The organism is Staphylococcus sp. HMSC071G07, assembly GCF_001811435.1.
GTDB classification, from domain to species: Bacteria; Bacillota; Bacilli; order Staphylococcales; family Staphylococcaceae; genus Staphylococcus; species Staphylococcus pettenkoferi.
This window is the reverse complement of sequence record NZ_KV804750.1, coordinates 173,015-225,995: the sequence shown is the minus strand read 5'-3', so window position 1 is coordinate 225,995 and position 52,981 is coordinate 173,015. Positions and strand designations below refer to the sequence as shown.

At 38.0% G+C, this 52,981-nt stretch carries 58 protein-coding genes and 2 riboswitches (2 of these 60 cut by a window edge); of the genes, 9 read left to right on the top strand and 49 right to left on the bottom strand.

Annotated features, from left to right (window positions below):
• A riboswitch (FMN riboswitch) is annotated at positions 1 to 111 on the bottom strand (it extends 137 nt beyond the left edge of the window).
• 217 nt (positions 112 to 328) lie between these two features.
• From HMPREF2802_RS01120 to HMPREF2802_RS01100, 5 genes are all read right to left on the bottom strand, one after another.
• On the bottom strand, positions 329 to 2,101 hold the full coding sequence (locus HMPREF2802_RS01120; RefSeq protein ID WP_070502610.1) for an ATP-binding protein: 1,773 nt from the start codon (positions 2,099 to 2,101) through the stop codon (positions 329 to 331).
• The gene (locus HMPREF2802_RS01115; protein WP_070502487.1) at positions 2,085 to 2,810 is read right to left on the bottom strand and encodes a response regulator; all 726 of its coding nucleotides are present in this window, start codon (positions 2,808 to 2,810) and stop codon (positions 2,085 to 2,087) included. The genes HMPREF2802_RS01120 and HMPREF2802_RS01115 overlap by 17 nt, the downstream gene beginning before the upstream one ends.
• A 160-nt stretch (positions 2,811 to 2,970) precedes the next feature.
• Positions 2,971 to 3,711 carry a pseudouridine synthase gene (locus tag HMPREF2802_RS01110; protein ID WP_002473160.1) on the bottom strand — a complete coding sequence of 247 codons (741 nt, stop codon included), beginning with the start codon at positions 3,709 to 3,711 and terminating at the stop codon, positions 2,971 to 2,973.
• Positions 3,704 to 4,252 (bottom strand): SMC-Scp complex subunit ScpB, encoded by a 549-nt coding sequence (scpB, locus tag HMPREF2802_RS01105; RefSeq protein WP_049405205.1) that lies wholly within the window; start codon positions 4,250 to 4,252, stop codon positions 3,704 to 3,706. The genes HMPREF2802_RS01110 and scpB overlap by 8 nt, the downstream gene beginning before the upstream one ends.
• Entirely contained in the window at positions 4,233 to 4,970 is a 738-nt protein-coding gene (locus HMPREF2802_RS01100; RefSeq protein ID WP_070502486.1) for a segregation and condensation protein A, read from the bottom strand. Before HMPREF2802_RS01100 ends, scpB begins: the two co-directional genes overlap by 20 nt.
• A gap of 93 nt (positions 4,971 to 5,063) precedes the next feature.
• Here HMPREF2802_RS01100 and HMPREF2802_RS01095 point away from each other — a divergent pair, with 93 nt between their 5' ends.
• Entirely contained in the window at positions 5,064 to 5,594 is a 531-nt protein-coding gene (locus tag HMPREF2802_RS01095) for a DUF309 domain-containing protein (RefSeq protein ID WP_070502485.1), read from the top strand.
• Between the two features lie 171 nt (positions 5,595 to 5,765).
• Here the strand turns inward: HMPREF2802_RS01095 and xerD are convergent, their stop codons facing one another.
• The 3 genes from xerD to HMPREF2802_RS01080 form a co-directional block, all read right to left on the bottom strand.
• Positions 5,766 to 6,653 carry a site-specific tyrosine recombinase XerD gene (gene xerD, locus HMPREF2802_RS01090; RefSeq protein WP_049405210.1) on the bottom strand — a complete coding sequence of 296 codons (888 nt, stop codon included), beginning with the start codon at positions 6,651 to 6,653 and terminating at the stop codon, positions 5,766 to 5,768.
• A gap of 21 nt (positions 6,654 to 6,674) precedes the next feature.
• Complete coding sequence (locus HMPREF2802_RS01085; protein ID WP_002473178.1) at positions 6,675 to 7,121, bottom strand: ferric iron uptake transcriptional regulator; 447 nt, start codon at positions 7,119 to 7,121, stop codon at positions 6,675 to 6,677.
• 112 nt (positions 7,122 to 7,233) lie between these two features.
• Positions 7,234 to 7,776, bottom strand: a complete 543-nt coding sequence (locus tag HMPREF2802_RS01080) for an NUDIX hydrolase (RefSeq protein WP_070502484.1) — start codon at positions 7,774 to 7,776, stop codon at positions 7,234 to 7,236.
• 263 nt (positions 7,777 to 8,039) lie between these two features.
• Here HMPREF2802_RS01080 and HMPREF2802_RS01075 point away from each other — a divergent pair, with 263 nt between their 5' ends.
• Positions 8,040 to 8,954, top strand: a complete 915-nt coding sequence (locus HMPREF2802_RS01075; protein ID WP_070502483.1) for an aldo/keto reductase — start codon at positions 8,040 to 8,042, stop codon at positions 8,952 to 8,954.
• Between the two features lie 203 nt (positions 8,955 to 9,157).
• Here the strand turns inward: HMPREF2802_RS01075 and HMPREF2802_RS01070 are convergent, their stop codons facing one another.
• On the bottom strand, positions 9,158 to 9,928 hold the full coding sequence (locus tag HMPREF2802_RS01070; protein ID WP_070502482.1) for an SDR family NAD(P)-dependent oxidoreductase: 771 nt from the start codon (positions 9,926 to 9,928) through the stop codon (positions 9,158 to 9,160).
• A 225-nt stretch (positions 9,929 to 10,153) separates the two neighbouring features.
• On the opposite strand from HMPREF2802_RS01070, the gene proC reads away from it, so the two are divergent.
• Positions 10,154 to 10,984, top strand: coding sequence for a pyrroline-5-carboxylate reductase (gene proC, locus HMPREF2802_RS01065; protein WP_070502481.1), 831 nt, complete (start codon positions 10,154 to 10,156; stop codon positions 10,982 to 10,984).
• A gap of 162 nt (positions 10,985 to 11,146) precedes the next feature.
• Here the strand turns inward: proC and rnz are convergent, their stop codons facing one another.
• Positions 11,147 to 12,067, bottom strand: coding sequence for a ribonuclease Z (gene rnz / locus HMPREF2802_RS01060; RefSeq protein ID WP_070502480.1), 921 nt, complete (start codon positions 12,065 to 12,067; stop codon positions 11,147 to 11,149).
• A gap of 147 nt (positions 12,068 to 12,214) precedes the next feature.
• Here rnz and zwf point away from each other — a divergent pair, with 147 nt between their 5' ends.
• Both zwf and HMPREF2802_RS01050 read left to right on the top strand, forming a co-directional pair.
• Positions 12,215 to 13,699, top strand: a complete 1,485-nt coding sequence (gene zwf / locus HMPREF2802_RS01055; protein WP_040807091.1) for a glucose-6-phosphate dehydrogenase — start codon at positions 12,215 to 12,217, stop codon at positions 13,697 to 13,699.
• A gap of 311 nt (positions 13,700 to 14,010) precedes the next feature.
• Positions 14,011 to 14,880, top strand: coding sequence for an AraC family transcriptional regulator (locus HMPREF2802_RS01050; RefSeq protein WP_002473184.1), 870 nt, complete (start codon positions 14,011 to 14,013; stop codon positions 14,878 to 14,880).
• A 260-nt stretch (positions 14,881 to 15,140) separates the two neighbouring features.
• On the opposite strand, the gene gndA is transcribed toward HMPREF2802_RS01050, so the two are convergent.
• Together gndA and HMPREF2802_RS01040 are read right to left on the bottom strand one after the other, a co-directional pair.
• Positions 15,141 to 16,550 carry an NADP-dependent phosphogluconate dehydrogenase gene (gndA, locus tag HMPREF2802_RS01045; RefSeq protein WP_070502479.1) on the bottom strand — a complete coding sequence of 470 codons (1,410 nt, stop codon included), beginning with the start codon at positions 16,548 to 16,550 and terminating at the stop codon, positions 15,141 to 15,143.
• Positions 16,551 to 16,624: 74 nt separating this feature from the next.
• Positions 16,625 to 17,749 carry a M20/M25/M40 family metallo-hydrolase gene (locus HMPREF2802_RS01040; RefSeq protein ID WP_070502478.1) on the bottom strand — a complete coding sequence of 375 codons (1,125 nt, stop codon included), beginning with the start codon at positions 17,747 to 17,749 and terminating at the stop codon, positions 16,625 to 16,627.
• 266 nt (positions 17,750 to 18,015) lie between these two features.
• Here HMPREF2802_RS01040 and prli42 point away from each other — a divergent pair, with 266 nt between their 5' ends.
• Complete coding sequence (prli42, locus tag HMPREF2802_RS12085; RefSeq protein WP_151457907.1) at positions 18,016 to 18,114, top strand: stressosome-associated protein Prli42; 99 nt, start codon at positions 18,016 to 18,018, stop codon at positions 18,112 to 18,114.
• Positions 18,115 to 18,260: 146 nt separating this feature from the next.
• On the opposite strand, the gene HMPREF2802_RS01035 is transcribed toward prli42, so the two are convergent.
• The 16 genes from HMPREF2802_RS01035 to HMPREF2802_RS00960 form a co-directional block, all read right to left on the bottom strand.
• Complete coding sequence (locus HMPREF2802_RS01035) at positions 18,261 to 19,256, bottom strand: aromatic acid exporter family protein (RefSeq protein ID WP_070502477.1); 996 nt, start codon at positions 19,254 to 19,256, stop codon at positions 18,261 to 18,263.
• A gap of 12 nt (positions 19,257 to 19,268) precedes the next feature.
• On the bottom strand, positions 19,269 to 19,706 hold the full coding sequence (gene brxB / locus HMPREF2802_RS01030) for a bacilliredoxin BrxB (RefSeq protein ID WP_049405228.1): 438 nt from the start codon (positions 19,704 to 19,706) through the stop codon (positions 19,269 to 19,271).
• 76 nt (positions 19,707 to 19,782) lie between these two features.
• The gene (locus tag HMPREF2802_RS01025; protein ID WP_070502476.1) at positions 19,783 to 21,096 is read right to left on the bottom strand and encodes a dihydrolipoamide acetyltransferase family protein; all 1,314 of its coding nucleotides are present in this window, start codon (positions 21,094 to 21,096) and stop codon (positions 19,783 to 19,785) included.
• Positions 21,097 to 21,108: 12 nt separating this feature from the next.
• Positions 21,109 to 22,092 carry an alpha-ketoacid dehydrogenase subunit beta gene (locus HMPREF2802_RS01020; RefSeq protein ID WP_049405232.1) on the bottom strand — a complete coding sequence of 328 codons (984 nt, stop codon included), beginning with the start codon at positions 22,090 to 22,092 and terminating at the stop codon, positions 21,109 to 21,111.
• Positions 22,089 to 23,084: a thiamine pyrophosphate-dependent dehydrogenase E1 component subunit alpha gene (locus HMPREF2802_RS01015; protein ID WP_070502475.1), complete on the bottom strand. Its 996-nt coding sequence runs from the start codon at positions 23,082 to 23,084 to the stop codon at positions 22,089 to 22,091. Before HMPREF2802_RS01015 ends, HMPREF2802_RS01020 begins: the two co-directional genes overlap by 4 nt.
• A 15-nt stretch (positions 23,085 to 23,099) precedes the next feature.
• Positions 23,100 to 24,524 carry a dihydrolipoyl dehydrogenase gene (gene lpdA / locus HMPREF2802_RS01010; protein WP_070502474.1) on the bottom strand — a complete coding sequence of 475 codons (1,425 nt, stop codon included), beginning with the start codon at positions 24,522 to 24,524 and terminating at the stop codon, positions 23,100 to 23,102.
• A 221-nt stretch (positions 24,525 to 24,745) separates the two neighbouring features.
• The gene (gene recN / locus HMPREF2802_RS01005) at positions 24,746 to 26,425 is read right to left on the bottom strand and encodes a DNA repair protein RecN (RefSeq protein ID WP_070502473.1); all 1,680 of its coding nucleotides are present in this window, start codon (positions 26,423 to 26,425) and stop codon (positions 24,746 to 24,748) included.
• 20 nt (positions 26,426 to 26,445) lie between these two features.
• The gene (gene ahrC, locus HMPREF2802_RS01000) at positions 26,446 to 26,898 is read right to left on the bottom strand and encodes a transcriptional regulator AhrC/ArgR (protein WP_002473170.1); all 453 of its coding nucleotides are present in this window, start codon (positions 26,896 to 26,898) and stop codon (positions 26,446 to 26,448) included.
• Positions 26,899 to 27,242: 344 nt separating this feature from the next.
• A complete protein-coding gene (locus tag HMPREF2802_RS00995) occupies positions 27,243 to 28,121 on the bottom strand; it encodes a polyprenyl synthetase family protein (protein ID WP_102696079.1) in 879 nt (292 codons plus the stop codon).
• The gene (locus HMPREF2802_RS00990; protein ID WP_070502608.1) at positions 28,102 to 28,341 is read right to left on the bottom strand and encodes an exodeoxyribonuclease VII small subunit; all 240 of its coding nucleotides are present in this window, start codon (positions 28,339 to 28,341) and stop codon (positions 28,102 to 28,104) included. The genes HMPREF2802_RS00995 and HMPREF2802_RS00990 overlap by 20 nt, the downstream gene beginning before the upstream one ends.
• Positions 28,334 to 29,671: an exodeoxyribonuclease VII large subunit gene (xseA, locus tag HMPREF2802_RS00985; protein WP_070502472.1), complete on the bottom strand. Its 1,338-nt coding sequence runs from the start codon at positions 29,669 to 29,671 to the stop codon at positions 28,334 to 28,336. The genes HMPREF2802_RS00990 and xseA overlap by 8 nt, the downstream gene beginning before the upstream one ends.
• Before the next feature lie 14 nt (positions 29,672 to 29,685).
• Positions 29,686 to 30,078, bottom strand: coding sequence for a transcription antitermination factor NusB (nusB, locus tag HMPREF2802_RS00980; RefSeq protein ID WP_002473162.1), 393 nt, complete (start codon positions 30,076 to 30,078; stop codon positions 29,686 to 29,688).
• A gap of 33 nt (positions 30,079 to 30,111) precedes the next feature.
• Positions 30,112 to 31,476, bottom strand: a complete 1,365-nt coding sequence (gene accC / locus HMPREF2802_RS00975) for an acetyl-CoA carboxylase biotin carboxylase subunit (RefSeq protein WP_049410342.1) — start codon at positions 31,474 to 31,476, stop codon at positions 30,112 to 30,114.
• A 1-nt stretch (position 31,477) separates the two neighbouring features.
• Positions 31,478 to 31,951 (bottom strand): acetyl-CoA carboxylase biotin carboxyl carrier protein, encoded by a 474-nt coding sequence (gene accB, locus HMPREF2802_RS00970; protein ID WP_070502471.1) that lies wholly within the window; start codon positions 31,949 to 31,951, stop codon positions 31,478 to 31,480.
• Positions 31,952 to 32,253: 302 nt separating this feature from the next.
• A complete protein-coding gene (gene efp / locus HMPREF2802_RS00965; RefSeq protein ID WP_002472500.1) occupies positions 32,254 to 32,817 on the bottom strand; it encodes an elongation factor P in 564 nt (187 codons plus the stop codon).
• Positions 32,818 to 32,844: 27 nt separating this feature from the next.
• Positions 32,845 to 33,903 (bottom strand): M24 family metallopeptidase, encoded by a 1,059-nt coding sequence (locus tag HMPREF2802_RS00960; RefSeq protein ID WP_070502470.1) that lies wholly within the window; start codon positions 33,901 to 33,903, stop codon positions 32,845 to 32,847.
• A 108-nt stretch (positions 33,904 to 34,011) separates the two neighbouring features.
• On the opposite strand from HMPREF2802_RS00960, the gene HMPREF2802_RS00955 reads away from it, so the two are divergent.
• Positions 34,012 to 34,590, top strand: coding sequence for a hypothetical protein (locus tag HMPREF2802_RS00955; protein WP_070502469.1), 579 nt, complete (start codon positions 34,012 to 34,014; stop codon positions 34,588 to 34,590).
• Positions 34,591 to 34,634: 44 nt separating this feature from the next.
• Positions 34,635 to 34,850 carry an SA1362 family protein gene (locus HMPREF2802_RS00950; protein ID WP_002472503.1) on the top strand — a complete coding sequence of 72 codons (216 nt, stop codon included), beginning with the start codon at positions 34,635 to 34,637 and terminating at the stop codon, positions 34,848 to 34,850.
• A 54-nt stretch (positions 34,851 to 34,904) separates the two neighbouring features.
• Here HMPREF2802_RS00950 and HMPREF2802_RS00945 read toward each other — a convergent pair whose 3' ends face one another.
• Positions 34,905 to 35,735: a lipoate--protein ligase family protein gene (locus HMPREF2802_RS00945; RefSeq protein WP_002472470.1), complete on the bottom strand. Its 831-nt coding sequence runs from the start codon at positions 35,733 to 35,735 to the stop codon at positions 34,905 to 34,907.
• 144 nt (positions 35,736 to 35,879) lie between these two features.
• On the opposite strand from HMPREF2802_RS00945, the gene HMPREF2802_RS00940 reads away from it, so the two are divergent.
• Positions 35,880 to 36,266 carry a rhodanese-like domain-containing protein gene (locus HMPREF2802_RS00940; RefSeq protein WP_049405247.1) on the top strand — a complete coding sequence of 129 codons (387 nt, stop codon included), beginning with the start codon at positions 35,880 to 35,882 and terminating at the stop codon, positions 36,264 to 36,266.
• 65 nt (positions 36,267 to 36,331) lie between these two features.
• On the opposite strand, the gene gcvPB is transcribed toward HMPREF2802_RS00940, so the two are convergent.
• From gcvPB to HMPREF2802_RS00840, 20 genes are all read right to left on the bottom strand, one after another.
• Positions 36,332 to 37,810 carry an aminomethyl-transferring glycine dehydrogenase subunit GcvPB gene (gene gcvPB, locus HMPREF2802_RS00935; RefSeq protein ID WP_002472495.1) on the bottom strand — a complete coding sequence of 493 codons (1,479 nt, stop codon included), beginning with the start codon at positions 37,808 to 37,810 and terminating at the stop codon, positions 36,332 to 36,334.
• Entirely contained in the window at positions 37,797 to 39,149 is a 1,353-nt protein-coding gene (gcvPA, locus tag HMPREF2802_RS00930; RefSeq protein ID WP_002472479.1) for an aminomethyl-transferring glycine dehydrogenase subunit GcvPA, read from the bottom strand. Before gcvPA ends, gcvPB begins: the two co-directional genes overlap by 14 nt.
• A gap of 16 nt (positions 39,150 to 39,165) precedes the next feature.
• Positions 39,166 to 40,257: a glycine cleavage system aminomethyltransferase GcvT gene (gene gcvT / locus HMPREF2802_RS00925; protein WP_002472490.1), complete on the bottom strand. Its 1,092-nt coding sequence runs from the start codon at positions 40,255 to 40,257 to the stop codon at positions 39,166 to 39,168.
• A 78-nt stretch (positions 40,258 to 40,335) separates the two neighbouring features.
• Positions 40,336 to 40,439: riboswitch (glycine riboswitch) on the bottom strand.
• A complete protein-coding gene (locus HMPREF2802_RS00920) occupies positions 40,436 to 40,909 on the bottom strand; it encodes a shikimate kinase (RefSeq protein ID WP_070502468.1) in 474 nt (157 codons plus the stop codon). Its footprint overlaps the riboswitch before it by 4 nt.
• 206 nt (positions 40,910 to 41,115) lie before the next feature.
• Positions 41,116 to 41,601, bottom strand: coding sequence for a competence type IV pilus minor pilin ComGF (locus HMPREF2802_RS12440; protein WP_083307570.1), 486 nt, complete (start codon positions 41,599 to 41,601; stop codon positions 41,116 to 41,118).
• A complete protein-coding gene (locus HMPREF2802_RS00910) occupies positions 41,531 to 41,818 on the bottom strand; it encodes a hypothetical protein (RefSeq protein WP_088606290.1) in 288 nt (95 codons plus the stop codon). Before HMPREF2802_RS00910 ends, HMPREF2802_RS12440 begins: the two co-directional genes overlap by 71 nt.
• Entirely contained in the window at positions 41,805 to 42,245 is a 441-nt protein-coding gene (gene comGD / locus HMPREF2802_RS00905) for a competence type IV pilus minor pilin ComGD (protein WP_082143008.1), read from the bottom strand. The genes HMPREF2802_RS00910 and comGD overlap by 14 nt, the downstream gene beginning before the upstream one ends.
• Positions 42,235 to 42,552, bottom strand: coding sequence for a competence type IV pilus major pilin ComGC (gene comGC, locus HMPREF2802_RS00900; protein WP_002472491.1), 318 nt, complete (start codon positions 42,550 to 42,552; stop codon positions 42,235 to 42,237). The genes comGD and comGC overlap by 11 nt, the downstream gene beginning before the upstream one ends.
• Before the next feature lie 13 nt (positions 42,553 to 42,565).
• Complete coding sequence (gene comGB / locus HMPREF2802_RS00895; RefSeq protein ID WP_002472482.1) at positions 42,566 to 43,633, bottom strand: competence type IV pilus assembly protein ComGB; 1,068 nt, start codon at positions 43,631 to 43,633, stop codon at positions 42,566 to 42,568.
• A complete protein-coding gene (comGA, locus tag HMPREF2802_RS00890; RefSeq protein ID WP_049405253.1) occupies positions 43,605 to 44,579 on the bottom strand; it encodes a competence type IV pilus ATPase ComGA in 975 nt (324 codons plus the stop codon). Before comGA ends, comGB begins: the two co-directional genes overlap by 29 nt.
• Positions 44,580 to 44,645: 66 nt before the next feature.
• Positions 44,646 to 45,272, bottom strand: coding sequence for an MBL fold metallo-hydrolase (locus HMPREF2802_RS00885; protein ID WP_070502467.1), 627 nt, complete (start codon positions 45,270 to 45,272; stop codon positions 44,646 to 44,648).
• Positions 45,272 to 45,598, bottom strand: coding sequence for an MTH1187 family thiamine-binding protein (locus HMPREF2802_RS00880; protein WP_002472477.1), 327 nt, complete (start codon positions 45,596 to 45,598; stop codon positions 45,272 to 45,274). The genes HMPREF2802_RS00885 and HMPREF2802_RS00880 overlap by 1 nt, the downstream gene beginning before the upstream one ends.
• The gene (locus HMPREF2802_RS00875) at positions 45,598 to 46,584 is read right to left on the bottom strand and encodes an ROK family glucokinase (protein WP_002472496.1); all 987 of its coding nucleotides are present in this window, start codon (positions 46,582 to 46,584) and stop codon (positions 45,598 to 45,600) included. Before HMPREF2802_RS00875 ends, HMPREF2802_RS00880 begins: the two co-directional genes overlap by 1 nt.
• 4 nt (positions 46,585 to 46,588) lie before the next feature.
• Positions 46,589 to 46,783 (bottom strand): YqgQ family protein, encoded by a 195-nt coding sequence (locus tag HMPREF2802_RS00870; protein WP_002472468.1) that lies wholly within the window; start codon positions 46,781 to 46,783, stop codon positions 46,589 to 46,591.
• 1 nt (position 46,784) lies between these two features.
• On the bottom strand, positions 46,785 to 48,224 hold the full coding sequence (locus HMPREF2802_RS00865; RefSeq protein WP_070502466.1) for a rhomboid family intramembrane serine protease: 1,440 nt from the start codon (positions 48,222 to 48,224) through the stop codon (positions 46,785 to 46,787).
• A gap of 12 nt (positions 48,225 to 48,236) precedes the next feature.
• Entirely contained in the window at positions 48,237 to 48,773 is a 537-nt protein-coding gene (locus tag HMPREF2802_RS00860) for a 5-formyltetrahydrofolate cyclo-ligase (RefSeq protein WP_070502465.1), read from the bottom strand.
• A 462-nt stretch (positions 48,774 to 49,235) separates the two neighbouring features.
• The gene (rpmG, locus tag HMPREF2802_RS00855) at positions 49,236 to 49,385 is read right to left on the bottom strand and encodes a 50S ribosomal protein L33 (RefSeq protein WP_002472489.1); all 150 of its coding nucleotides are present in this window, start codon (positions 49,383 to 49,385) and stop codon (positions 49,236 to 49,238) included.
• 121 nt (positions 49,386 to 49,506) lie between these two features.
• The gene (locus HMPREF2802_RS00850) at positions 49,507 to 51,555 is read right to left on the bottom strand and encodes a peptidoglycan D,D-transpeptidase FtsI family protein (RefSeq protein ID WP_070502464.1); all 2,049 of its coding nucleotides are present in this window, start codon (positions 51,553 to 51,555) and stop codon (positions 49,507 to 49,509) included.
• A 206-nt stretch (positions 51,556 to 51,761) separates the two neighbouring features.
• Positions 51,762 to 52,361: a superoxide dismutase gene (locus HMPREF2802_RS00845; RefSeq protein WP_002472474.1), complete on the bottom strand. Its 600-nt coding sequence runs from the start codon at positions 52,359 to 52,361 to the stop codon at positions 51,762 to 51,764.
• Between the two features lie 322 nt (positions 52,362 to 52,683).
• Positions 52,684 to 52,981, bottom strand: the 3' portion of a protein-coding gene (locus HMPREF2802_RS00840; protein ID WP_002472471.1) for a Fur family transcriptional regulator. The gene runs 119 nt beyond the window's last position; only the last 298 of its 417 coding nucleotides appear in the window; the start codon falls outside the window, past its right edge; its stop codon occupies positions 52,684 to 52,686.

The following is a 52,981-nucleotide window of genomic DNA, read 5'->3' as shown; positions in this document are numbered from 1 at the left end:
GTCGGCTCTAGATTCTCACTAGATCAGCCATAGCAAAAAGTGTATTTCGCTATGGGTCGCAGGCTTACATTTACTGCCGGTTGGGAATTGCACCCTACCCCGAAGATGAATTACGTAATATTTTCACTTATATCATAGCTCAATACTCTGATAAAAACAATGACAAAGTATTAGCGATGAAATTGAATACTAACATAGCCGTTTCGACCTAAATGATGTGGCGCTTCAAGAGGTCACTAATATTGTTATATTAGAAAAGCCATTCTATCTTTGTCGATCATTGACACTGATAGAATGGCTTGTTTCATATAAACTTTATTAAAGCAACTTAGGTATCGCTGTGTTTTGGCTTAGGTAATTTAATGATAAATGTTGTACCTTCGCCTAATTCACTTTCAACGTCGATTTGACCACCATGTTCTTCTATAATCATTCGACAGATAAAGAGACCGAGGCCTGTGCCTTGCTTTCCTCTCTTACGCGCTGCATCCACTTTGTAGAAACGTTCAAATACTTGTTCTAAATGTTCAGGTGCAATACCTGATCCTGTATCCGTGATGTACAAGATATCCTCATTTTCACTCTCATCGACCTGAATAGTAATTGAATCATGAGGTTCTGTATAACGTGCTGCATTATCAATGAGATTAGTTAATACTTGCTCGATGCGATCAGAATCATAACTCCATAGACGTCCGTCCGTATCTGGGTTGAGATTCAAATTCAATTGCAAGTCCGTTGCTTGTTGTTTGTACTTCTGTTGAATCTTACTTAACAGAGTATCAATGGGATGTAATTCTTTCTCAACTGACAAGCCCTCCGCATCCATGCGTGCGACGTTAAGTAATTCGTTGACGAGTCGATTTAAGCGTTTAGTCTCATCAAGCACGATAGACAGGGAGTCTTTAATTTCATCAGGTTCTGTCACAATGCCATCTACAATCGATTCTGTATAACCTTGTAGTAAAGAAATCGGTGTACGTAATTCGTGGGAGACATTGGCTATGAAATCTTTCTTCATTTGATCTACATTATGCTCATTAGTCATGTCACGAATAATGGCAACCGCCCCACTTCGTCCATCAGGTTGAATTTGATCGATATAACTCATTATGATGACATAATAACGCGTGTTGATTTCGTACTCCTCGAATTGAGTTTGTTGTTCTTCTAACGTCCGTTGATACTGGTCGACCAGTTGACTAATCGTAACGTCATCTAACGTCTTAAGGATGTGCTCGGCCATTGAGTTAGAGATAATAATTTCCTTGTTGTCATTAAAACCAAGCACACCCTCAACCATCGAGTTAAGCAAGCTATCTCGAATGTTCTTTGAAGACGAAATAGCTTCAATATGTTGTTGAATCTCTGAACTCATCGTATTGAAGGCGCGTGAGAGTTCGCCAATCTCATCTTTCGTATGAATCGGTAAGGTTTGCGTATATTCACCTCGAGAAACTTTCAGAGCTTGTGTTTTAAGTTGACGTAAAGGTTTCGTAATTCGAGATGATAGGAAGAATGCAAAGACGGTTGTTATAGCTAGGAAGATGACTGCAATGGCTAAGATGATCACAGCAATAACATTTGTCGTTTGTTCAATACTCTTCAAATCTTGATAGATGAACACGCCACTATATTGATCTTGATTATCTTGTTTAGACGAAAGATGTTTCGTCGGATAACCGATGAGCACATAAGTACGCGGCTTACCATCAACTTTAATCGTGACATGTTCTGAAATATGCTTACCTTGGCTAAAGACTTTCTTATAATCTTTATTCCGTTTGATAGCGTTGAGCATCTTCACTTTCGATTGATCTTCACGTTCTTTCGCCACAGCTTGTTCATCTTTCATGATGATGAGGCCAACGGGACCTTCTATAAGAGAACGACTGTGTTCAATCGCTGTCTTCTTATCATCGGTATGTTCTACGAGGTGACTAATGCGTTCAGCATTATCTTTCAAGTGTTCTTCCGTATCTTGGGTAAAATACGATTGGATAAACGTAATTAATGCGACACTGAGTAAAATTAAAACTGTCGTTACTATAAGAATTATAGTTAACCACAGTTTTATTACGACATTATTGAGTCGGTTCATCATGTTCTGATACCTCAAATTTGTAACCGACACCCCATACCGTTTGAATCATACTTGCTGCATCTTCTGAGACGCGATTTAATTTCTCACGCAAACGTTTCACATGCGTATCTACTGTGCGTAAGTCGCCGTAGAATTCATAGTGCCATACTTCTTTCAATAACTGCTCGCGATCGAACACTTTGTTAGGCGTCTTCGCTAAGAAGATGAGTAGTTCATATTCTTTCGGAGTCAAGTTGACTTCTTTATCATCGGCTAAGACACGATGCGCATCATTATCGACGGTTAAATGAGTGAATTCTATGATATCACGGGCATGCGGTTCGCTTTGCTCCGTGTGATTGACTTGTGTACGACGCAAGAGTGCTTTGACACGTAACACAACTTCTCGTGGGGAGAATGGTTTCACAATATAATCATCAGCACCAGATTCAAAGCCTTCAACACGATTTGTTTCTTCGCCTTTCGCTGTGAGCATGATGATTGGTGTATCTTTGTGTTCACGTAATTTGGAAGCTACAGTAATACCATCCATTTCTGGCAACATGAGATCTAATAAGATGCAATCATAATCGTGTCCCATGGCCATTTGGTATGCTTCATTACCATCTTTAGCTTCTTGTATTTCAAAAGATTCTCTTTCTAAGTACAATCTAAGTAGTCGTCTAATTCTATCTTCATCGTCAACTACAAGAATTTCGTTTGGCATTTGTCTACCTCCCACACTTCTGCATTTCTCTACACTTCTATTATAGCATAGGATTTGAGTTAAAAGTATTCAATAACTATTTCATTTCAATTTACAAATGAATTATATATAAAGAGTATATAAGTAGAGCCGATATTCATCCTCTCTAACTTAACCCATTTTAATATTTACCATGTTCAGCGAGATGGCGTAACGTCTTAACTTCATGTGGCGTCATCACGCGTCCTTCACCAGCATTGAGCCCTTTAAGCGTTAATGGACCTACTTGAATGCGTTGCAATTTATTTACCTTATAGCCTAAATGTTCAAACATTCGACGGACTTGACGATTGCGTCCTTCGTGTATAGTGATTTCTACTAATGTCGTTTCTTTCTGTTTGTCTTGTCGTTTAATCTTCACTTGAGCAGGTTGCGTCCATCCATCATCAAGTTGAATTCCTTTTTCAAGCGCTTTAACCTCTTCACGCATAAGATAGCCGTTGAGTTTCGCTACATATTTTTTAGGAATCTTGTAGCTTGGGTGTGTAATTAAATTAGTAAAATCACCATCGTTCGTGAGAATAAGTAATCCAGACGTATCATAGTCTAAGCGACCTACAGGATAAATACGTGTCTCAATATCTTTAAAGTAATCTGTTACAACTGTACGTCCACGGTCATCAGAGACGCTCGTAATAACTTGCGTAGGCTTATAGAATAGAATGTAGAGTTTATCTTCTTGTTCAATCTTTACTCCCTCTACTTCGACCATATCAGAGGCTTTCACTTTCGTTCCTAATTCTGTGACAGTTTCACCATTCACTTTAACTTTACCATCTGCGATAAGAGTTTCTGCTTTGCGACGTGAAGTATAACCACTATTAGCAATGCGTTTCTGTAAACGTTCTGTAGCTTTATTCATCTTTATCTCCTTTTTGGTTTACAAGATTACTGAAGAAGGCTTCGATTTCTTCGTCTTCCTCTTCAGTTGTAGGTAATTCATCTAAATGTTTGATTCCAAAGACGTTTAAGAATAGATCTGTTGTATAAAGTTGCTGACTACGAGAGTTAGGTTCTGATTTCGCTTCGACGAGTCCCCGTGCAATCAACGTCTTTACTGCGCCATCGCTATTAATACCACGAATCATTTCGATATCGCTACGTGTCAAAGGTTGATTGTAAGCGATAATGGAGAGTGCTTCCATAGCTGCCTGTGAAAGCTTCATTTGCGATTCTTGCTCAACTAATTGTTCAATATATTGCGCAGCCTCTTTCGGTGTCGTTAAGACATAGGTATCCCCGTATTGTTGTATGGTCAGTCCACGTGCTTCATAGCTATCGACGAGTTGCGATAGCGACTCAGGAGTGAGCTCCAAGATTTGCGTCAGTTGTTTCTGACTCAATCCCTCATCTCCAGCTGCGTAGAGTAATGCTTCGAGTATGTTAATTGGCTTCAAGACGATAGTTCACTCCTCTACAAATATTGATATCTTCAAAGCTGCGCGTTTGTTCGATATTCACCCATCCCGTCTTAGACATTTCCAGTATTGCTAAGAAATGCGTAACCACCATTTCGATAGGTTCATTAAAGGTAAAAAGACTAAAGAAATTAAATGAGTCTTCCTTGACAAGACGATCATTCACCTTTGCTGTTGCTTGTTGAATCGTAAAGGTTTCTTTATGTATATTCACGGACTTTGGTTTTTGATAATCGACACGGTTTTTAACTTTCTGATAAGCCATAATCAATTCAGTTAAATCAATCGTTTGGCTCTCGTCCCATTGTTCATTCGATTCTAGGTGGCTAAGATCAGTAGGATGCTTAGAGTATAGTAACGCGCGTTCTGCTTTTTTATCATTTAAAATCTCAGTATACTCTTTATAATTCTGATATTCGATTAAGCGACCAACGAGTTCTTCACGAGGGTCGTCTTCCATATCGTCTTCCTCATCATGTTGAGGCAATAATAATTTACTTTTAATCATCAACAGTTCCGAAGCCATCACTAAATACTCACTGGCAACGTTGATTTCAAGCTGATTCATCGCATGGATATACTGCATATACTGTTCCGTTAAAGATTTCATAGGAATATCATATATATCGATTTCAAATTTTTGGATGAGATGCAGCAATAAATCAAGGGGCCCGTTGAATGCATCTAACTTTACCTCATACATAGTATTCTCCTCATCGCTAGCAACTTATGTGCGTATTTCACTCAAATATTATAGCATGATATCAAAGACATTTAAATTTGGAGCGTGTTGAAGTTGCATCAAGCACTCATTTCTTTTTACTATCATTTTCATCATCAACAACATTATTTCTTGTGTCACGATATACTTGAGGAGGTTTGGAAAGCTCAATCTCAATATAGTAAAAATGACGCGGTCGTGAGCTTAATTCTGTTTGCAACTGCTTGTTATCACTATCGACGTGATAATCGCGTGGGTGCCGATAAGTCTTTTAGTAAGGCTTTAAAAGTAATTGAACCTTTCGATGATCATGACGACAGATTAGGATTGGATCTGCGTTCTTATAAGAAAGTGATTCAAGAAGAACGCACTCGTCTCGAACAAGGCGAGCCATTTGAACCCATTCAATTACCACTTACGACTAAGATGGAAGATGAAATTATCCACGTTTATCCAGAATATCAATTTTCAGCAGAAGTGATTACGAACCCATATATTCTTCATCATCACACAGAGCGAGATCGTACTGAAGTCGTTCGAGCACGACAACGCGCATTACAAGAAAGACAACAAGCTCGAGTGAAACGCCCATATTCTAATAAGTAAGTAGGAAGTAATTCGATGAGACTTGAACGCACAATGCCAATGACTCAGCTGTGAGACATTAATATAGTCAGTTAGTGAACTATAAAAAAGAGTACGAAAGTGAGAGTTGACGAATATCTCTGTCTGCACTTTCGTACTCTTTAAATCAATAATCTTAGGCTACTTCGTTTACTATGCACGTGGATGGAATTGATTATAAATTTTTCGAATCTGTGATTTCGATACGTGGGTATAGAGTTGTGTTGTAGAAATATCTGCGTGTCCTAGCATTTCTTGAACTGCACGTAAATCAGCACCATTTTCCAGCAAATGTGTTGCAAATGAGTGGCGCAACGTATGAGGTGTGAGCGTTTTAAAAATTTCAGCTTTCACACCGTTTTGTTTAATCATCTTCCAAATTGCTTGGCGTGATAAGGGTTTACCATGCAAATTTAAGAATAGATTATCTGTGACCGTCTTCTTCAAGAGTTGCGGTCGGACAGTCTCAATATACGTTTCAAGAATGTCAATAATCGTTTCACCGAGTGGCACGATACGTTCTTTATTCCCCTTACCAAATACACGCACGAATCCCATAATGAGATTCACATCTTCTACTTTCAAATTAATGAGCTCTGTCACGCGCATCCCTGTTGCATAGAGCAATTCAAGCATAGCGCGATCACGATAGCCATTATTTTTAGACATATCAGGCGTTTCAAGTAAACGGATGACCTCATCGACTTCAAGTACATCAGGTAAGCGTCGTTCGTACTTCGGCGTTTCTATTAATACGGTTGGGTCTTTGGCTGCATATTTCTCTCTAAGCGCAAACTGATGAAAGCTCCGTATCGTAGAAATAAAGCGGGCAATCGACTTCGCAGATGCCCCCTTATCATGTAAATCACCCAGACAAACTTGAATGGTTTGACGATCGATGAAATCAATGTGACTGATCTTCTCTTCTTCCAGATAGTCTTGATATTTCTTCAAATCACGTCGATACGCGCCAATCGTATTCTCACTTAATCCCTTTTCAAGTTGAATAAATTTCAGGTATTCTTCGATAATTTCGTCCATTACAATACCTCAAATCTTGTATTATTTACCTTTCGCTTGGCACTCAGCACACACGCCATGAAAAGTGAGGCGGTGGTCAGAAATTCTGAAGTTAAAGTCTCTTTCAACTTTCTCCTCTACTTGAGGTAGTAAATCTTCTTCAATCTCCTCAACCTTTCCACATTCCATACAAACTAAATGGTGATGGAAGTGTTTCGCACCTTCTTTACGCAAGTCGAAACGTGCTACGCCATCTCCAAAGTTAATCTTATCTACGACTTTCAATTCGGCTAATAATTCTAAAGTACGGTAAACCGTTGCTAAGCCGATTTCAGGCGCACGATCTTTCACCTTTAAATAGACATCTTCAGCACTGAGATGATCTTTTTCATTTTCAATTAATACTCTTAATGTAGCCTCACGTTGAGGAGTTAGTTTATAAGATGATTGTTGTAGTTGTTGCTTCACGCGATTTAAACGTTCTTCCACGGAAGGGTCACTCCTCTATCATTATTAATAAATCTCAACACATACTACGCGTGTTGATTCACCATATATAAAATACCAGTAATTGATAATATTTTCAAGTTGGTAACATTATTTATTTAGAATGATTATAATTAAGGAGTAAGTGTTGAAGACCGATAATCGTTTTCGCATCTTCAAATCCCCCATTTTGAAGCATTTCACGAATTTTATCGATTGAGAATGTGTGTAACTCTAGAAATTCATCTTCATCTGGATGCATGTCGCCCTCTTCTACTTGATCAGTAAAGTAAATCGTTAAGCGTTCGTTTGAGAATCCAGGTGAACCGTACATATCAGTGACCCATTCTAAAGATTGTGCTTGATAGCCCGTTTCTTCAGCTAATTCACGTTTAGCAGCTTCTTCGCGGTCTTCATCTTTTTCAAGTTTACCAGCAGGTAGTTCGAGTAATGGCTTCTCAGCAGGCTTGCGGAACTGTTTGACTAATACGACTTCATTATTAGGTGTGACTGCACATACAGCTACTGCACCGTTGTGAAAGACAAGTTCACGCTTAGATGTGTCGCCATTCATCAGTTCTACATCATGTACCTCTACATCGATAATCTGCCCTTGATAAATCTTTTCGCGATGCGTTGTTTTTTCATTAAATTCCATGATGATTTTCCTCCTTTAAGTATCTTTAGTCGATTGTTATGGTCCCATTATAGACATTTTTAATCCAATTTGAGAACTAATGTCTATCCTGAAAGCTATTTTAAACTACAAATCTGAAACACACGCTTATACAATGTATTGATATTAAGGTAAAATGGGTAAATGATAATGTAGCGTTGCTATAAACACATTATGACTGGAAGCGAGCAAGTGAGATGTGCTCATATCGCTCGTGGAACGATGAGAAAGGAGCAAGTGTAGATATGCAAAAGCGCACTTTAAAAAGCGGTATCGAACTTTCAGAATTAGGACTCGGTTGCATGAGTCTAGGAACTGACTATCAGCACGCAGAAGGCATCATCGAACGTGCATTAGATAATGGTATTACTTACTTTGATACTGCAGATGTTTACGATAAAGGTGTTAATGAGGAAATTGTGGGTAAAGCACTTAAAAAATATCAAAATCGTGATGATATCGTTATCGGTACAAAAGTCGGTAACCACCGTCAAGCAGATGGTTCAACGTTCTGGGATCCTTCTAAAGACTATATTAAATCAGAAGTCAAAGAATCATTGCGTCGCCTAGGTCTAGATCATTTAGATTTATATCAACTTCACGGAGGTACAATCGATGATCCGTTAGATGAAACGATTAGTGCTTTCGACGAATTGAAGCAAGAAGGCATTATCCGTGCTTATGGTATTTCTTCAATTCGCCCTAACGTAATCGACTATTACCTTAAACATAGTGATATTGAAACGTTAATGTCTCAATTTAATCTTATCGATAACCGACCTGAGTCATTAATGGAAGATGTGAACCAGAAAGATGTAAAAGTGCTTGCACGTGGACCTGTATTCAAAGGTTTACTTACTTCAAATAGCAATCAAGCACTCGATGATAAGTTTGCAGAAGGTATCTTTGACTATAGCTATCAAGAACTTGGCGAAACGATTGCTTCTATTAAAGAAGTTGAAAGCAATTTAACTGCGTTGACTTTCAATTATTTACTAAATCAAAAACCGATGGGCTCTATCATCGTAGGTGCAAGCAGTCCTGAACAAGTGGATGAAAACGTGAAGAACTTTGAACGTGCCAAAGAAATTAGTCGCGACATGGTCAAAGCAGCACGTAACCGCGTTAAGGACGAAGAATATACAAATCATTTACGTTAATAGTAATCATTAATCTTGGTAGTCATCCATGTGAGAATAAAACGACGAAATCAACATAGATTTCTGATTTAATATTTCATTAATATGAAAATAACAACTTCTGTGTGTGTTTATTATTCAATTACGCAGTAGCTGACTGAACTTGAGATAGCTGGCGCTTTCTCAAATTCTAGTCATCGTTGCGGGGGCAAGACTACGAAATCCTAGATTTCTGTCTTGCTCCCTTTGTTTTTAAACAATGGACCAGCTATTTTTTCGATGAATCGTGGAGCTAAGTTGTATAATTTTAACAGTAAGCGCATCCATCTTGGTCGGTTAATTTCATTTTTTCTTAAATGCATGCCTATGATGATTTCTTGTGTTAATATTTCTGGTTCAATCATGAGCTTATGAAATTGTTCTTGATAAAGTCCGGAGGGATCTGCTTTTTGATGAAAAGGTGTTCGTATCGGACCTGTGTTGACCGTCATAACGTGATAGTTAGGATATTCAAGACGTAGCGCATTCATTAATTGGTAGAAAGCAATTTTACTCGCGCCATAGTGTGCTGCATAGGCTTGTGTAGCGAAACCTGCTTGACTACCAATGCCTACGATAGATGCATTGTTTTTAAGAAAAGGCTGAAGTGTTTGGAATAATAAATTGAAATGCACCACATTAACTTGGTAAGTCTCAAGCATCTCTTCAGTGGAATGAGCATCAATTCCTTTAAAATACCCTACCCCAGAACAGTAGATCAAACCGTCCAACGTCATATGGTTGAGATGAGAAGCTACTGCTTTAATTGAGTCGGAATCTAACATGTCGCATGGAACGATTTGAAGTTGATTATCTTGCTGCTCTAAGTTGAGTGAGTGCATCTTCTCAATATTGCGTACTAAGGCGATGACTTTATGCCCATCATGTAATAATTGTTTCACGAGTGTTAGACCGAGTCCGCTCGTCGCCCCAGTTATAATATATGTTTGTTGCATGGTTACACCCCTTTTCCCGTTTAATCTTATATCCTTTATCATAACTTATTAAAGCCTGAAAACTAAAATAATTATTGTGTAGAAATAGCGATTGAAGCCTATCCTCCATAAGATAGCTCATGATTCAACTTATCTTATCTCAGATTAAGTAAACGTTTCCACTAGCTTAATATAATATCTGTGTTACTATAGAAACATATTGTAAGGAGGTAGTGATACAACGTTATGAAATTAGTATTCTATGGTGCTGGAAATATGGCACACGCAATTTTTACTGGAATCGTGAATTCCAATGTAGTGAAATCTGAGAATATTTATTTGACGAACCGTTCAAATGAAGACGCTTTAAAGAAACATGCAGATGAACTTGGCGTTCAATATAGTTATGACGACGAAGCTTTATTGAAAGATGCGGACTATGTCTTCCTAGGTACGAAACCGTATGACTTTGATAATCTTGCAGATCGTATTAGACCTCATATTAATGAGGATAATCGTTTCATTTCTATCATGGCAGGACTACCTATTTCATACATTCAAGAACAACTTGGAACGTCTAATCCAATTGCTCGCATCATGCCTAATACCAATGCGCATGTCGGTCATTCAGTAACAGGCATTAGCTTCTCAAATAACTTTGGACCGAAATCTAAAGAGGAAGTTCATGAGTTAATCAATGCCTTTGGTTCTGTTATCGAAGTGCCAGAAGATCAGTTACATCAAGTAACAGCGATTACTGGAAGCGGTCCAGCTTTCCTATATCACGTCTTTGAACAATACGTGACAGCGGGTACACGTCTTGGTCTTGAGAAATCTCAAGTTGAAGAGTCAATTCGTAACCTTATCATCGGAACAAGTAAGATGATTGAACGTTCTGAATTAGGTATGGATCAATTGCGTAAAAATATTACGTCTAAAGGTGGTACAACACAAGCTGGTTTAGATGCTTTATCTCAATACGATATCGAAAGTATTTTTGAAGATTGCTTGAAAGCTGCTGTGGATCGTAGTGTTGAGCTAGCTTCACAAGATGACGATGATGATGACGACGATTAAAGTTATCACTAACTAACAGTATTATATATAATAAAACTCCCTTCATTAGATGTTGATTTGACACCTATTGAAGGGAGTTTAGTTGTTGAGATAATATTTGTATTGAAAGTAAGTTGTTGCATTATGAGAAAGCATTTTACTCACTTAAATTAACTGCGAAGTTTAAAACGAATAGCTATCGAAGTCTTGGACAATATCGAAATGAAGCTCAGGATATTGCAAGTGCAATTGACTTTCAAGCTCTGTGACATCATCTAAATTATAACGATTGCTGATATGAGTGATTAAACCGTGTTTGACCTGCGCATTGGCCATTAATTGAAAGACGTCAGCTACGTGTGAATGATGATAGTTATTCGCGAGTGTACGGTCCCCTTCTAAATAGGTTCCCTCGTGTACCATCACATCTGCATGATGCGCAAGTGTCGTTTCGTTGGCACATGGCTTTGTATCACCAAAGATAGCAACGATGGGGCCTCGTTTCGCCGGTCCTTTAAAATCTTTAGAATCGTATAGCTGCCCTGCGTGTTCAAACGTTTCTTCTGATTTCACTTGTTGGTACTTGGGTCCGGGTTCTAAACCAATTCGTTTGAGCGCTTCAACATCGATGGTTCCTGGAGTCGATGGGGCTTCGATACGGTAACCAAATGAAATGATTCCGTGGTTAAGTATTTGTGCTGTAACTTCGAAGCCGTGGTGTTGATAGGATAACTCATTGTCTATCTCGATAAATGTCAGTGGATAATTCAATTTGGAGGCCGATAACGCTAATGCGGTCTCAACGAATGATTTAATCCCCTTTGGTCCGATGATAGTGAGCGGTTTGCCCTCACCGCCTTGGAAAGAGCGACTCGTCAAGAGACCTGGCAAGCCAAAGATATGATCACCGTGCATATGTGTGATAAAAATATGATCTACTTTACCTAATTTAATTGCATGATGTAGAATCTGATGTTGTGTTCCTTCTCCTACATCAAATAGCCAAATATGATTGCTATATGGTTCTAAATTAAGGGCCATCGCTTGGGTATTACGTTCTTTCGTAGGTAGACCAGCGCTAGTCCCGAAGAATGTGATTTCCATGCACATGTGCCTCCTTTTCGACAACATTTTATCACAAAGTGAAATAGAATAAATAGTTAGAACTCAACAATTAAGCAAAAAGGTATGTACAAATTTAGCTATTGTTTTATAATGATTAAAGATTAAAAAAGAATTGAGGTTTTAATCTTGAGTACTAGCAATAAGAACATCCCATGTTTGATTACGATATTTGGTGCTACAGGTGACTTGAGTCATCGTAAACTCTTTCCGTCGCTCTTCCATCTTTATCAACAAGATAATTTGAACGAACAAATCGCAATTATTGGGATTGGTCGTCGTTCATTGACTAATGATGACTTTCGTGAACAAGTGAAAGCTTCAATTGAGCGTTATGTAACGAATACAGAACACCTCGAACATTTCATGGAACATGTCTTCTACCATGAACATGATGTGAATGACGAGGCAAGTTATGATAAATTGCTCGAGTTCAGCAATGACTTGAATGAGCGTTTCGAATTAGGTGGTAATCGGTTATTCTACTTAGCTATGGCACCGAAATTCTTCGGTATCATTTCTGACTATCTGAAATCTTCTGGTCTAACGCAGACAGATGGTTTCAAACGCTTAGTCATTGAGAAACCGTTCGGCAGTGACTTGGCTTCAGCTGAAGAGTTGAACAATCAAATCCGTCGTTCTTTTAAAGAAGAGGAAATTTACCGTATTGACCACTATTTAGGTAAAGATATGGTTCAGAATATCGAAGTATTGCGTTTTGCTAACGCGATGTTTGAACCGCTCTGGAACAATAAATATATTTCTAACATCCAAGTTACCTCTTCAGAAATTCTCGGTGTCGAAGATCGTGGTGGCTATTATGAATCAGCCGGCGCTTTAAAAGATATGGTGCAGAACCACATGCTGCAAATGGTAGCCTTATTAGCGATGGAACCACCGATTAGTCTTAAAAGTGAAGACATTCGAGCTGAAAAAGTGAAAGTACTTAAATCGTTGCGTAAATTAGAACCTGAAGAAGTTAGCCATAACTTCGTTCGAGGTCAATATGATGCAGGTACGATTAACGGTGTGGAAGTGCCTAAATATCGCGATGAAGATCGTGTAGCAGAAGATTCTGATACGCCTACTTTTGTAGCAGGTAAATTACGTATTGATAATTTCCGCTGGGCTGGCGTACCATTCTATATTCGTACAGGAAAACGTATGAAGAGTAAGACCATTCAGGTCGTCGTAGAGTTTAAAGAGGTTCCACTCAACCTGTATTATGAAACAGATAAAAAGTTAGATTCTAATTTACTCGTGATTAATATCCAACCGAATGAAGGTGTGTCACTACACCTCAATGCGAAGAAAAACGTGCAAGGTATTGAAACAGAACCTGTACAACTCTCATTCTCTATGAGTGCTCAAGATAAAATGAATACAGTCGACGCCTACGAGAACTTATTGTTCGACTGCCTCAAAGGCGATGCGACAAACTTTACACATTGGGAAGAATTGAAATCGACATGGAAATTTGTCGATGCAATTCAAGAAGAATGGACACAAACACCACCTGACTTCCCAGATTATGAAGCAGGTACCAATGGACCGCTTGAAAGTGAATTATTATTAAGTAGAGACGGTTTCCACTGGTGGGAAGATGTACAATAAACAATTGAATAAATATTGATATCAATTGAGAACCTGCAGAAGGATATGAGTGATTCTTCTGCAGGCTTTTTCATATTGTTAAAGGATGATACTTGTGACGCTAGTATCATCTTCCATTCCCCCACTACCATTATTACTTTTTATCTGAAAAAGGAATGTGTTAAAGTAAAACAGTATGCGAATCGCTGAAAATTATCAATTTCTAAAGAAATGTCGTTTCAAAGATGTTTCTTATAAGAAAATGATGTAGAATATAACTAATTGAGTTTATAGTGCTTGCTTACAAGCATAGATTTATAGGAGTGAAAGTATTGGACGTTATCAAGCAAATTCAACAAGCCATTATACATATCGAGGATCATTTGCTAGAATCATTTCAATTACAAGAATTAAGTGATTACGTTGGCCTTTCACCTTACCATCTCGATCAGTCCTTTAAAATGATAGTCGGTCAATCACCAAGCGAATACGCTAAAGCGCGCAGAATGACACTTGCGGCTAAAGATGTGATGGCCCACTCTGGTCGCGTGGTAGATGTTGCTAAGAAATATCATTACGCTTCTGCGAATGACTTTGCGAATGATTTCAGCGACTTTCACGGTATCTCTCCTATTCAAGTCAATACAAAAAAAGATGAATTGAAGATGCAACAGAGAGTTTACATTAAGTTATCTACAACAGAACGAGCGCCATATACTTATCGCCTCGAACGACAGAAAGATATTCCACTCGTAGGACATGCGCGTTTTATAGATGCTGAAGACATCGAGAACCCATTCAAAGTGCCAGATTTTATTGAAGATTTGTTGGTAGATGGATATATTAAAGATTTGCAGCGTTATAACGATATTGCGCCTCACGAGTTGTTTGTGATTAGTTGTCCTTTAGACAATGGTATGGAAATATTTGTGGGTGTGCCGAGTGAACGCTATCCAAGCCACCTAGAGAGCCGTTTCCTCCCAGAGCGTCAATATGCGAAGTTTAACCTTCAAGGCTCGATGGATTACGTAGTGAACGAAGCTTGGTACTATATTGAGACGAGTCTACAGATGACGTTGCCTTATGAGCGTAACAGTCTTTATGTAGAAGTTTATCCTTTTAATATTGATTTCAATGATGATTTAACTAAAATTCAATTATGGTTACCTGTTGATCAAGATGCATACAATGAAGAAGATTGATCATTGGATAACTATATATTATAAAAAGAACGTCAATTTCTATATTTCTAAGATTATTCTGGTCATCTTAGTTATAGAAATTGACGTTTTTTAGTGCACATTAAGTCGCGCTAGGATGATTCATGTCTATCACTTAAATGCGGAGCTACGACTTCCCAAGGTTCTAACGGTGAAATATCCATTTTAAATTCACAACACGCGTGCTCATCCTACAAAAAAGACAGTGAAACCAACCTGATTTCACTGCCCTGCTATCTTTCTTATTCGTCTACCCATTCAGTGTGGAAGACGCCGTCCATGTCCTTACGTGCATACGTATGTGCCCCGAAGTAGTCACGTTGCGCTTGAATCAAGTTCGCAGGTAAATCTTCTGAGCGGTAACTATCGTAGTAGTTAATGCTTGCAGAGAAGCCTGGCGTAGCAATACCATTTTGTACTGCTGTTCCAACCACTTCACGTAAAGCACCTTGGTAGTTTGTAACGATATCTTTGAAATAAGGATCTAATAAGAGGTTTTGTAAGTTTGCATCTTTATCATACGCATCTTTGATTTTTTGTAAAAATTGCGCACGAATAATACAACCTTCTCTCCAAATCATTGCAAGTTCACCTAATTGAAGGTTCCATTCATTTTCCATGCTTGCGCAACGCATTTGAGCGAAACCTTGCGCATAAGAACAAATTTTACTCATATATAAGGCTTTACGAATTTTTTCTAAAAAGGCTTCTTTATCTCCATTGAATGCGGCTTCTGGACCTTCTAATTGTTTAGAAGCATTTACGCGTTCTTCTTTAAGCGAAGAAATGAAACGTGCAAAGACAGATTCAGTGATAATCGTCAATGGAATACCCAGTTCAAGTGCATTGATTGATGTCCATTTACCAGTACCTTTCTGTCCAGCTGTGTCCATAATTTTTTCCACTAAAGGTTCGTTCGTTTCGTCATCAATTTTAGTAAAGATGTTACCTGTAATTTCAATAAGGTAGCTTGATAACTCGCCCATGTTCCACTCTTTAAATGTTTGAGAAATCGCTTCATGTGACATGCCGAGCAAGTCTTTCATCATCACATAACTTTCAGCGATGAGTTGCATGTCTGCGTACTCAATACCATTATGCACCATCTTCACATAATGACCTGCACCATTAGGACCAATGTAAGCAACACATGGTGCGCCATCGTCTGCTTTGGCAGAAATATCACTTAAGATATGTTTCACTTTCTCGTAAGCTTGTTGTTGACCACCAGGCATGAGTGATGGACCAGTTAGAGCGCCGATTTCGCCACCAGAAACGCCCATTCCGATAAAGTTAATACCGCTCGCTGCGAGATTGCGGTTACGGCGAATTGTGTTTTGATAATTTGTATTACCGCCATCGATTAAGATGTCATCGTCATCGAGTAGTGGGAGTAAACTATCGATTGTCGCATCTGTAGCGGGACCAGCTTTGACCATTAATAATATTTTACGTGGTTTTTCTAAAGATTGTACAAACTCTTCAATAGAGTACGTAGGATGGATTTGTTTACCTGCTGATTCTTTAACCATTTGTTCAGTCTTTTCAGGAGAACGGTTAAAGACAGATACACTATAGCCGCGAGATTCAATATTCCAAGCTAGGTTCTTACCCATTACGGCTAAGCCTACTACACCAATTTGTTGTGCCATGTTACTTACCTCTCTTATCTTAAAATATTCGATATAATTGTATCATACTACCGCTTATTCATCACTTAATGAATTTATTGACGGACGATCTTCACAATTTCTATCAACTGTGCAGTAAGCCGATTTAACTCCTCTATTGCGATACGTTCGGAGGTAGTATGAATATGTTCGTATCCTACACCTAGAATGACAGTTGGTATGCCAAAGCCATTGATGATATTACCATCTGAACCACCTCCAGCTATAACTGTCCGAGATTCAAAATTTATTGCTTCAGCACTCTGACGTGCGATTTGAGTGACTTCTGCATCTTCTGCGATCTTGAAGCCTGGATAGCTCGTGGTAATCGTAACATGAGCTGATGTGCCATGTTGCTCTGCCGTGGATTCAAACGTTTCTTTCATATGTTGAACTTGGGCTTCAACCTTAGCTGTATCATGAGAACGTGCTTCAGCATGAATTGTAACTTCATCCGCTACAATGTTCGTTGCTGAACCACCTTCAAAACGACCGATATTAGCTGTTGTCACATCGTCAATTTGACCTAATTTCATGCGACTAATTGCTTTAGCCGCGATGTTAATTGCACTGACACCTTTATTTGGCGTACTTGCATGAGCTGTGACACCGTAAACTTTCGCATCTACTTTAACCTGAGTTGGTGCACCTACAACCGTCGTGCCTACGGGTTGACTCGCATCGATAGCGAACCCATATTTGGCGTTTAACAGTTCTGGATTCAATGCACGTGCACCAAGTAAGCCTGATTCTTCGCCTACTGTAATGACGAACTGTATCTGACCGTGAGCGATGTCTTGCTCTTGCAACGTACGAATCAATTCAATAATTGCAGCGAGTCCAGCTTTATCGTCAGCACCAAGAATTGTCGTACCATCTGAGTAAATATACCCATCTTCTTTGACTTGAGGTTGAACTTGGCGTCCTGGGACGACTGTATCCATATGACTCGTGAAATAGATAGGGGTTATTGTTTCTTCACCTTGAGTTGAGGCTAAAGTACATATGAGATTATTGGCGCCAAGTCCCTCTTGTTGCCCTGCTTCATCTTCAACAACCTGAAGTCCTAGAGATTCAAATAAAGACTTTAAGAAAGGTTGAATCGTTGCTTCATGCCCTGTTTCAGAGTCGATTTGTACGAGTTCTAGAAATGTATCGAGTAAACGTTGTTCATTGATCATTGTCTTCGCTCCCCTTTTCCCTTAATACTTCTAGTATAGAATATTGAAGCATTGAAATGTGGTCAGAAGTATTATGACGATTGTTGAAATGCGCTACAATTTTTCCTTAGGTTAAAATGTTTTCGTAAAATAAGGCGAATAAGAAGCGCTGTGTGCATCAAATTTCTTACCCACTTGAATTTGAAAAACTGAAATTATTAAGAAACCAGCATTATAACGTGTTATAATAACGATATATAATATTAAATTGGGATGGAGGATCCACATTGAATAATAAAGTATTTCGAGTAGTTATCATCGTGATGCTCGTTGCAGTAGTACTCGCGTTGTTGCTAACAAGTCTCGTTCCACTTGTTGGTCGTTAATAATAATAAAGACGCCTTCCTAACTTGATCAGTTACTACATGAAGTTAGGAAGGCGTTTGTTGTATTCAGGATTTACGAATCTCTCTTTATTTAATTCATCGAATAAAGGGGTACCCATTTATTTTTACATTTTAACCTCTGCGCATTAACTTACTTCGCTGTGCATTTTTAAAGAACCAAAATGAGATTTAATATTCAAATACTCTTCTAGTTCGTAGAGGATTTGCATAATACTTGCACGCGTTTCAAGTTCTGCATGTGTCGACGGTAAAGACGCTTCTTGCACCTTGAGACGAATATCATACAAGGAGTGAAGACGCAATACAGTATAGTCGTTGCTATTGACATTCTCGCCAACTTCACTGAGCAAACCAGCAAGTTGTTCAATTGTTTCATCATGACCTTCAATATGCTGAACTAATCTATAAATACGAGTCAGTAAATCAAGTTGTTCTTCACGCATATCGAAGTAATGATAATAAGAGTTCTCATTACGAACGAAGTGATTTTTAACATCTCTAAAGGCTAAAGATTTCGCTTTCTTAATCGTCAACTTCAAGTGTTGGATATGTTCTTCTACAGCGTTTATCGAAGATTTTTTATCTTCAGCAAGTAGATAATGACCGAAAGTTGTAAAGATATGACGGAATTGACTCTCAACTTTCTTCTTATACTGATTTAAGTTGTGATCTAAACTTGGCATGATGAGGTTCATAATAAAAGCAATTCCGAGACCCACGCACAAGAGCAACACTTCGTTGATAAATAAATGAAGATCGATGGACTTAGCATTAAAGACGTGAAGAAGGATGACGCAACTTGTTATGACGCCCTCTTGGACATTTAACACAACTGTTAAAGGTATGAACAAGAGTACGATTAAACCGACGACGAGTGCGTGCTGACCTAAAATACTAAACGCCAGCATACCAATAAGCAATATGATCAGACAGGAAATGAATCTAGAAACGATAGCTTGCAATGAGTGCACTTTCGTGTGCTTAATGCACAAGACAACTAAAATGGCACTAGATGCAAAATTATCTAGACCAATAAGTTTGGCGATAATAATACCTAGTGCCATTCCGACAGCCGTCTTGATCGTTCTAAATCCAATGCGATATGGATTTAAACTTAACATAAGTGACGACCTCTATCTTTCTTCACAATATTCATCGAATAAATTCTGTAATTGCGTAATTACATCCATAATATCGTGACCTTCAATTTGATGACGTTCTAACATTGCTTTTGTTTCGCCATCTTTGACAAGTGCAAATGATGGACTTGATGGTGGATAACCTTCAAAGTAGTCACGAGCACGTTGCGTTGCTTCTTTGTCTTGACCTGCAAAGACACTGACTAAGCGGTCAGGTAACTTGTCAAAGTGAAGTGCATGTTGTGCAGCAGGTCTCGCAATACCGCCCGCACAGCCACATACTGAGTTTACCATTACAAGTGTCGTACCATCTTGTTGTAATACATTATCAACTTCTTCAGCAGTAGTGAGTTGCTCGTAACCAGCTTCTTCGATTTCGTTACGTGCTTGTTCAACTACATCGTTCATATATAGATCAAAGTTTAAATCCATGTTTTAATCAGCCTCCGTTGGAATACTTACGTTTATTCTACTAATTTCTGTCTCTAACATCAATATACCTGTTTGCTTAATAGATGCTTGTGTGTTCAATAGAATATTGTTCTACACGTTTTTTCACTGCTTGCATGAAACGTCCTGTAAGTAGTCCGTCTAGAATACGATGGTCAATTGAAATACAGAGATTGACCATGTGACGAATCGCAATCATATCATCGATGACGACAGGTTTTTTGACAATCGATTCGACTTGAAGGATCGCAGCCTGTGGATGATTAATAATACCCATTGAAGATACTGAGCCAAAGGTACCTGTGCTATTCACTGTGAAAGTACCGCCTCTCATATCTTCAGCTGTTAATTTCTGTTGACGCGCCTTAGTTGCGAGTTCGTTAACTTCACGTGCAATACCTTTAATCGATTTTTCATCTGCATGCTTAATCACTGGTACGTAAAGCTTATTCTCATCAGCCACTGCAATAGAGATGTTGATATCTTTATGCACCACGATTTCGTCACCTTGCCAACTGCTATTGAGCAGTGGATATTCTTTCAATGATTCTGCAACAGCTTTGATAAAGAACGCGAAGTATGTGAGGTTATAACCCTCTTTCTTTTTAAAATCAGCCTTATAGTGATTACGTGTATTGACTAATGATGTCGCATCAGCTTCGACCATCATCCAACCATGCGGAATTTCTGTCGCACTTCTAACCATGTTATTCGCAATCTGTTTACGCACGCCAGCAACTGGAATTGTTGAATCTCCGTCTTGTGGTGCAACAGTTTCTTGTGAAGATTGAGCTGGTGATGCTTGTGACTGTTGTGAAGGTTCAGAATGCACATTATTGTTACCGGTTTGAATCGCTTTCTCAATATCTTTCTTTGTCACGCGACCTTCAAATCCAGTACCTTCAACTTGTGATAAATCGATGTCATGTTCACTAGCTAAACGGAATACAACTGGAGAATAACGCCCATTATTCTTCGGTTGCGATGTCGCTTGAGATTGAGAAGTGGTTGCTTGAGACGCAGAAGATGAAGTCATAGAAGTTTGTTCTGATAGGTCTTCGCGATCTTGTGAAGAAGCGTCTGATGCTTCACTTTGCTCTTCTTCAGTCTCCGTTGAAGCGGAACTGGAAGCTTCTTCTCCTTCTACCTCTAAATGACAAATAACTGAACCTACTGAGACCGTTTCACCTTCTTCGACATCAATCGATTGGATGGTACCCGCGTGAGTCGACGGTACTTCGGCAGTTACCTTGTCAGTGATTACCTCACAGATGGGATCGTATTCTTCTACTGTATCGCCTACTGAGACGAGCCATTGTTCAATTGTGCCTTCATGAACACTTTCACCTAATTTCGGCATCTTAAGTTCCATAGGTCATCCTCCTTAGAATTCTGCTAACTCACGCATTTTATTCTTAATCTTATCAGGGTTCATCATAAACTCATCTTCTAGTGGTGGTGAGAAAGGCATGGACGGAACATCAGGGCCAGCGAGTCGCATGATTGGCGCATCTAAGTCAAAGAGACAGTTCTCTGCAATAATGGCTGCGACTTCTGACATTACACTGCCCTCAAGATTGTCTTCAGTGATGAGTAATATTTTGCCTGTGCGTTTCGCACGTTCAATAATCGTTTCTTTATCAAGTGGATAAACCGTACGTAAATCGACGACTTCCACATCAATACCCTCATCAGCAAGTGCATCGGCTGCTTGGATACTGTAATTAACACATAAACCGTATGTAAAGACAGTGAGATCATGGCCTTCTCTCTTCACATCAGCTTGGTATAACGGAACCGTATAATAGTCTTCAGGGACTTCTTCTTTCAATAAGCGATACGCTTTTTTGTGCTCGAAATACAATACAGGATCATTTGATTCGATCGAAGCAAGTAACAAGCCCTTTGCATCATATGGTGACGATGGGATGACAATTGTCAGTCCGGGTGTAGAAGCAAAGACACTTTCAATACTTTGAGAATGATAAAGCGCACCATGAATGCCGCCACCAAATGGAGAACGAATTGTTAAGGGTGCTTGCCAACCGTTATTTGAACGGTAACGCATCTTAGCAGCTTCACTAATAATTTGGTTTGAGGCAGGTAAGATATATTCAGCAAATTGAATTTCAGCGACTGGACGTTTACCCATCATAGCTGCGCCGATAGCGGTACCTACAATATTAGATTCAGCGAGCGGTGTATCGATAACACGTTCGATGCCAAAGCGTTCTTGAAGCCCTAGTGTCACACCGAAGACGCCACCTTTTTTACCTACGTCTTCACCGAGTACGAAGACATCGTCGTCTTTCTCCATCGCTTGATGCATCGCTTGGTGGATGGCCTCTAAATATGATAATTTCGTCATGCTTCTATGCTCCCTTCATCGTAGACATGCGTGTAAGTCTCTTGTGCATCTGGATAAGGTGCTTGTTCTGCTTCTTTCGTTACTTTGTTTACAATATCTTTGTGCTCTTGCTCAAGTGCATCTAACCAGTCTTGATCGATGATGCCTTGTTCTAGTAAGTAGTTTTTAAAACGGAGATTACAGTCTAAATCTTTGAGACCATCTCGAATTTCTTGTGAACGGTATTTATCATCATCGTCGGAGGAATGTGGCGTCATACGTGTACACATTGCTTCTATAAGTGTCGCACCTTCGCCATTAATCGCGCGTTCACGAGCTTCTTTCATCGCTTTATACATCGCAATCGGATCATTGCCGTCAACTTGTTCGCCATGCATACCATATCCTAATGCTCGATCGGATAATTTTTCAGCGCCATATTGTAAATTGTCTGGAACTGAGATGGCGTATTTATTATTTTCAATAACACAAATAAATGGCAGGTTATGTACACCAGCGAAGTTTAATCCTTCATGGAAGTCACCTTGGTTAGAACTTCCTTCACCTACTGTACTCATAGCGATGTTAGGCTTTTTATCCATTTTTAAAGATAAAGCTGCACCTACCGCATGAAGTATTTGCGTTCCTACCGGTGAACTTTGTGACAGTATACCTAATGATTTTTGACTAAAATGAGATGGCATTTGTTTACCACCAGAGTTGATGTCGTCCTTTTTAGCAAAGGCAGAAAGCATCGTATCTAATGGTGTCATACCTAAGTATGTAACGAACGCTAAATCACGGTAGTATGGTGAGGAGATGTCACCTTCTTCCATTGCATAGGCCATGCCAATTTGGGTAGCTTCTTGACCCTGACAACTAATCACGAATGGAATCTTACCTGAGCGATTGAGCAACCACATGCGCTCATCTATCTTACGGCCGAGATCCATCCATTTATACATCGTTTTCAAATCATCTTCGTTCAGACCGACACTTCTATAGTCAATCATCTTATTTCCTCCTTCTTAAACGTGAATTGAACGTCCTTCAATCTTTAATCCCAGTTCCATTAACACTTCAGATAGAGATGGATGGGCATGGGTAGTTAAGCCTAATTCCAAAGCAGAACCGTTCATAAATTGAAGTAATGAGACTTCGTTAATCAATTCCGTAACATGAGGTCCAATCATTGCGAGACCTAATATATCATTAGTTGCATTATCGACGACCACTTCACAGAATCCTTTATCTTTGTCTGGCGTATCAATCACGGCTTTACCAATTGCAGCGAATGGGACTTTCTGTACAGTAATTTCATAACCCTGTTCTTTCGCTTGTTCTTCACTCAAACCTATAGATGCTACTTCTGGATTGGTATAAATACAACGTGGCATTTGATTGTAATCCACTGCTATTGTACCTGCATCAAACATATGATCTACGGCAGTGATGCCTTCCTTAGAACCGACATGAGCAAGTTGTAACTGTCCAATGCAATCGCCTGCTGCATAGATATGACTTTCATCCGTGTGTTGGTAGGCGTTCGTCTGGATGTGCTGCTGTTGATTGGTTTGCACTTTCGTATTATTCAAGCCGATATCATCTGTATTTGGAACACGTCCGATAGCTACGAGACATTTGTCAAAGCTTTGCTCAGTATCTCCAAGTTGTAGCGTAACGCCATTTGAATGATCAGTGGAAACCGTTTCTTCACTTAAGGCTGTGTTCTCATAGAAAGTCACACCTTTTTGAGTCAACGAACGACGTAAAGTTTGCGCTACCCTTTTACTTTCGTTAGGTAAAATGCGTGGCCCAGCTTCAATAACAGAGACATTGACACCCAAATCATTGAATAAAGACGCAAATTCTAAACCGATGACACCACCACCAATAATCACTATAGAATGTGGCAATGTTTCGAGTTGTAATACGTCGTCGCTAGATAAGACGGTTTGATGGTTGAAAGGCAGAAATGGCAATTCTGCTGGACGCGAGCCAGTCGCAATCAGCACATGTTGGTTAGGAATAAGTGTAGACTCACCATCTTCAAATTCAACCGCAATCGTACCACACTGAGGAGAGAAGATGGATGGTCCTAGGATACGACCTGTACCATTGTAAACATCAATGTGATTCTGTTTCATTAAATGCTGAACACCTTGATACATTTGATCAACGATCGCTTGTTTACGTTTCATCATATCAGCAATATCGAAATCGAAACATGCGACGTTCACACCAAATTCTGAAGCTTGAGCTACAGTCTGTACGACTTCAGCAGATTTTAACAATGCTTTTGTAGGGATACATCCTTGATGTAGACATGTGCCGCCAAGTAAAGAACGTTCCACAATTGCTACTTTCTTTCCTAATTGTGATGCACGAATCGCTGCGACATAACCCGCAGTTCCGCCGCCTAGTATGACGAGATCATATTGTTCTTCAGCCATATTTTTACTCCAATCTATACAGGTTTAAGCGTGTGAGGTATTATTTAAAGTTAAAATGTTTGTTCAAAAGTTATTCCACAGTACATTTTACCTTAAAGCAACATAATAGAAAAAGATAATCACTCATAATTGTTATTAGTTATTAAGACAACGTTAAGCAACTGTGAAATAAGTTAGTTACAATTGATGTTCTAACCTATCTCACAGTTGATTTGAATCGCTTATGCGCGTTGATTATGTTCAATCATTTCTTTCGCATTCTGACGTGTGAGTTCAGTCACATTAGCTCCTGAAATCATACGTGCAATTTCGTCTATTCGAGCATCTCCGGTAAGCTCTTCAACGTGTGTCGTCGTGCGCTCATCCTCTGTCGTGCCTTTCGTGATGAGTAAGTGATGATCACTCATCGTTGCCACTTGAGGCAGATGTGAAATACAAATAACTTGGATATGCTCAGCTAAATCTCTCATCTTCTCAGCCATCTTCTGAGCAGCTTGGCCTGAAACGCCTGAATCTACTTCATCAAAGAGAATCGCTGTTTGACCTCTTGATTTCACAAAGATTGTTTTTAAGGCAAGCATGATACGCGAAAGCTCGCCGCCTGAAGCGATTTTATTTAAACTCTTTAACGGTTCGCCCCGGTTTGGACTAATTAAGAATTCTACAAACTCGATGCCTTCACGATTCGGTTGTTCGAGTGGTTTGAATGAAATCTCTAAATTCGCATCTTTCATTTGCAGATTCTGAATTTCATCAACGATATGTTCTCTTAGCGTTTGCGCTACTTTACGACGCGCTTTAGAAAGCTTCTGACCAATATCAAGTACTTGATGATATAAATTTGAGATTTCCTCTCTTAATTGAGAGGTGCTTTCTTCGTAATTCTCTATTTTATTAATTTCATTTTCAATTTTCGCTTGATACTTAATGAGTTCCGAAACGTCTTTACCATACTTACGCTTCAAATTGTTAAGTAAGTTCATGCGTGATTCTAATTCGTTTAAATATTGTTCATCAAACTCTGTATTCGTCAGTTCGTCATAGAGTTGATGCTTTGCATCTTCCAACGTATAGTAGAATTGATCAACCTCTTCTTTGAGCGTTTGATATTGCTCAGGTAGTATTTCATTGACACGCTCAAGTTGGTTGCTCAACTCATACAAACGGTCTGGAATAGCATGCTCGTCTGTTAGTGTAAGATGCGCATTATTCAATGCAATATTGAGATTCTCAGAGTTCTTAATACGGTTGATATCCGTTTCTAGCTCTTCGACTTCATCTTCTCTAAGATGTGCCTCTTTAAGTTCATCATTTTGAAACTTTAATAAATCGAGTCGTTGAAGTAAAGCCTGATCGGCTGATTCTAACTCGGATAGTTCTTTCTTCTTAGCCATATATTTATCATATGTTGACGTATAATTGTCTAATAAATCGGCATATTGGCCTTCTGCATAATTATCTAATAATTGTAGATGATATTTTTGTTTCAATAATGTTTGCGTCTCATGCTGACCATGGATATCGAGTAATTCTTGCATGACACGTCGTAAATCTGCCAGTGTAACGACTTGGTTATTGATACGGCAAATACTTTTACCAGAGCTAAAAATCTCTCGCTTAACTAATAAGAAATCCTCATCTACATCGATAGACATATCCTCGAGAATGGAGATAGCGTCTTTACTTTCGTCTATGTCGAATATACCTTCGATAATCGCTTTCTTCTCGCCGTGGCGTACGTAATCAGAAGACGCACGCATCCCGATAAGCTGGCCAATTGCATCAATGATGATGGACTTACCCGCACCCGTTTCACCACTGAGCACCGTTAAGCCATCTGAGAGGTGAATTTCTAAAGTATCAATAATTGCAAACTGTTTAATAGATAAGGTTTGTAACATTGAAGTTCACTTCCTTATGCTTATAGTAAGTTAAAGATTCTTGTCTTGATTGTCTCACTCGCGTCTTTGTTACGGCAAATGATTAAGCATGTGTCATCACCACAAATTGTACCGAGTACTTCTTCCCAATCAATTTGATCGAGGATAGCCCCTATGGATTGAGCATTGCCTGGTAAAGTCTTTAAGACGAGGAGATTCTCAGTGCCATCAATGTTGACGAAAGAATCCATTAAATAACGACCAAGTTTCTCAAGAGGATGGTATTTACGGTCGTTCGGCAAGCTATAGACATATTGTCCTGCTGGCGTAGGTACTTTGATGAGTTGAAGTTCTTTAATATCTCTGGATACAGTTGCTTGAGTAACATTTAAATCATACTCGTTTAAACGTTTAACGAGTTCATCTTGGGTTTCAATCTTCTCATTAGAGATAATTTCACGTATCTTGATATGACGGACTGACTTTTTCGCCATGTATAACACCTCTATCAACGAATATTTATACAATGATTTTAACACATTGCTTCCCATTTCACTACTATATGTATCAGTGATTGAGAGTGTGATATGCGTGGACTACAGTATAATAAATATTAATTATTGTGGTTGATTTATGGACACTTTGTAAGTATATTCATGTATATAAATTAATAGATGAGATTTTCTCGTTTATTTAATACAGCTTTGGATAAACTTTCAACAAGCACTAGATGAACTTAAATTGTCACCTCTACTTGATTGATGTCTCAATAAAAGAAGTTCCATGAGAGCCAACTTGCTCCCAAATGGAACTTAGGTTTATCAACGCTAATTTCATATTAATGATCACGTTGTACAAAAAGTTGAATAATTTCATTTAAATGTGACGTATCGTATTGAGGTTGCAGTGTTTCTAAATTGCGATATGCACTATCAGCTTCATGCTGTAATTTTTCTTCTGCCCCTTCTTTTCCTAATAGAGAGACATAAGTACTTTTATGATTGGTCACATCGCTACCGACTGCTTTACCGAGCTTATCTTGGTCTCCGTAAACGTCTAACAAGTCGTCTTTAATTTGAAACATTAAGCCGAGATGTTCACTGTAAGCTTCTAACGCATGCGCGATTTCTGTCGCAGGTTGAGCAATATCAACCGCAGCCATAACTGCAAAATTCAATAAAGCACCTGTCTTAGTACGATGAATTTGTTGCAAGGTCTCTAAATCAATATCTGAATTCTCGCTTTCCATATCGAGCACTTGGCCACCTACCATACCTTGATGTCCACTCGCTTTGGATAGTCGTGCAAGGAGCTGAACCTTTGTCTCAGGTGCTAACTTAGAATCAGTAGAGATGATTTCAAATGCCTTAGTGAGTAACGCATCTCCAGCAAGAATCGCTTTCCATTCACCATAAACTTTATGGTTAGTAAGCTGTCCACGGCGATAATCATCATTGTCCATTGCTGGTAAATCGTCATGAATAAGAGAGTACGTATGGATCATCTCTAGCGCTAAGGCAGTATCTAATCCTTGATAGACGTCTTCATTTAACGTATGAAGTGTTAAAAGTACCAATAGTGGACGTAAACGTTTGCCACCCGCGTCGAGAGAGTAACGCATGCTTTCTTCTAAATCGGTATTCAGGTGCGTATCACTCACTGCTTGTTGAAGATGCGAGTTAATGAGGTTAATATAGTCAGTCATTTGTTGATTCATTGTTATTATCACCTTCATTATCTGACGCTTCGTCTTTGACAAGTTCATTGACTTTCTCTTCTGCGTTTTTCAAAGTTTCATTACAAGATGCAGATAACTTCATACCACGTTGATATAAATCGAGAGACTCTTCAAGTGATACCGTCTCATTATCTAATTTATTGACGATACTTTCTAATTCTTTCATCATTTCTTCAAAACTTTGCTTTTCTTCACTCATCATTTTTACCCACTTTCTCTACAGAAGCTTTAATATTTCCGTCTTTCATAGCTAAATTCAACTGATCGCCTTTACTAATTTGATCCACACTTGTTACGACTTGATCATCTTTACTAATGATAGAGTAACCCCGTAACATGACGTTAGTTGGACTCAAGTTATTGAGCAATTCTACTTTATTCTTGAGTTGCGTTTCGTTATGAGATAACATCTGTCGCAAGCGTTGAACGAGTACTTGTTGATAACGCGCTGCATGACTTTGATATTGTTTAATGTCGTTCAATAGATAACGCAAATTAAATTTTTGAGCAAGCAAACGTAAATCTTGTCTTGCCTGTGTCAATTGCATTTTTAAATTAAGATTTAATTGCTTTTCTAACTCATCACGACCTTGAATTTGTTGATCGTAAAGTAAAGATGGCGTCTTAAATTTATAATAAGATGCTAAATAATCTAAGCGCTTACGTTGTTGTTTAATGATTTGCTGTATCTGACGCGTCATAGATAATTGTACTTGTTTGAGTTGTTGCATCAGTTCAAACTGATCTGGCGTAGCTAGTACGGCAGCATGTGTAGGTGTAGCGGCTCGGACATCCGCGACTAGATCGCTAATGGTATAGTCCGATTCATGACCTACTGCAGAAATAATCGGTGTTTGGCAATTATAGATTGCACGTGCAACCTCTTCTTCATTAAAGTTCCATAGATCTTCAATTGAACCTCCGCCACGACCAAGGATAATCACATCTACACCGAGTTGATCTGCTTGTTCAATCTTGGCCACGATATCATCTTTCGCTTGCTTTCCTTGTACTAACGTACTGATATACTCTTGTTTCACTAACGGATAGCGGCTGTTTAATGTCGAATGAATATCTCGAATGGCTGCACCTGTACTTGCAGTGAGTATTGCTATGCTTGAAGGAAACTGTGGTATTGGCTTTTTATTGATATCATCAAACAAGCCTTCTTTACGTAACTTCTCTTTCAGCTCAGCTAGTCTTTGATACAGAATACCAATGCCATCTAGCTGCATCTTATTGACGTAAAGTTGATAATTCCCTCTTTTCTCAAATACCGATACACGTGCTTCGATCAGTACTTCGTCACCTTCTTTAGGTGTAAAGCCAAGTTTAGACGCGTTACCTCTAAACATCGTCGCGTTGATGACACTATTGTCGTCTTTGACATTAAAGTAGAGGTGACCACTCGTATGCTTTTTAAAATTGGATAATTCACCTTTAATTAAGATAGTTTGAAGATGTGGATCTTGATCAAACTTGTACTTAATATATTTAGTTAAAGCAGAAACGCTGAGATAATCTGTCATACCGCCACCACGCTTTATTTAATATTACTTAAGACCCCGTTAATAAATTTATGATGATTGTCATCACTGAATTGTTTAGTCAATTCAACAGCTTCGTTAATCACGACTTTTTCAGGCGTATCGCCATTCATAAGTTCAAATGTCGCCATACGTAGGATAATACGATCTGTTTTAAGCAAACGATCGAGCGTCCAGTCTTGTAAATAAGGTGCAATCTTCTCATCTAAGACACTCTCGTGATCTTTCACTCCTGTAACGAGCCAGTTGATAAAATCTAAATCAATATCATCTTCGTCTTTATCATCTTTAATGAAATTCACAGCTTCAGCTATAGATAAGTCATTATTTTTAACTTCTAATTGAAATAGAGTTTGAAAAGCTTGTGTTCTAGATTCTCTACGACTCATGATAAACTCCTTCAAAATGTATTTTTTATCTACTTATGAATGTTCAGTGTCATCATCCATAATATTGTATTTCTCTAAGAATTTCGTGTTAAATTCCCCACTTCTAAAGATGTCATTCGATAAGAGATTCATATGGAAAGGAATTGTTGTATCAATGCCTAATACGAGATATTCGCTTAACGCACGTAAACCAGACATAATGGCATCATCTCTCGTCGGTTGGTGCACGATTAATTTACCAACCATTGAATCGTAATATGGTGGAATCGTGTAATTGGTATAACATGCTGATTCTACACGTACACCGAATCCTCCTGGCGCAAGATATTGCGTAATCTTACCTGGTGAAGGCATGAAATTCTTGTATGGATTCTCAGCATTAATACGAAATTCCATGGCGTGTCCATTGATAGTGACATCTTCCTGCTTAAATGGAATCGCTTCTCCCATTGCAACTTTCAGCTGTAGCTTCACTAAATCCACACCTGTAATCATTTCTGTAACTGGGTGTTCAACTTGGATACGCGTGTTCATTTCCATAAAGTAGAAATCATCCGTATCTAAATCATAGATAAACTCGATAGTTCCTGCATTCTCATAATTAACTGCCTGTGCTGCACGAATAGCTGCATTACCCATCTCAACACGTTTCTCTTCGCTGAGAATTGGGGATGGTGCTTCTTCAACGAGTTTTTGCATACGGCGTTGAATCGTACAATCTCTTTCGCCGAGATGGACGATGTTACCGTGCTTATCACCCATGATTTGAATTTCAATATGTCTGAAATTCTCGATGAACTTCTCTAAATATAAGCCGCCATTACCGAAAGCAGTTTCGGCTTCTTGTTGTGTCATCTTAAAGCCGTTTTCCAACTCTTTCTCGTTGCGAGCTACGCGGATTCCTTTACCGCCACCGCCAGCAGTCGCTTTGATGATCACTGGATAGCCAATCTCTTTGACTAAGTCTTTCGCGTCATCAATTGTTTCAACGAGACCTTCGCTACCAGGTACAACGGGAACATTAGCACGTTTCATTTCTTCTTTAGCCACATCTTTGATACCCATCTTCTGAATAGATTCGTAACTTGGTCCAATAAACTGAAGTTGGCACGCTTCACATAGCTCAGCGAAATCTCCATTTTCAGCTAAAAAGCCGTAACCTGGGTGGATACCGTCGCAACCTGTAGAGGTAGCGATAGAAAGTATATTAGGTATGTTCAAGTAGGAATCTTTAGATTGCGTAGGTCCGACGCAATATGCTTCGTCTGCAATTTGAGTATGTAAAGCATCTTTGTCGCCTTCTGAGTATATAGCAACCGTCTGTAATCCTAGCTCTTGACATGCACGAATAATGCGTACCGCAATTTCTCCGCGGTTAGCAATTAATATCTTCTTCATCTTACTTCACCTTGAATAACGGCTGGCCATACTCTACCATTTGGCCGTCCTCGACTAAGATTTCTGTGATTTCCCCAGAGATTTCTGCTTGGATTTCGTTGAATAGTTTCATCGCTTCTAGGATACAAACTGTTGTATCATTAGACACTTTGTCACCTACTTGTACGTAGGGGTTCTCTTCTGGTGATGGTGATTTATAGAATGTACCTACCATTGGTGCTGTAATTGTTTGAGCATCGTCATCTGCTTGAGCAGACGCTTCACTATCTTGCGCACTAGGTGCTGGTTGAGCAGGTGCCTCTGATGGTGCAGCATACTGTTGTACGGGTTGTTGTGAACTAATTTGAGGAGTAATAATTTCAGTTTCTTTTTCTTTCTTTAAATTAACAACATTTGTTTTATCTTCTATATTAATCTCAGTTAAACTTGATTGATCAAGTATATCGATAAGTTCTTTTATTTCTTTAAAATTCATACTACTGACTCCTTCAGTTTGATTTCATCTATCTATTCTATTTTACTTGAGTGGAATATTCAATTCAAGTCTATGTATACGTCTTTAGTTTTATTCAAATGAAATAGAATTTGTAAAAAATGAGTTTGTTTCCGTCTTGATGGATTATCACACTGCCTCAGTACGGGTGATATTAAGGTTGCAAACACGACAAAAATATAAGGCCCAGACACACAATGATGCGTGCTTGGACCTGTGACTATATGAATTATGATGCGCTTACAAAAATAATTAGAATGCTTTATACGTGAGCTTATTCGGCATCATGTATTCGCGCGTGATGCATAACTACCATCGCTAGTGTTGATGACAAGTACGTCGCCCTCGTTAACGAATAATGGCACGTTTAAAGTGTAACCTGTTTCAACAGTTGCAGATTTAGTAGCACCTGTAGCAGTATCCCCTTTAATACCTGGTTCAGTTTCTGTTACTTCAAGTTCAACTGTTTTCGGAAGCTCGATTCCGATAATTTCACCTTCGTAACTTTGAATTTGAACGTCCATATTTGCTTTTAAGAATTTCAATTCTTCTTGTAAGTAATCGCCAGGAAGTTCTACTTGTTCGAATGTTTCATTGTCCATGAAGACATGAGTGTCACCATCAGCATATAAATATTGCATGCGGCGATTCTCAATCATCGCTTGTTCTACTTTCTCACCCGCTCTAAATGTCTTCTCTTGAATCGCACCTGTTCTAAGGTTACGTAATTTAGAGCGTACAAAGGCAGAACCTTTACCTGGTTTCACGTGTTGGAAATCGACAACTTTCCAAATTCCATTGTCTACAGAAATAGTTAATCCTGTCTTAAAATCATTAACCGAAATCATTCAGTTTCCTCCTCATTAACGCTTTCATTATAAAATAATAAGGTCTTTCGATGATTTAGTAAAGCGTTCACAACCATTTTCAGTGATTAAGATATCATCCTCAATACGAACGCCACCTAAACCTTCGAGATAAATACCAGGCTCTATTGTAACACATTGATTCACTTTAAGCGTGCTATCACTGCGACGTGAAAGCGCTGGCCCTTCATGAACATCTAAACCAATACCATGACCTAGGGAATGACCGAAATAGTCTCCGTAGCCTTTCTCACTGATATAGTCTCTGGCTACTGCGTCGAGTTCGCTCGCTTTCATACCTGGTTTGGCTGCTTCAATCGCTTTAAGATTAGCGTCAAGCACGATTTGATGAATCTCTTTAAGTTTATCATCAGGTTCTCCTACAGCAAATGTACGTGTAATATCTGAAGCATAACCTTTGTAGTAAGCACCGTAATCTAAAGTGATTAAGTCACCATCTTCAATGACTTTGTCACTTGCGACACCATGTGGCATAGCACCACGATAGCCTGATGCGACAATCGTATCGAACGATGTGTCTTCAGCCCCGAGTTCAAGCATCTTACTTTCAAGTTTCGCTTTAACGTCATGTTCCGTCATGCCCGCTTTCGTAACCGTTAGAATATAGTCATATGCTTCATCGACAATCTCAGCAGCTTTTTGAATAATTTGAATTTCATCTTCAGTTTTGACTTCACGAATTTCTTCGATGGCACCTGAAACACTAATTAAGCTAATTGGAGCTTTACTGAGTTTGAGATACGTATCATATGAGACAAGATTCCCTTCAAAGCCTACATTTTCGACATTTAACTCTTGTAAATGTGATTTAATTGCATCAAGTAAGTTTCCATCTTGATTAATGACGTTAAATTCGGTAGCTTGTTGTGAAGCTTGATCCATATATCTAAAGTCAGTGAGCAAGATTCTCTTCTCTGGCGTGATAATCAATGCCCCGCTCGTACCTGTAAATTGAGATAAATACCGACGATTGAAATCTGACAGTACAACGAGCGCATCTAAGTGTTTGTCGCTCAATAATTGCTTCACTTGTTCTAGTCTATCCATGATCATTCCCCCGTCCTTTAAGTTTGTACTTTTCCTGCTTATACCTTAAAATGATAGCATAATTAGGTTTAAAATGAATAGTTATTGATTTTTTATAGGAGCAAAATAATGAAGAAGAAATTAATTGCTGTACTATGTGCTTCTACTTTATTAGTAGGTTGTGGAAGCCAGAATTTAACGCAACTCGAAAAGAAAACAACAGATTTACGTGATAAAAATCATAAAATGAAGTTAGAGATTCAAGAATTACAACAGTCAAGATCTCAACATGAAGAGAAGATTAAAGCTTTGCAGAAAGATAAAAGCAATATGAAGCAAGCGAAGTCGAATCATAAGAAGGTTTCTAACTATAAGACTTCCTCTCAATATTATAAAGATGTCACTGACGTGTTAAACGAATACCACGACCAGAAAAAAGACATTGAGGCAAATAAACATAGTTCGAAGGTAGAATCGAAAATCAATGGTATGGTTGAAGATTTAGACCAAGCGCGTGATCACTACACTGAGAACCTAAATAAAGATGATATGTCTGCCGACGATAAGAAAAAAGATAAATCAATTTCTAAGTTACATAAAGATTTAACTAAAGCTTTTGATGATATTCAAGACGGCTATAGTAAAAAAGATAAAAAGAAAATCTCCAGTGGCCAAAAGAAATTATCACAAATTAAGTTAGATCAATAATTACAAGCTAAATCAGTTTCTAAGTATTATAGGAGTGTTCATTTTTGAGAAATGTATTATTCTACATTGTCATCATCATCGCTGCATTCGGATTAATTATGAATTTTGATGTTTTCTTCTATAGCATCATTCGATCATTGATTACGCTAGCGATTATCGGAGTGATTATCTATTTAATTTATTACTTCTTCTTCCTTACAGAAGATCAACGAAAGTATAAACGTGCGCAACGTAAATATAAACGACGCAACAGACATTAAATAGAAGTTAAAAAACCTTCTGAAGTCATTTGGCAACTTCAGAAGGTTTTACTTTTATTTACGATACATCCAATCGTCAGATTTATATTTTTCAGCAATTTCTTGGACTTCTTGTTCTTGAGCTTCAGTCAGTTGGAGTGGTTTAAAGTCGATGTTTAAACCTTTTTTAAAACCAGTAGCAAAAGCATCTTCCATTTGTTCCAAAGTGATGTGCTCATCAGAAATATCATTCATAGCTACGGCTTTATCAAGAAATGCTTTTTTCATTTTATCTTTCAAACGACTATTCTTGAACTTGAACATGTCGAATAAATCATCGATATCTACATCTTGTAAGAGTGAACCATGTTGGAGAATTACGCCTTTCTGACGTACTTGCGCGCTCCCTGCGATCTTACGTCCTTCCACTACAAGCTCATACCAACTTGGTGCGTCGAAACAAACGGCACTACGAGGTTGTCGTAATTTAGCACGCTCCTCTTCCGAACGTGGGACAGAGAAGTGAGCATCAAAGCCGAGGCTTCTAAAACCTTCGAGCAATCCTTGAGAAATAACCTTGTAAGCTTCAGTCACTGTACGCGGCATGTCAGGATGATCTTCTGGTACGATAACGGCATAAGTCAGTTCCTTGTCATGTAGTACGCCTCTTCCCCCAGTTGGGCGTCTGACAAGTCCATATCCTTTCTCTTTAACTTTATCGATATCAATTTCTTTCTCTAAACGTTGAAAATAACCTACAGATAATGTGGGAGGGTCCCAAGTGTAGAAGCGAATAACTGGATCGATTTCTCCACGAGACACAAAGTTTAACAACGCTTCGTCCATTGCCATATTGTAGTATGGATCACGACTACCTGTATTGATGAAATTCCAAGTTTCTACCACAATTAAAACCCCTAACCAATATAATTAGCATGACTCTAATTGATTTAAAGTATGCCCGACAACGTTAAAATGCAATAAAAATTTTGATAAATTGCATTCACAGTCTTATAATATATAATAGCGATTTATGAGGGAGGATGCAAGATGAGTAACTTTGTATACATTGCGTTAATCATCATCGTCATCATCATTTTATACATGGTTATACAAATGATTTGGAACAAACGTGCTGTGACTGAATTAGATCAGAATGAGTTCCATAAAGGTTTACGTAAAGCGCAAGTCATCGATGTGCGTGAGAAAGTGGACTATGATTATGGACATATTAACGGCGCACGTAATATCCCAATTACGATGTTTAAACAAAGATTCCAAGGTTTGAGAAAGGACCAGCCTATTTACTTAGCCGATGCAAATGGTGTCGCAGCTTATCGTGCCGCGAGAATCTTGAAGAAGAACGGCTATAAAGACATTTACATGCTTAAAGGCGGCTATAAAAAGTGGACAGGCAAAATCAAATCTAAAAAATAATGTATTGAAAAAAAGCAATCCTGAAGAGGATTGCTTTTTTAATGCCTAAAATAGTGATTTCAGAGTTATTCTTTTTCAGCGTGTAAACCGTCAAATTTTAATACCGGTTTACGTGCAGCTTTCGTTTCATCTAAGCGATCAATGATTGTATGATGTGGCGCTTCAAGTACTTTGTCTGGATCATTTTTCGCTTCTTCTGAAATTTGGATGAGCGCGTCACAGAAGTAATCTAATGTTTCTTTAGATTCAGTTTCTGTAGGCTCAATCATCATACCTTCATCCACATTGAGTGGGAAGTAAATTGTAGGTGGATGTACACCGAAATCTAACAAGCGTTTTGCCATATCGAGTGTACGCACACCGTGTTCTTTTTGTTTTGAACCGCTGAGAACAAATTCGTGTTTACAGTATTGTTCGAATGGAATATCAAATTCATCTTTAAGGCGTGCTTTAATATAGTTAGCGTTAAGCACAGCTGCTTCTGAAACTTCTTGTAACCCTTTGTTACCCATTGTGCGAATATAAGTGTACGCTCTTAGGTAAATACCGAAGTTACCATAGAATGGTTTCACTCGACCAATTGAATTTTCAATTTCGTTTTCGTAACGGTAGTGATCTCCATCTTTAACTACAAGTGGTTTTGGTAGATAGCTTGCTAATTCTTTAACAACACCTACTGGACCTGAACCTGGACCGCCACCACCGTGAGGGCCTGTAAATGTCTTATGCAAGTTCAAGTGTACAGCATCGAAGCCCATGTCTCCTGGACGTACTTTATCCATAATTGCGTTGAGGTTGGCACCATCATAGTAAAGTAAGCCGCCTGCTTCGTGGACAATTTCACGGATTTCCATGATATTTTTCTCGAAGATACCTAACGTATTAGGGTTAGTCAACATAATAGCAGCAGTATTCTCGTTAACAACGCGTTTTAAGTCTTCGATATCTACTTCACCGCGTTCGTTAGACTTAACAGTGACAGCTTTGAATCCAGCAAATGCTGCTGAAGCTGGGTTTGTACCGTGTGCTGAGTCAGGAACAATGACTTCGTTTCTGTGACCTTGACCATTTTTTTGATGGTAAGCTTTGAAGATCATTAATGCTGTCCATTCACCGTGAGCACCAGCTGCTGGTTGCAGTGTAACTTCGTCCATACCTGTAATTTCTTTAAGTTCTTCTTGTAGGCTATGAATGATTTCAAGTGAACCTTGAACTTGTGATTCATCTTGTAATGGATGTGCCTCAGCGAAGCCGCCTAAACGCGCTACTTTTTCATTAATTTTAGGATTGTATTTCATCGTACAAGAGCCAAGTGGATAGAAACCAGAGTCTACACCGAAGTTTTTATTTGATAGCTCTGTGTAATGACGTACAAGGTCTAATTCGGCAACCTCAGGAAGTTCTGCTTTCTCTTTACGAATAAACTTCTCATCGAAAACATCATTTACTGATTGAGATTCAACTTCTTTCTGAGGTAAAGAATATGCATAACGTCCTTCTCTAGAACGTTCAAAGATTAGAGGGCTAGATTTACTTACTACCATTTAACTCACCTGCTTTCTTCACGAATGAATCGATTTCATCTTTAGTGCGTAATTCAGTCACGGCAACGAGCATGTGATTAGTGAAGTCTGAACTTGCTTCACCTAAATCGAAACCGCCGATGAATCCTTCATCAACTAACGCTTTGTTGATTTCAGAAATAGGTTGATCAAATTTAACTACGAATTCGTTATAACTTGGTGCTTCAGAAACCTCAAAGCCTGCTTCTTTGAATTGATTTTTCGCGTAATTCGCATTTTCGAAGTTTCTTAAAGCAATGTCGTACATACCTTGCTTACCTAATGCAGACATGCAGATGGATGAAGCAAGTGCATTAAGTGCTTGGTTAGAACAGATATTAGAAGTCGCTTTGTCACGACGAATATGTTGTTCGCGAGCTTGTAAAGTTAATACGAAACCACGGTTACCGTCTTCGTCTTCAGTTTGACCTACTAAACGACCAGGTGTTTTACGCATTAATTTTTTAGTTGTCGCGAAGTAACCACAGTGTGGTCCACCGAATTGAGCTGGAATACCGAATGGTTGTGTGTCACCTACAACGATATCAGCACCAAAGCTACCTGGAGGAGTAAGTAATCCTAGAGCTAATGGGTTTGCATAAACGATGAATAATGCTTTTTTATCTTCAATGAATGAATGGATTTTTTCTAAATCTTCAACTGAACCGTAGAAGTTTGGATATTGAACGGCAACTGCTGCTGTGTTGTCGTCTACAGCTGCTTCAAGTTTGTCGAGGTCAGTGATTGTACCATCTAAGTCTACTTCTTCAATTTCGAACTCGTCTCTTACTTTAACGTAAGTGTGGAGTACTTGAAGTGCTTGGTAATGTAAACCTTTAGATACGACAATCTTATTCTTCTTAGTTTGGTTAAAAGCAAGGATACAAGCTTCTGCAAAGCTAGTCATACCATCATACATAGATGAGTTAGCAATATCCATATCTGTGAGTTCACAGATTAATGTTTGGAATTCAAAAATAGCTTGTAGTTCACCTTGAGAAATTTCAGGTTGGTATGGTGTATAAGCAGTATAGAATTCAGATCTTGAAATCATAGCATCTACTACTGCTGGAGCATAATGATCATACACGCCCGCTCCGAGGAATGAAGCGTGTGTTTCTTTAGTAATGTTTTTATTTGAAATACGAGTTAAACGTTTCATTAAGCTTGTTTCTGGTTCTGCATCTGGAATGTTTAACTCTCTGCCAAGTAATACTTCTTTAGGTACATCTCCATATAAGTCTTGAATGGACTCAGCACCTATAGTATCTAACATTTCTTTACGATCTTTCTCAGTTAATGGAATATAACGATGACTCAAGATTTACACCCTTTCATTATTTGCTAATTTGATTTTTCTTAACGATTTTAGCATCAACTTGACGTTTACGAACTTGAATGACAATCTCTTTGCCCATTTCGAATTCGTCACGATCAATGATAGCTAAACCAATAGCTTTACCAGATAATGGTGATTGCGTTCCTGAAGTCACTTCACCAATTTCTTTACCATCTTTATTCATTACAGTATAACCAGTTCTTGGAATACCTTTACCGATCATTTCGATACCTACAGTGCGGCGTTTAGAACCATTTTCTTTTTGGTCTTTAAGTACTGATTTACCAATGAAATCAGCATCGATAAGTGGTTTAGCTGCAAATGCAATACCACCTTCATATGGAGTAATAGATTCTGTTAAATCTTGACCATGAAGTGGTAGACCAGCTTCTAATCTAAGTGTGTCACGTGCACCTAAGCCACATGGCTCTACATCATATTCTAAGAAGCCATTCCAGATATCTAAGGCATCTTCAGATTTACAATAAATTTCGAATCCATCTTCACCTGTATAACCAGATTGAGAAAGAATTACATTTTTACCGAAAATCGTAACATCCATTTTGAATTCGAATGGTTTCATTTCTGAAACGTCTACATCTACTAAGTCTTGAACAAGATCTCTCGCTTTAGGACCTTGGATCGCAAGTTGACCGTATTGATCAGAAACGTTTGAAACTTCTGCATCAAATTGATCTGAGTGTGATTTCATCCATTCAAAGTCTTTATCTGTATTAGCAGCGTTTACGACAAGTAAATACTCATTATCACCGATTTGATAAGTGATTAAGTCGTCAATAACGCCACCTTCTTCATTACAAAGAGCTGTATATTGAGCTTTACCAATTTCTAACTTATCAGTGTCATTTGATAATAAATATTGAACTAATTGTGATGCTTCAGGTCCTTTGATGAGTACTTCACCCATGTGACTGACATCAAATAACCCTTTATTTGTACGTACAGCATTGTGCTCCTCTTTAATGCTAGAGAACTGAACAGGCATTGCCCATCCACCAAATTCGACAATCTTAGCACCACTATCGACAAACGCTTGATAAAGTGGTGTCTTCTTAAGTTCATTAGACATCTTGAAGCCCCCTATTAATTATTTTTAAAAATAAAGACAGGATAGCCTAAGCTATCCTGTCAGAATCTTTCAGGAATGCGTCACAGTGTCATCCTTTTGCCTGAGAGATTCGTATTTACTTGCACCTTCGGCGATGATTATATTCAACAAAGAATACAATCATTCTCTCTAACACTGATCAATCGCAAGATAACTCATTAAAGATTTCATCATGCAAATCTTTAAGAGATTGATTACTATTCACTTTGATGAATGCGATTTCATTATATCTTGAATATCTGTCTGAATACAAGTTTTTTAAGTCATAAAGTGACTTATTATTAGCATTGGGCCGATTAGAATCGTTACGAATTCTGTCATATACAATATTCAAATCACAGTCTAACCACACGATGTTAGATTGCTTGTGAAGGATTTCTAAAGATTGGACACCTTCTATAATTCCGCCACCTGTAGCTATAACTTCAAATTGTTGAATGCATTCTTGTAAATAGTGAGCTTCTAAGCGTCTAAAGTGTTGTTCTCCATATTGATTGAAAATAGTGGGAATAGTCATTTGTTCTTGTTCAACGATATAATGATCTAAATCTACATATGATAACTGATAAGTAGAGGCAATATATTCACCGAGTGTCGTCTTACCTACTCCCATAAATCCTATTAATATTAGCGGTAACCTAATGTTTTTTGGCAATGTGATCTTCCTTTAAGTGTGATGTTTTGATTAACCGATCGTAATCATGTTCGATATTATCTAACGTTTTTAGTTTAATACTATATTGAACAGTGTAAATTGAGATTACTGATAAATATAGCATAAATACCCCCATCACAAAAGGATACATGTAGCCTTTAACTTTATACGTAAAATTGCTTATGATACATCACTCCTTTGTCCCTAAGATGAATATCGACCTCAATAAGATGAGCTGTAACTTTACGAACTTTAAACTGAGTGACTTGATTTAATACAGTTACATTCCCTTTTCCATTTACTGTCTTAATGACCTTACCATTTTTATAACTATATTTGCATAAACCTTTGCTATCGAATATTGATGAGGATGTCGAGTGATTCTCAATGTCGAGAGAAGGGCTGGTCGAAAAATCCGCTATTAAATCTCTTGCAAAGAGTTCAAGTTCTATATCACTATTAGTGCTAAGATGATAGTCGAAGAATTTCGTGCTATTAATGATCAGCGGTAATATAGTCAGAATAATGATTGTAATCGTTAATGCGAGTAGCAATTCAATATAGGTGAATGCTTTGTAATTATTTCGGATAGCATATTTCAGTTTCTTTATCAGAGATACATAAATCTTTGTGTTGATAGTAGATCTCATACTGTTTAATTTTTAAACCTTTCATCAATTCTAGCTTTTGTTCTCTAGAAATGAGTGCTGCTAATAAGCGTTTCATCTCCATAGTATGGTGTTTCTCTTGAAGTGTATGATTCATTCGTAACATCAATGGAAATAATAGTAAGCATAATATAGAGAGCGTACTTAAAGATAGTAAGCCATCCATTAAGAGACTCCCTTTTACTTTAGACTTTTTCATAACGAATTCGCCCTTTCTCAATGTGGAATATTAAACGATAGATTTCTTTATCATAAGAGATGTAAACTGAACCAAATTGATTCACTTCGCCTTTTTTATCGAAATTAATATAATCGAGGTTTGATTTATTCATAATTGTTCCTTTAGGAAGTGTAATTGTAGATTTTTTTGTTGCACCCTGTTCTTTAATTTCAATTTGGTTGGTGCCCTTTTTAAACAAGACGATAATTGATTTTTGATCGTGTATTGCTTTAGATTTATAGAGATTTAAATGACTAATTAACTGTGTCATGCGTTTTTGGTTAGTCTTAGTATAATTTGTATTGAGTAGAGAAGCGTGAGTTTGGAGATACATTAAGATACTGATAATAAAGAGGACGAATAGCAACTCTACGTACGTAAAAGCTTTCGTGGCGTTAAGATGCACGCGCTTCTCCATTTTGAATTGCTATCGCTTGGCCATTTTTACATTTCTTCTGTTGTTCTTTGATATAGCCTTCTCTAATTAAGTCGTCGATGGAGTCAGGTTTATGGTCGTTTTTAAGTGTATAAGCCTCAATCTGACTATTAACCATCTTAACTTGTGCATCACAACCTGTCGTTTGAATGTGTTGAGACTGTTTCGCTATATTCGGGATGATTAATATTAAGAGTAAGCTGATAATGAGAAGTACGAGTAACATTTCTATAAGAGTAAAAGCTGATTTCAAATAACGTTTGTGTAATTTCTTCATGGTGATTCCTTTCCTATTTAATCGTTTGCATAAGTTCAAACATTGGTAACATGATAACGAGGTATAATGCGACAATTAAAAATGCGAGTAATCCAAAAATAATGGGCTGCACGAATTTGAGTTGCTTGAGTATTTTACGTTCAATCTTTGCGATAAGTATCGAACTATAGAGTTTGAGCTCAATATCGAGTTTACCTTTCTTCTGACCTTGCTCGATAAAGGTGATTAATTCACTTTCGAAACATTTAAGTGAAGCTAAAGTTTTCCCTAATGGAGAGCCTGCTTCAGTGTGTTCTAAAATATAATGCCCTAAGTAATTAAGGTAAGCATCTTTCGTCTGAGAAGTATAAATTTCAACAATTTTATTCAGTGAAATCCCATTACGATAAAACAAAGAGAATTCAGTTGCTAAACGATACGTCTTTAATAACTTGAAATAGTGCTTAAGGCAGGGAACGTGAAGTACGAACTGAATACGAGATGGTGGCGATAAGCGTTGATAGAATACTATGAGTATCAAAGTGACACAACTGCCAATGATAAAAGCGACAAATAGACTGGGAGGCAATAGAACGATGAACTGAGTGAGCCCCTTTTGAAAAGCTGACAAATTAACGTCCATCGTTTCGTAGAGATTCTGAAATTCTGGAATAACTGTCTGATTTAAGACAATAAGCATTACAATAAATATGGACAGCAGTACAATAGGATATTGCAACGTCTTGAGTAAGCTTTGTTTCGCTTGTCGTTGTCTTTCCATATAATCAATACTAGAAATCAAACAAGTATTCAGTTCCCCAAATAACTCAGCAAAATACACTTGCATCACTATGGTTTGAGGATATTGTAATAATTCTAGAAGCGTTGCGCATCCTGAACCTTGCTGTAATGCTTGAATCATCTGTTGACGGGTTTCTTGTCGACGTATATGAAGGTGTTGTAGTAGAAAGTGTATGGCTTCAGATAAAGTGAAACCATGTGCTAATAGATCTGCAAGCCGCTTTAAGAAGTCAATTTGATCAAGTGTAGATAAAGGTTTACGATGGAATAATTTAGAGATATCGATCGACGGTGTCTTCACAAATAACACCCTCTTTCGACATTTCTTTAAGAATATAAGATAAATTCTGGAAAGTATAAGGCATCGTTTGCTCGTGCTCGAAAAAGTAAGCGATATCCTCTTTCATCATCATTTCACAGACCAATTCTCGCTTATCATCGCTAATAGGAATGAGCCGTTGATTCGTAATATTAATCAACGCTTGCTTAATTTCTTGCTCAGATATCCCCATTTCCAACAGACGAAGTAAAGTACCTCTACAATCATTCGCGTGAATTGTAGAAAGGACGAGGTGCCCACTCATACTTGCTTGAATTACATATTTTGCTACATTAGCATCACGAATTTCACCGATAAGTATGATATCTGGATCACAACGTAGTATCGCTTTAAAGGAACTCGCATAGTTAATCCCTGCCTTTTCGTTAATCGAGATTTGAGTGATGCCATTTATTTTTTGTTCGATCGGATCTTCCACGGTGATGATATTCAAATTTAATTGATCTTTAGCGTAATTAATCATCTGATACATTAAAGTGCTTTTACCTGATCCTGTTGGACCACTAAAGAGAATCAAGCCTTGTTTCTTATTCATTAGCTTGTACAAAATATCTCCGTGTTTCGTTTCAGAATGCTGTTCAAAGTATTGTGGTATTAAACGAATAACACAACTTTCAATTCCTAAGGACAGCGGCAATGTTGAAATACGTAAATAATAAGGTCGCTTAGCTTTGAATAAATAGCGGCCGCTTTGTGCGATAATATGAGTCGACACATCGAGACCTGCCAAATACTTCATATACGTCAGTAATTTCGTATAAGTTTCGTGTTGAATTGATTCAAAACTCTGCAGGTTATCATTGATACGAAATTTCACAAATACTTCTTCTTCTGATGGAATAAAGTGAATATCCGACGCTTCGTGCTTAATTGCTCTTGAAATCATTTCTTTGAATAATAGTTTCAAAAAATCACCTCCTACATATATACACGTAGGAGGTGATGATTTTACTTTTATTAATTTGAAAAACTTTTAAAAGCCGAGTAAGTATGGATTATCTATCTCACGCTCAACTGAAGTAGAAGGCCCATGTCCTGGATAAAGTGGTAAGGTTTCATCGAGTTCAAACAACTTAAATTTAATACTATCGATAAGTGTCTCCATATCACCACGATATAAATCTGTACGACCAATACCTCCATTAAAGAGCGTATCGCCGACTACAGCAAATTCATCAAAGACATAAGTTAAACTGCCTGGAGAATGTCCTGGCGTGTGTAGAACTTCTATGGAAAAATCGCCTATTTGTGTAGAACCTTCTTTAAGATTTGTTGGATGGGCTTGACTCGTAATCTCAGGTAAACCATATTGTTTAAATTTAGCAGCACCATTCTTCTCAGGGTCAGTTAAGAAGTCAAATTCTTCTTCATTTAAATACACAGGGACATCATATTCTGCTAGGATATCATCTAACGCACCAATATGGTCAAAATGCGCATGAGTAAGAATAATCCCAATGAGCGGTTTATCTATTTCTCTAAGGCGTGCTAAGATCTTCTCGCTTTCGCTTGAAGGATCTACGAGTAAGAGCTCATGATCATTTTCAATAAAATACGTATTCGTACTAGCAATACCTAAAGTTAAATGAGAAATTTGCATTATTGATCACCTTGGTTAGATAAGTGCTTTTGTACTGAAGCAAGTTTGTCATTCATCTTACGAGATTTATCTCGGCGGTCATCGATACGAAGGTTGGTACAAACGCGATCGAGACCTTTATCAAACGGTAGCTCATGAATTGCTTGAACGACTTCAAATAAATCTTTCAAGTCACCTTCAATTAAGGTATTCATTGGTGTAAGTTGATAGTCTATCTTGCCTTCAGATTTAAATTCCTCGAGTTTAGTTTGAATTTCTGCAATATATTTACTCACACTTGGGCCTTCAGTTCCTACTGGTATAACAACTACGTCTACAATTGCCATTATTTAACTCCTCCCTTTTCAATCACATAAGTGTAAATCAAGCCTGCTGCGCCGGTAATACCTGCATCGTTACCTAACTGAGCTTGAACAATTTCCGTTTCATGTTGCGCAGGTGTGAAAGTGATGTTGCGGTATTCAGTCTTAATATTCTCAATCAATATCGGTCCTGCTGTGGACATGCCGCCGCCCAGTATGATGTATTTCGGATTACTTGTCACACTGATAATGCTACATACATAAGCGATATAGTTAGCGACTTTCTCAGTGATAAAGATACAGAATTGGTCGCCTGCTTTAGCAGCGTCGAATACGTCTTTGGCTGTCACTTTATGTTCTTTAATTAATTCGAGAATAGAAGATTTAAATGTCAGTTTCGGATAGTAAAAGTAAACGAGATTGACGACACCTGTTGCAGATGCGACCGTTTCCACACAACCTGACTTACCGCAATTACATCTGAAACGCTGATCTTGGTCGATACGGAAGTGACCAATTTCTGCACCAGAACCTTTGTGTCCATGAACGATTTCTCCATTTGAAATAATACCGCCACCGAGTCCTGTACCTAGTGTAATAGCAACCACATCGTCAGCTTCGTTACCTGCACCTTTATGTTTCTCACCTAGTGCTGCAACGTTAGCGTCATTATCAACGTAGACCGGGCAATCCACGAATTGTTGGAACATTTCGCGAACGTGAACACGATCTTTCCAATAGAGATTAACTGCTCCATCGACGATTCCTGATTCGAAATCTACGGGACCTGGCACGCCTATACCCACACCAATGACTTGTGCAAAGTCGTAGTCATGCGCAGAAAGTTGTTCTTCGAAAGATTGATAGATTTGTTCTAGTAGCTTGTAACCTGTAGGATCCGTTGTATCTGTTTTAATAGACCATTTATGAATCTGATTGATCTTCTCATCAAATAGTCCTAGTTTACATGTTGTACCACCAACATCTGCCGCTAAAATGATTTTTGACATAACTCTACTTCCTTCTTTGACTAATAATTAATTTACATTGAAGATATTGTTCTTTGGATATCAACTCATATTGATAAAGCTGGTTAATTTCTTGTTCAATCATTTCCAAATAATCGTTAGGATCTTTGAAATAAATGATAAATCCAAACTGCTTTAACAATTGTAAGACATCATAGAAAGACTGAATTTCTTTAGGCATACTAATCATCCAACTCTTTCTTTAATCTTTGATAAGCATCCTTATTAGGATCAGCTTTGACAGCTTTTTTAATATAGCTTTTGGCTTTACTTTTATTATCAATCGCGCGACTAGCAATCGCCAGTTCATAGTTTAAAATGCCTGAGTTCGGATGTTCACGTAAACCGCGTTGCCAATCTGCAATCGCTTCGGTCTTTGAATGTTTGCTTGCAGTAATTAATCCTTTAAGATAATAGGTTTCATCGTCATCGTAGTGCTTCACAATTGTGTGCTTCACCATACTCTCTGCACTGTCATAATGTCCAGCTGACATTTCACTGGTAATAATATGGTTATAAATATTCTTTTCTTGAATGGTATAGATTCGGATTTGAGCTGCTAGAAAGAGCACAAGTGTAATAATCAAGACAATCCAAAATCCGGTACGATTATGCTTAAAGTAATAACCCATTAGCGTGATTAAGATACCGCCAATTAAACCACCAAGATGCGCCACAATATTGATATTTGGAATAAATATTGAAATACCGATTAGGATAACTAATACAATGAGTAGTTGACCGATTAATTTACGATTAAACGTCTTACTTAAGTACATAAATGTAAAAATAGCACCAATGAGTCCAAATATCGCACCACTCGCGCCAGCAGATACAGTATGCGTATTAAAAGATAATGACGCAAAGTTACCGAATAAGCCAGCGAACAAGTAAATCACTAACATGCGCCAATGGCCGACGATAGACTCAACAATTTTACCAAAGATGAATAAACTCAACATGTTCATGAGTAAATGTTCAAAGTTAAAGTGTAGAAACATCGAAGTAATCAGTCGATACCATTCACCATGAACAAAGTTAAAATGAACTAATCCACCGACATCTAAAAGTTTGAAGTCTGAAAATCGATCCAGAACTAAAAACATAATGAGCCAAATAAAAACGTTAATCGCTATTAAACTATACGTAATTGGCGCAAACTTCAACATATGTTTCTCAATAGGATTAATATTTAATGCTTGCTTGCGATAATGGGACTTCGTCTTCTTGTCTTCGAAGCGGCTTGCCAAGCGTAACCCCAGACTAGAAGTGGCTCGATCAACATCAGATTTCTCACGCAATATTTTGAAACGATATTTATGGCTATGATGACTGTCTAAGTTCTCATGCGCGAAACCTTTGTCAGTAAGTATAAATACATTATACTGTTTCGGTGTAAAGTTGAGAAACTGAGTGATATCTGAATGATGCTCATCGATTCGTTCTTTAATAAAACGCACATCTTGCGTTGAACTTGCACCGTACTGAAAGATGGCTACCTTCTTCGTTTGATGATTAGCAAGCCAAATCTCGGTATGGTCTTTATTATCATGAACCAGATGATAGTTCTTATATTTAATCCATAAATAGATAAGTTTCCAATAGTTTCTTTCTATATTCATTTGTGCCTCCGCTTAAGTTGTAGTTTCAATCATTCGATCGACTGGTTGGTCATGACTTTCAGGTGTAAAGTCATGGCGTTGAATATCATAGATTAAACTTAACGTTGGAGGTTGATGATCGGTTAAGTATTTATCGAAGTAACCGCCTCCGTAGCCAATCCGATAACCATCGTCTCTAAACACTACTCCAGGGACAATCACTAAATCAAGATGATTACATAGCGGTGTATCCTCAATCACATGATTGATTCCTTTATCATCTGGGCCTATCGCATCCATGTGTGGGAGGTGTTTGAAATTCATTTCCTTGTGCGCATAGTCTGTTTCAGGAACGTACACTTCTTTACCTTGTTCAAGCATGTGTTCAATGATAGGTGTGGCGTTCACTTCATGTGGCATCGATAATACGATTCCTACTTTGTGCGCTTGTTGGAATTGTTCCGTTTCATAAAGTTGCTGAGCTAAGTCTTCATCAGCGCGTTGTTTGTTTTCTTTATCTAACGCTTTCATTTGTTGAAGCGTTTCCTTTCTTAACGACTTTTTAGACATGCTTACACCTTCTTTATATAAACTAAATATATTATAACGTTTCTCTGAGGTGATGTCATTTCAGGGCTGTCACCACGGTAGATAAAATTAGTTTAAGGACAAATTATGAAATTGAATATAGTTTTCTTGAACTGACTATAATTACAAGTGGTGAATTTATAATTAATTTAACGCACAAGTTTGAGTAAAGTAAGCTGTGTTTATTGTAGTGTTTTGATACTAGTGGGAGCCAAGACGACGAAATCAAAGATTTCTGTGTATTTAAAAGTTTACCGTTAAATTATAAAGATTTGCCCCATTAATTCTAATTTATTAATTGCGAAGTGGCTGTCTGTGTTTGAAATCGCAGGTGCTACCTCAAACACGAGTCAACTGAGCGTAGGCAAGACAACGAAATCAAATATTTTTGTTTTGCTCCTAAAAAAGTACCAAGCTCGGAAGAACTTGGTACTCGAAAATTTCTTATTTAGTTTCACGGTGTAAAGTGTGTTTGTTATCACGTGAACAGAATTTTTTCATTTCAATACGTTCTGGGTTATTGCGCTTGTTTTTAGTAGAAATGTAGTTTCTGTCACCACATTCTGTGCAAGCTAATGTAATATCTACGCGCATGTTGTGTTCCTCCTTATCTCTTCATAATACGACTAATTTATGATACCACTTCAAAGAGAAAATGAAAAGTATTATTTAACATTCTACCCTTTTTCAAGCCGTTTTTACTCTTCTCAAATCATTAATCTTTATGATTTTTAAAATAATAATTAATGACATCGCGACCTAAGTCTCCACCGTTAAGCCATGGTTCAGGCACGGGTTGGTTCGTATACACAATACTGAACGCTAATTTCGGTTTGTCAGCAGGTGCATAACCTATATATGTGGAGTTAACTCGAGGATGACCATCTTGGTAAACCTCTGCAGTACCTGTCTTACCAGCTGAAGTCACGTCAGTATTATGGAAACTTTGGTAGCCTGTACCATCAATCTTATTAAAGGTCATCTTGAAACCTTCTTTAACTTGGCTAAGTTCATCAGACGTATTATTGATACGGTTTAAGACGTTACCTTTAATCTTATGTTTCAATGGGCCGACTTCATCTTTGTTTGTTGCATCTCTCACTTCTAAGCCAATATGAGGTTGAACGCGGTAACCATCATTAGCAATTGTTGAAACATATTGAGAAAGCTGCATTGGTGTATACGTATCATACTGACCAATCGCTAAGTCTAAGTAGTTACCAGAGTTCGTATTTAACGGTTCAATTTGGCCGTTTGTCTCATTAGGTAAATCAATACCTGTCTTAACCCCTAGACCTACTTGGTTAAGTCCTTTACGTAATTTTTGACCGGCCTCTGTAATGTTATTTGGTAGAGACATATTCGGTGTATATGGATCGCCGGCAAGTTTCAACGCTGTCTTGAACATATAAACGTTGGATGAATGCATGAGCGCTTCTTTATCATCAATATCCTTGCGACCGTGTTGGTTGAAGTATGAGTGCTTTGTTAAGCCGCCACTGAATTTCAGTGGTTCGTCAATCATGTGCTCACCGACTTTAATTGCATTATTTTGATAGCCTGCAAGTAAAGTACCACCTTTGACCGAAGAACCTACTGCATATTGGCTCGTAAAGTTACCGATATCGTAATCTGTGAGACTACCGTCTTTATCGATTTGTTTACCTGCCATAGCAAGAATATCTCCATTTTTAGGATCTTGAACGACAATCATCGCTTTATCCATATCTTTGGCACCTTCGCCACGGAGTTTCTTAATTTGTTTCTCAAGATATTCTTCTGTCTTTTTCTGTAAGTCTATGTCGATACTCAAGACGAGATCATCACCGCGTGAACCAGGGTTGACGACTTTAGAGTCTTTGACTTCACCTGATTTGTCAGTGGTGTATTTCATCTCTTTCTTCTTACCTTTCAACACATCTTCGTATTGATATTCAAGGTAAGATTTGCCGACGCGGTCATTACGTGAATAGCCTTTAGACAAGTATTTATCCGTTAGCTCTTTCGGTATACCTTCTTCAGGTGTTGAAACATCACCAAAGACCCCTCTTAACGTTTTGCCGTAAGGATATTTACGATCCCAATCCATGGTTGTATTTACACCTGGTAAGTCGGAAAGTTTTTGAGAAACTGCTGCGTACTCTTTATCAGAAACGTCATCATTCTTGATGGTTTGTGGGTTTAATGTGGAACCAGCCATCATTTCTCGATAAATTGCGAGTACTTGTAAATCTTTCTTAGATAAACTATCAAGCTCTTTCTTTCCAATCTTATTGTGTTGTGCTTTGTCGAACTGATCTTGAGAAATACTGACATCGTTGAGTAAATTCTCTTCACGTTTCATCATGGATTGCGCTTTTTCTGGGTGAAGTTGAATCCAGAAATCTTGTTTATCCCTTTTAGTGATCTTATCTGTTTTCATATCGATGAGAGAAGATAATTTTTTAGCTGTTTTAAGAATTTCTCCTTGTGATGTCTTCTTACCTCTCGTATATGTAATTGCTTTTTTCGAAGCATTATCTACTAATACATTACCGTTACGATCGAGTATTCTTCCTCGAGGCACGGACTCATTTACTGTTATGTTTTCGCTATCTTTGATTTGTTCTTTATAGTGAGAACCTTGTGCGATTTGTAAATAACCTAATCGCAGTACGATGATGGCAAAAATAAATACAATCACACCAAAGATAAAACGAATACGTTTATTCATGGTGTTTCTTATTTTTTCATCATTTGATCTTTCCTTTAATCTTTTTAACAACGCAACCTACCTCTATTCAATCGTTCTCTCTTAAAAGCATAAATGATTACGAAAGATTTTTCTATCATTTTAGTCAAATTAACTTGAGAAGATTTAACGTATGGATTTGTGTTTGAAAGCACAGTTAACATAAATAAAACTGCCGACGAGAAATTCTCATCGACAGCCTCATACTCCCTAATAGTTAAACTTTAGAGTGATGACGATTATTTAGCAGCGTTGTATAATTCGTCAACTTTTTCCCAGTTAACTACATTCCAGAATTGTTTGATATATTCTGGACGTGCGTTTTGATATTTAAGGTAGTAAGCGTGTTCCCAAACGTCGATACCTAAGATAGGTGTTTTACCTTCTGTAATTGGGTTGTCTTGGTTTGGAGTAGAAGTGATTTCTAATTTACCGTTATTAACTACTAACCAAGCCCAGCCTGAACCGAAACGTCCAGCAGCTGCATCAGCAAATTCTTCTTTAAATTTGTCTAATGAGCCCCATTGTTTTTTGATTTCATCAATTACAGTACCTTCTTCTTTAGAATTAGGAGTCATCATTTCCCAGAATAATGAGTGGTTTAAGTGTCCACCACCATTGTTACGTACTGCAGTTTGAATATCGCTTGGTACGCTGTCAAGGTTAGCTACGATTTCTTCGATTGATTTAGATTCTAAATCAGTACCTTCGATAGCTGAATTTAATTTAGTAACATAAGTGTTGTGGTGTTTGTCATGATGGATAGTCATTGTTTCTTTATCGATATAAGGTTCTAACGCATCATAGTCGTAAGGTAATTTTGGTAATTCAAAAGCCATAAATAATCATCCTCCTAAGTTTTCTTCAACTTTAGAATAACAATAAAGCCAGATAACGACAAAGTTTCTGCTTGATACATCAAACTCAGTCGCTCGTTATCTCTTTGTTATCTTTACAGTCATATTATATCTCATATGACAATATTTTAAACATTTCCTGACTATAAATTGACCATTCTACTCAGAATTCAGACTAATGACCTACCCTAGAGTTTACATTTGATGTAGGAATACATGGTGGAACATAACTACGTCGTTTTTACCCATCAAAAAATCTCAGCCCAACAGAAAGTGTCGAGCTGAGATGACAAATATCTTGATATTAATGCGCTTTCTGGCAAGCTTCACAAATACCGTAAACTTCAAGTTTGTGTTGATGAATCGCAACACCTGGTAAATAGGATTTGATATTGTCGATTGGACAATAATCAATCACTTTCGTATCACCACAAGATTCGCAGATAAAGTGATGGTGGTGATGATCTGTACAAGCAATTCTAAACTTCATTTCTCCATCTAACTCCGTGCTTTCGATAATACCTAACTCTTTAAACAAATGTAAGTTACGATAAATCGTATCGAAAGAGATACCTGGATAGTTATGTTCGAGTTCTGCTTGA

Coding starts and splice junctions, on each gene's coding strand:
- HMPREF2802_RS01120 (WP_070502610.1), bottom strand. CDS start 2,101: ATGAACCGACTCAATAATGTCGTAATAAAACTGTGGTTAACTATAATT.
- HMPREF2802_RS01115 (WP_070502487.1), bottom strand. CDS start 2,810: ATGCCAAACGAAATTCTTGTAGTTGACGATGAAGATAGAATTAGACGA.
- HMPREF2802_RS01110 (WP_002473160.1), bottom strand. CDS start 3,711: ATGAATAAAGCTACAGAACGTTTACAGAAACGCATTGCTAATAGTGGT.
- HMPREF2802_RS01100 (WP_070502486.1), bottom strand. CDS start 4,970: ATGTATGAGGTAAAGTTAGATGCATTCAACGGGCCCCTTGATTTATTG.
- xerD (WP_049405210.1), bottom strand. CDS start 6,653: ATGGACGAAATTATCGAAGAATACCTGAAATTTATTCAACTTGAAAAG.
- HMPREF2802_RS01080 (WP_070502484.1), bottom strand. CDS start 7,776: ATGGAATTTAATGAAAAAACAACGCATCGCGAAAAGATTTATCAAGGG.
- HMPREF2802_RS01075 (WP_070502483.1), top strand. CDS start 8,040: ATGCAAAAGCGCACTTTAAAAAGCGGTATCGAACTTTCAGAATTAGGA.
- HMPREF2802_RS01070 (WP_070502482.1), bottom strand. CDS start 9,928: ATGCAACAAACATATATTATAACTGGGGCGACGAGCGGACTCGGTCTA.
- proC (WP_070502481.1), top strand. CDS start 10,154: ATGAAATTAGTATTCTATGGTGCTGGAAATATGGCACACGCAATTTTT.
- rnz (WP_070502480.1), bottom strand. CDS start 12,067: ATGGAAATCACATTCTTCGGGACTAGCGCTGGTCTACCTACGAAAGAA.
- gndA (WP_070502479.1), bottom strand. CDS start 16,550: ATGGCACAACAAATTGGTGTAGTAGGCTTAGCCGTAATGGGTAAGAAC.
- HMPREF2802_RS01040 (WP_070502478.1), bottom strand. CDS start 17,749: ATGATCAATGAACAACGTTTACTCGATACATTTCTAGAACTCGTACAA.
- HMPREF2802_RS01035 (WP_070502477.1), bottom strand. CDS start 19,256: ATGTTAAGTTTAAATCCATATCGCATTGGATTTAGAACGATCAAGACG.
- brxB (WP_049405228.1), bottom strand. CDS start 19,706: ATGGATTTAAACTTTGATCTATATATGAACGATGTAGTTGAACAAGCA.
- HMPREF2802_RS01025 (WP_070502476.1), bottom strand. CDS start 21,096: ATGGAACTTAAGATGCCGAAATTAGGTGAAAGTGTTCATGAAGGCACA.
- HMPREF2802_RS01020 (WP_049405232.1), bottom strand. CDS start 22,092: ATGACGAAATTATCATATTTAGAGGCCATCCACCAAGCGATGCATCAA.
- HMPREF2802_RS01015 (WP_070502475.1), bottom strand. CDS start 23,084: ATGATTGACTATAGAAGTGTCGGTCTGAACGAAGATGATTTGAAAACG.
- lpdA (WP_070502474.1), bottom strand. CDS start 24,524: ATGGCTGAAGAACAATATGATCTCGTCATACTAGGCGGCGGAACTGCG.
- recN (WP_070502473.1), bottom strand. CDS start 26,425: ATGTTACAAACCTTATCTATTAAACAGTTTGCAATTATTGATACTTTA.
- ahrC (WP_002473170.1), bottom strand. CDS start 26,898: ATGGCGAAAAAGTCAGTCCGTCATATCAAGATACGTGAAATTATCTCT.
- HMPREF2802_RS00995 (WP_102696079.1), bottom strand. CDS start 28,121: ATGAATCAACAAATGACTGACTATATTAACCTCATTAACTCGCATCTT.
- HMPREF2802_RS00990 (WP_070502608.1), bottom strand. CDS start 28,341: ATGAGTGAAGAAAAGCAAAGTTTTGAAGAAATGATGAAAGAATTAGAA.
- xseA (WP_070502472.1), bottom strand. CDS start 29,671: ATGACAGATTATCTCAGCGTTTCTGCTTTAACTAAATATATTAAGTAC.
- nusB (WP_002473162.1), bottom strand. CDS start 30,078: ATGAGTCGTAGAGAATCTAGAACACAAGCTTTTCAAACTCTATTTCAA.
- accC (WP_049410342.1), bottom strand. CDS start 31,476: ATGAAGAAGATATTAATTGCTAACCGCGGAGAAATTGCGGTACGCATT.
- accB (WP_070502471.1), bottom strand. CDS start 31,951: ATGAATTTTAAAGAAATAAAAGAACTTATCGATATACTTGATCAATCA.
- efp (WP_002472500.1), bottom strand. CDS start 32,817: ATGATTTCGGTTAATGATTTTAAGACAGGATTAACTATTTCTGTAGAC.
- HMPREF2802_RS00960 (WP_070502470.1), bottom strand. CDS start 33,903: ATGGATAGACTAGAACAAGTGAAGCAATTATTGAGCGACAAACACTTA.
- HMPREF2802_RS00955 (WP_070502469.1), top strand. CDS start 34,012: ATGAAGAAGAAATTAATTGCTGTACTATGTGCTTCTACTTTATTAGTA.
- HMPREF2802_RS00940 (WP_049405247.1), top strand. CDS start 35,880: ATGAGTAACTTTGTATACATTGCGTTAATCATCATCGTCATCATCATT.
- gcvPB (WP_002472495.1), bottom strand. CDS start 37,810: ATGGTAGTAAGTAAATCTAGCCCTCTAATCTTTGAACGTTCTAGAGAA.
- gcvT (WP_002472490.1), bottom strand. CDS start 40,257: ATGTCTAATGAACTTAAGAAGACACCACTTTATCAAGCGTTTGTCGAT.
- HMPREF2802_RS00920 (WP_070502468.1), bottom strand. CDS start 40,909: ATGGGAGTAGGTAAGACGACACTCGGTGAATATATTGCCTCTACTTAT.
- HMPREF2802_RS12440 (WP_083307570.1), bottom strand. CDS start 41,601: ATGAGATCTACTATCAACACAAAGATTTATGTATCTCTGATAAAGAAA.
- HMPREF2802_RS00910 (WP_088606290.1), bottom strand. CDS start 41,818: ATGAAAAAGTCTAAAGTAAAAGGGAGTCTCTTAATGGATGGCTTACTA.
- comGC (WP_002472491.1), bottom strand. CDS start 42,552: ATGAAGAAATTACACAAACGTTATTTGAAATCAGCTTTTACTCTTATA.
- HMPREF2802_RS00885 (WP_070502467.1), bottom strand. CDS start 45,272: ATGCAAATTTCTCATTTAACTTTAGGTATTGCTAGTACGAATACGTAT.
- HMPREF2802_RS00880 (WP_002472477.1), bottom strand. CDS start 45,598: ATGGCAATTGTAGACGTAGTTGTTATACCAGTAGGAACTGAAGGCCCA.
- HMPREF2802_RS00875 (WP_002472496.1), bottom strand. CDS start 46,584: ATGTCAAAAATCATTTTAGCGGCAGATGTTGGTGGTACAACATGTAAA.
- HMPREF2802_RS00870 (WP_002472468.1), bottom strand. CDS start 46,783: ATGCCTAAAGAAATTCAGTCTTTCTATGATGTCTTACAATTGTTAAAG.
- HMPREF2802_RS00865 (WP_070502466.1), bottom strand. CDS start 48,224: ATGAATATAGAAAGAAACTATTGGAAACTTATCTATTTATGGATTAAA.
- HMPREF2802_RS00860 (WP_070502465.1), bottom strand. CDS start 48,773: ATGTCTAAAAAGTCGTTAAGAAAGGAAACGCTTCAACAAATGAAAGCG.
- rpmG (WP_002472489.1), bottom strand. CDS start 49,385: ATGCGCGTAGATATTACATTAGCTTGCACAGAATGTGGTGACAGAAAC.
- HMPREF2802_RS00845 (WP_002472474.1), bottom strand. CDS start 52,361: ATGGCTTTTGAATTACCAAAATTACCTTACGACTATGATGCGTTAGAA.